The sequence below is a fragment of the Bacillus changyiensis genome (assembly GCF_027706145.1).
GTDB classification, from domain to species: domain Bacteria; phylum Bacillota; class Bacilli; order Bacillales; family Bacillaceae; genus Bacillus; species Bacillus changyiensis.
The window spans coordinates 57,672-115,181 of sequence record NZ_JAQFWW010000002.1; the positions used below are offsets into that span (position 1 = coordinate 57,672).

At 37.9% G+C, this 57,510-nt stretch carries 64 protein-coding genes (2 of these 64 running past the window's edge); 23 read left to right on the plus strand and 41 right to left on the minus strand.

Annotated features, from left to right (window positions below):
- Positions 1-154: the start of an AI-2E family transporter gene (locus tag PDT38_RS07530; RefSeq protein WP_270800259.1), read on the minus strand. Its footprint begins 998 nt before the window's first position; the window shows 154 of its 1,152 coding nt (coding positions 1-154); the start codon lies at positions 152-154; its stop codon lies beyond the left edge, outside the window.
- 129 nt (positions 155-283) lie between these two features.
- On the opposite strand from PDT38_RS07530, the gene PDT38_RS07535 reads away from it, so the two are divergent.
- Positions 284-1,270, plus strand: coding sequence for a Gfo/Idh/MocA family protein (locus PDT38_RS07535; RefSeq protein ID WP_270800260.1), 987 nt, complete (start codon positions 284-286; stop codon positions 1,268-1,270).
- A gap of 131 nt (positions 1,271-1,401) precedes the next feature.
- Here the strand turns inward: PDT38_RS07535 and tlpB are convergent, their stop codons facing one another.
- On the minus strand, positions 1,402-3,387 hold the full coding sequence (tlpB, locus tag PDT38_RS19570) for a methyl-accepting chemotaxis protein TlpB (RefSeq protein ID WP_270800262.1): 1,986 nt from the start codon (positions 3,385-3,387) through the stop codon (positions 1,402-1,404).
- A 156-nt stretch (positions 3,388-3,543) separates the two neighbouring features.
- On the opposite strand from tlpB, the gene PDT38_RS07545 reads away from it, so the two are divergent.
- A complete protein-coding gene (locus PDT38_RS07545) occupies positions 3,544-4,281 on the plus strand; it encodes a protein-glutamine gamma-glutamyltransferase (protein ID WP_270800263.1) in 738 nt (245 codons plus the stop codon).
- Here the strand turns inward: PDT38_RS07545 and PDT38_RS07550 are convergent.
- The 6 genes from PDT38_RS07550 to PDT38_RS07575 form a co-directional block, all read right to left on the minus strand.
- Positions 4,274-5,314, minus strand: a complete 1,041-nt coding sequence (locus PDT38_RS07550) for a nitronate monooxygenase (protein ID WP_270800264.1) — start codon at positions 5,312-5,314, stop codon at positions 4,274-4,276. The genes PDT38_RS07545 and PDT38_RS07550 overlap by 8 nt on opposite strands.
- A gap of 18 nt (positions 5,315-5,332) precedes the next feature.
- Positions 5,333-5,731, minus strand: a complete 399-nt coding sequence (locus tag PDT38_RS07555; protein ID WP_270800265.1) for a secondary thiamine-phosphate synthase enzyme YjbQ — start codon at positions 5,729-5,731, stop codon at positions 5,333-5,335.
- A 105-nt stretch (positions 5,732-5,836) separates the two neighbouring features.
- Entirely contained in the window at positions 5,837-6,622 is a 786-nt protein-coding gene (locus PDT38_RS07560) for a GH12 family glycosyl hydrolase domain-containing protein (RefSeq protein ID WP_270800266.1), read from the minus strand.
- Positions 6,623-6,877: 255 nt separating this feature from the next.
- Positions 6,878-8,161: a hemolysin family protein gene (locus PDT38_RS07565; protein ID WP_270800267.1), complete on the minus strand. Its 1,284-nt coding sequence runs from the start codon at positions 8,159-8,161 to the stop codon at positions 6,878-6,880.
- A gap of 48 nt (positions 8,162-8,209) precedes the next feature.
- Positions 8,210-8,884, minus strand: coding sequence for a zinc metallopeptidase (locus tag PDT38_RS07570; protein ID WP_270801676.1), 675 nt, complete (start codon positions 8,882-8,884; stop codon positions 8,210-8,212).
- A gap of 77 nt (positions 8,885-8,961) precedes the next feature.
- On the minus strand, positions 8,962-9,180 hold the full coding sequence (locus PDT38_RS07575) for a hypothetical protein (RefSeq protein WP_270800268.1): 219 nt from the start codon (positions 9,178-9,180) through the stop codon (positions 8,962-8,964).
- A 157-nt stretch (positions 9,181-9,337) separates the two neighbouring features.
- On the opposite strand from PDT38_RS07575, the gene PDT38_RS07580 reads away from it, so the two are divergent.
- A complete protein-coding gene (locus tag PDT38_RS07580; protein WP_270800269.1) occupies positions 9,338-9,592 on the plus strand; it encodes a protein mistic in 255 nt (84 codons plus the stop codon).
- Positions 9,589-10,572 (plus strand): potassium channel family protein, encoded by a 984-nt coding sequence (locus PDT38_RS07585; RefSeq protein ID WP_270800270.1) that lies wholly within the window; start codon positions 9,589-9,591, stop codon positions 10,570-10,572. The genes PDT38_RS07580 and PDT38_RS07585 overlap by 4 nt, the downstream gene beginning before the upstream one ends.
- Here the strand turns inward: PDT38_RS07585 and PDT38_RS07590 are convergent.
- From PDT38_RS07590 to PDT38_RS07605, 4 genes are all read right to left on the minus strand, one after another.
- On the minus strand, positions 10,564-10,965 hold the full coding sequence (locus PDT38_RS07590; protein WP_270800271.1) for a YugN-like family protein: 402 nt from the start codon (positions 10,963-10,965) through the stop codon (positions 10,564-10,566). The genes PDT38_RS07585 and PDT38_RS07590 overlap by 9 nt on opposite strands.
- A gap of 21 nt (positions 10,966-10,986) precedes the next feature.
- Positions 10,987-11,562 (minus strand): DUF421 domain-containing protein, encoded by a 576-nt coding sequence (locus PDT38_RS07595; RefSeq protein WP_270800272.1) that lies wholly within the window; start codon positions 11,560-11,562, stop codon positions 10,987-10,989.
- A gap of 277 nt (positions 11,563-11,839) precedes the next feature.
- On the minus strand, positions 11,840-13,192 hold the full coding sequence (locus tag PDT38_RS07600; protein ID WP_270800273.1) for a glucose-6-phosphate isomerase: 1,353 nt from the start codon (positions 13,190-13,192) through the stop codon (positions 11,840-11,842).
- Positions 13,193-13,413: 221 nt separating this feature from the next.
- Positions 13,414-14,577 (minus strand): iron-containing alcohol dehydrogenase, encoded by a 1,164-nt coding sequence (locus PDT38_RS07605; protein WP_270800274.1) that lies wholly within the window; start codon positions 14,575-14,577, stop codon positions 13,414-13,416.
- Between the two features lie 140 nt (positions 14,578-14,717).
- Between PDT38_RS07605 and PDT38_RS07610 the strand changes: the two genes are divergently transcribed.
- Positions 14,718-14,954 carry a DUF378 domain-containing protein gene (locus PDT38_RS07610; protein WP_172297454.1) on the plus strand — a complete coding sequence of 79 codons (237 nt, stop codon included), beginning with the start codon at positions 14,718-14,720 and terminating at the stop codon, positions 14,952-14,954.
- 42 nt (positions 14,955-14,996) lie between these two features.
- On the opposite strand, the gene yugI is transcribed toward PDT38_RS07610, so the two are convergent.
- The 3 genes from yugI to PDT38_RS07625 form a co-directional block, all read right to left on the minus strand.
- Entirely contained in the window at positions 14,997-15,383 is a 387-nt protein-coding gene (gene yugI, locus PDT38_RS07615) for a S1 domain-containing post-transcriptional regulator GSP13 (protein ID WP_270800276.1), read from the minus strand.
- Positions 15,384-15,581: 198 nt separating this feature from the next.
- Entirely contained in the window at positions 15,582-16,742 is a 1,161-nt protein-coding gene (locus tag PDT38_RS07620; RefSeq protein WP_270800278.1) for an aminotransferase, read from the minus strand.
- On the minus strand, positions 16,743-17,243 hold the full coding sequence (locus PDT38_RS07625; protein ID WP_172297460.1) for an Lrp/AsnC family transcriptional regulator: 501 nt from the start codon (positions 17,241-17,243) through the stop codon (positions 16,743-16,745). It lies immediately after the preceding gene.
- Between the two features lie 161 nt (positions 17,244-17,404).
- Between PDT38_RS07625 and PDT38_RS07630 the strand changes: the two genes are divergently transcribed.
- Positions 17,405-18,223, plus strand: a complete 819-nt coding sequence (locus PDT38_RS07630) for an alpha/beta fold hydrolase (protein ID WP_270800280.1) — start codon at positions 17,405-17,407, stop codon at positions 18,221-18,223.
- Positions 18,224-18,255: 32 nt separating this feature from the next.
- Here the strand turns inward: PDT38_RS07630 and PDT38_RS07635 are convergent, their stop codons facing one another.
- The gene (locus tag PDT38_RS07635) at positions 18,256-18,492 is read right to left on the minus strand and encodes a DUF1871 family protein (protein ID WP_270800281.1); all 237 of its coding nucleotides are present in this window, start codon (positions 18,490-18,492) and stop codon (positions 18,256-18,258) included.
- A 133-nt stretch (positions 18,493-18,625) separates the two neighbouring features.
- Here PDT38_RS07635 and PDT38_RS07640 point away from each other — a divergent pair, with 133 nt between their 5' ends.
- Positions 18,626-19,789 (plus strand): MalY/PatB family protein, encoded by a 1,164-nt coding sequence (locus PDT38_RS07640; RefSeq protein ID WP_270800284.1) that lies wholly within the window; start codon positions 18,626-18,628, stop codon positions 19,787-19,789.
- 11 nt (positions 19,790-19,800) lie between these two features.
- On the opposite strand, the gene PDT38_RS07645 is transcribed toward PDT38_RS07640, so the two are convergent.
- Positions 19,801-19,989, minus strand: a complete 189-nt coding sequence (locus tag PDT38_RS07645) for a hypothetical protein (RefSeq protein WP_270800286.1) — start codon at positions 19,987-19,989, stop codon at positions 19,801-19,803.
- A gap of 83 nt (positions 19,990-20,072) precedes the next feature.
- Positions 20,073-20,690, minus strand: coding sequence for a 3'-5' exonuclease KapD (gene kapD, locus PDT38_RS07650; protein WP_270800289.1), 618 nt, complete (start codon positions 20,688-20,690; stop codon positions 20,073-20,075).
- A gap of 167 nt (positions 20,691-20,857) precedes the next feature.
- Here kapD and PDT38_RS07655 point away from each other — a divergent pair, with 167 nt between their 5' ends.
- The 3 genes from PDT38_RS07655 to PDT38_RS07665 all read left to right on the plus strand — a co-directional run bounded on the left by PDT38_RS07655 (position 20,858) and on the right by PDT38_RS07665 (position 24,451).
- Positions 20,858-22,084: an MFS transporter gene (locus PDT38_RS07655; protein WP_270800290.1), complete on the plus strand. Its 1,227-nt coding sequence runs from the start codon at positions 20,858-20,860 to the stop codon at positions 22,082-22,084.
- 80 nt (positions 22,085-22,164) lie between these two features.
- A complete protein-coding gene (locus tag PDT38_RS07660; RefSeq protein WP_270800291.1) occupies positions 22,165-24,042 on the plus strand; it encodes a transglycosylase domain-containing protein in 1,878 nt (625 codons plus the stop codon).
- A 25-nt stretch (positions 24,043-24,067) separates the two neighbouring features.
- Positions 24,068-24,451, plus strand: coding sequence for a thiol-disulfide oxidoreductase DCC family protein (locus PDT38_RS07665; protein ID WP_394356257.1), 384 nt, complete (start codon positions 24,068-24,070; stop codon positions 24,449-24,451).
- Between the two features lie 109 nt (positions 24,452-24,560).
- Here PDT38_RS07665 and PDT38_RS07670 read toward each other — a convergent pair whose 3' ends face one another.
- Positions 24,561-25,118 carry a DUF5366 family protein gene (locus PDT38_RS07670; protein WP_270800292.1) on the minus strand — a complete coding sequence of 186 codons (558 nt, stop codon included), beginning with the start codon at positions 25,116-25,118 and terminating at the stop codon, positions 24,561-24,563.
- A gap of 285 nt (positions 25,119-25,403) precedes the next feature.
- Here PDT38_RS07670 and pssA point away from each other — a divergent pair, with 285 nt between their 5' ends.
- The 3 genes from pssA to PDT38_RS07685 are packed head-to-tail and all read left to right on the plus strand — an operon-like array spanning position 25,404 to position 27,232.
- Positions 25,404-25,934, plus strand: coding sequence for a CDP-diacylglycerol--serine O-phosphatidyltransferase (pssA, locus tag PDT38_RS07675; protein WP_270800294.1), 531 nt, complete (start codon positions 25,404-25,406; stop codon positions 25,932-25,934).
- Between the two features lie 6 nt (positions 25,935-25,940).
- Positions 25,941-26,423 (plus strand): DedA family protein, encoded by a 483-nt coding sequence (locus PDT38_RS07680; RefSeq protein ID WP_270800296.1) that lies wholly within the window; start codon positions 25,941-25,943, stop codon positions 26,421-26,423.
- A 17-nt stretch (positions 26,424-26,440) separates the two neighbouring features.
- The gene (locus PDT38_RS07685) at positions 26,441-27,232 is read left to right on the plus strand and encodes a phosphatidylserine decarboxylase (RefSeq protein ID WP_270800298.1); all 792 of its coding nucleotides are present in this window, start codon (positions 26,441-26,443) and stop codon (positions 27,230-27,232) included.
- A gap of 45 nt (positions 27,233-27,277) precedes the next feature.
- Here the strand turns inward: PDT38_RS07685 and PDT38_RS07690 are convergent, their stop codons facing one another.
- Entirely contained in the window at positions 27,278-27,490 is a 213-nt protein-coding gene (locus PDT38_RS07690; protein WP_270800299.1) for a hypothetical protein, read from the minus strand.
- Between the two features lie 224 nt (positions 27,491-27,714).
- Between PDT38_RS07690 and PDT38_RS07695 the strand changes: the two genes are divergently transcribed.
- The 7 genes from PDT38_RS07695 to mnhG are packed head-to-tail and all read left to right on the plus strand — an operon-like array spanning position 27,715 to position 33,481.
- Positions 27,715-30,117 (plus strand): Na+/H+ antiporter subunit A, encoded by a 2,403-nt coding sequence (locus tag PDT38_RS07695; protein ID WP_270800300.1) that lies wholly within the window; start codon positions 27,715-27,717, stop codon positions 30,115-30,117.
- Positions 30,114-30,545, plus strand: coding sequence for a Na(+)/H(+) antiporter subunit B (locus PDT38_RS07700; RefSeq protein WP_270800302.1), 432 nt, complete (start codon positions 30,114-30,116; stop codon positions 30,543-30,545). The genes PDT38_RS07695 and PDT38_RS07700 overlap by 4 nt, the downstream gene beginning before the upstream one ends.
- Positions 30,545-30,886 carry a Na(+)/H(+) antiporter subunit C gene (locus tag PDT38_RS07705; RefSeq protein WP_270800303.1) on the plus strand — a complete coding sequence of 114 codons (342 nt, stop codon included), beginning with the start codon at positions 30,545-30,547 and terminating at the stop codon, positions 30,884-30,886. The genes PDT38_RS07700 and PDT38_RS07705 overlap by 1 nt, the downstream gene beginning before the upstream one ends.
- A complete protein-coding gene (locus PDT38_RS07710; RefSeq protein ID WP_270800304.1) occupies positions 30,879-32,357 on the plus strand; it encodes a Na+/H+ antiporter subunit D in 1,479 nt (492 codons plus the stop codon). Before PDT38_RS07705 ends, PDT38_RS07710 begins: the two co-directional genes overlap by 8 nt.
- Before the next feature lie 5 nt (positions 32,358-32,362).
- The gene (locus PDT38_RS07715) at positions 32,363-32,839 is read left to right on the plus strand and encodes a Na+/H+ antiporter subunit E (RefSeq protein ID WP_270800305.1); all 477 of its coding nucleotides are present in this window, start codon (positions 32,363-32,365) and stop codon (positions 32,837-32,839) included.
- Complete coding sequence (locus PDT38_RS07720) at positions 32,839-33,123, plus strand: Na(+)/H(+) antiporter subunit F1 (protein ID WP_270800306.1); 285 nt, start codon at positions 32,839-32,841, stop codon at positions 33,121-33,123. Before PDT38_RS07715 ends, PDT38_RS07720 begins: the two co-directional genes overlap by 1 nt.
- Positions 33,107-33,481, plus strand: coding sequence for a monovalent cation/H(+) antiporter subunit G (gene mnhG, locus PDT38_RS07725; RefSeq protein ID WP_270801679.1), 375 nt, complete (start codon positions 33,107-33,109; stop codon positions 33,479-33,481). The genes PDT38_RS07720 and mnhG overlap by 17 nt, the downstream gene beginning before the upstream one ends.
- 39 nt (positions 33,482-33,520) lie before the next feature.
- Here the strand turns inward: mnhG and PDT38_RS07730 are convergent, their stop codons facing one another.
- The 6 genes from PDT38_RS07730 to degQ all read right to left on the minus strand — a co-directional run bounded on the left by PDT38_RS07730 (position 33,521) and on the right by degQ (position 38,328).
- Positions 33,521-33,910, minus strand: a complete 390-nt coding sequence (locus PDT38_RS07730; RefSeq protein ID WP_270801680.1) for a hotdog fold thioesterase — start codon at positions 33,908-33,910, stop codon at positions 33,521-33,523.
- Between the two features lie 20 nt (positions 33,911-33,930).
- Positions 33,931-34,563 carry a response regulator transcription factor gene (locus tag PDT38_RS07735; RefSeq protein ID WP_270800307.1) on the minus strand — a complete coding sequence of 211 codons (633 nt, stop codon included), beginning with the start codon at positions 34,561-34,563 and terminating at the stop codon, positions 33,931-33,933.
- An 81-nt stretch (positions 34,564-34,644) separates the two neighbouring features.
- Positions 34,645-36,948, minus strand: coding sequence for a histidine kinase (locus tag PDT38_RS07740; RefSeq protein WP_270800308.1), 2,304 nt, complete (start codon positions 36,946-36,948; stop codon positions 34,645-34,647).
- Between the two features lie 8 nt (positions 36,949-36,956).
- Positions 36,957-37,130, minus strand: coding sequence for a competence pheromone ComX (comX, locus tag PDT38_RS07745; protein WP_270800309.1), 174 nt, complete (start codon positions 37,128-37,130; stop codon positions 36,957-36,959).
- A 1-nt stretch (position 37,131) separates the two neighbouring features.
- Positions 37,132-37,998 carry a polyprenyl synthetase family protein gene (locus PDT38_RS07750; RefSeq protein WP_270800310.1) on the minus strand — a complete coding sequence of 289 codons (867 nt, stop codon included), beginning with the start codon at positions 37,996-37,998 and terminating at the stop codon, positions 37,132-37,134.
- Between the two features lie 189 nt (positions 37,999-38,187).
- Positions 38,188-38,328 (minus strand): degradation enzyme regulation protein DegQ, encoded by a 141-nt coding sequence (gene degQ, locus PDT38_RS07755; RefSeq protein WP_270800311.1) that lies wholly within the window; start codon positions 38,326-38,328, stop codon positions 38,188-38,190.
- 278 nt (positions 38,329-38,606) lie between these two features.
- Here degQ and PDT38_RS07760 point away from each other — a divergent pair, with 278 nt between their 5' ends.
- Both PDT38_RS07760 and PDT38_RS07765 read left to right on the plus strand, forming a co-directional pair.
- Entirely contained in the window at positions 38,607-38,744 is a 138-nt protein-coding gene (locus PDT38_RS07760) for a hypothetical protein (protein WP_270800312.1), read from the plus strand.
- 15 nt (positions 38,745-38,759) lie between these two features.
- Positions 38,760-39,098, plus strand: a complete 339-nt coding sequence (locus PDT38_RS07765; protein WP_270800313.1) for a hypothetical protein — start codon at positions 38,760-38,762, stop codon at positions 39,096-39,098.
- A gap of 29 nt (positions 39,099-39,127) precedes the next feature.
- Here PDT38_RS07765 and PDT38_RS07770 read toward each other — a convergent pair whose 3' ends face one another.
- The 7 genes from PDT38_RS07770 to PDT38_RS07800 all read right to left on the minus strand — a co-directional run bounded on the left by PDT38_RS07770 (position 39,128) and on the right by PDT38_RS07800 (position 44,754).
- Positions 39,128-40,345, minus strand: coding sequence for an EAL and HDOD domain-containing protein (locus PDT38_RS07770; protein WP_270800315.1), 1,218 nt, complete (start codon positions 40,343-40,345; stop codon positions 39,128-39,130).
- A 98-nt stretch (positions 40,346-40,443) separates the two neighbouring features.
- Complete coding sequence (locus PDT38_RS07775) at positions 40,444-41,913, minus strand: nicotinate phosphoribosyltransferase (RefSeq protein WP_270800317.1); 1,470 nt, start codon at positions 41,911-41,913, stop codon at positions 40,444-40,446.
- Between the two features lie 17 nt (positions 41,914-41,930).
- Positions 41,931-42,482 carry a cysteine hydrolase family protein gene (locus tag PDT38_RS07780; protein WP_270800318.1) on the minus strand — a complete coding sequence of 184 codons (552 nt, stop codon included), beginning with the start codon at positions 42,480-42,482 and terminating at the stop codon, positions 41,931-41,933.
- Between the two features lie 85 nt (positions 42,483-42,567).
- On the minus strand, positions 42,568-42,972 hold the full coding sequence (locus PDT38_RS07785; RefSeq protein ID WP_270800319.1) for a YueI family protein: 405 nt from the start codon (positions 42,970-42,972) through the stop codon (positions 42,568-42,570).
- Positions 42,973-43,052: 80 nt separating this feature from the next.
- Positions 43,053-43,301: a YueH family protein gene (locus tag PDT38_RS07790; RefSeq protein ID WP_270800320.1), complete on the minus strand. Its 249-nt coding sequence runs from the start codon at positions 43,299-43,301 to the stop codon at positions 43,053-43,055.
- Between the two features lie 74 nt (positions 43,302-43,375).
- On the minus strand, positions 43,376-43,597 hold the full coding sequence (locus PDT38_RS07795) for a spore germination protein (RefSeq protein WP_270800321.1): 222 nt from the start codon (positions 43,595-43,597) through the stop codon (positions 43,376-43,378).
- A 56-nt stretch (positions 43,598-43,653) separates the two neighbouring features.
- Positions 43,654-44,754, minus strand: a complete 1,101-nt coding sequence (locus PDT38_RS07800; protein ID WP_270800322.1) for an AI-2E family transporter — start codon at positions 44,752-44,754, stop codon at positions 43,654-43,656.
- Between the two features lie 226 nt (positions 44,755-44,980).
- Between PDT38_RS07800 and PDT38_RS07805 the strand changes: the two genes are divergently transcribed.
- Positions 44,981-46,456 carry an esterase/lipase family protein gene (locus PDT38_RS07805; RefSeq protein ID WP_270800323.1) on the plus strand — a complete coding sequence of 492 codons (1,476 nt, stop codon included), beginning with the start codon at positions 44,981-44,983 and terminating at the stop codon, positions 46,454-46,456.
- Here PDT38_RS07805 and PDT38_RS07810 read toward each other — a convergent pair.
- The 8 genes from PDT38_RS07810 to PDT38_RS07845 all read right to left on the minus strand — a co-directional run.
- Positions 46,453-46,983 carry an HD domain-containing protein gene (locus tag PDT38_RS07810; RefSeq protein WP_270800324.1) on the minus strand — a complete coding sequence of 177 codons (531 nt, stop codon included), beginning with the start codon at positions 46,981-46,983 and terminating at the stop codon, positions 46,453-46,455. The genes PDT38_RS07805 and PDT38_RS07810 overlap by 4 nt on opposite strands.
- Positions 46,984-47,150: 167 nt before the next feature.
- Entirely contained in the window at positions 47,151-47,882 is a 732-nt protein-coding gene (locus PDT38_RS07815) for a (S)-benzoin forming benzil reductase (RefSeq protein WP_270800325.1), read from the minus strand.
- 15 nt (positions 47,883-47,897) lie between these two features.
- On the minus strand, positions 47,898-48,356 hold the full coding sequence (gene essA / locus PDT38_RS07820; protein ID WP_270800327.1) for a type VII secretion protein EssA: 459 nt from the start codon (positions 48,354-48,356) through the stop codon (positions 47,898-47,900).
- Positions 48,357-48,381: 25 nt separating this feature from the next.
- Positions 48,382-51,336 (minus strand): type VII secretion protein EsaA, encoded by a 2,955-nt coding sequence (gene esaA, locus PDT38_RS07825; RefSeq protein WP_270800328.1) that lies wholly within the window; start codon positions 51,334-51,336, stop codon positions 48,382-48,384.
- On the minus strand, positions 51,333-55,811 hold the full coding sequence (gene essC / locus PDT38_RS07830) for a type VII secretion protein EssC (RefSeq protein ID WP_270800330.1): 4,479 nt from the start codon (positions 55,809-55,811) through the stop codon (positions 51,333-51,335). The genes esaA and essC overlap by 4 nt, the downstream gene beginning before the upstream one ends.
- A gap of 35 nt (positions 55,812-55,846) precedes the next feature.
- Positions 55,847-57,172 carry a type VII secretion protein EssB gene (gene essB / locus PDT38_RS07835; RefSeq protein ID WP_270800332.1) on the minus strand — a complete coding sequence of 442 codons (1,326 nt, stop codon included), beginning with the start codon at positions 57,170-57,172 and terminating at the stop codon, positions 55,847-55,849.
- Between the two features lie 14 nt (positions 57,173-57,186).
- Positions 57,187-57,426, minus strand: a complete 240-nt coding sequence (locus PDT38_RS07840; protein ID WP_270801681.1) for an EsaB/YukD family protein — start codon at positions 57,424-57,426, stop codon at positions 57,187-57,189.
- 81 nt (positions 57,427-57,507) lie between these two features.
- On the minus strand, positions 57,508-57,510 hold the 3' end of the coding sequence (locus tag PDT38_RS07845; RefSeq protein WP_270800334.1) for a WXG100 family type VII secretion target. Its footprint extends 294 nt past the window's final position; 3 of the gene's 297 nt are visible here — the last part of the coding sequence; its start codon lies beyond the right edge, outside the window; its stop codon occupies positions 57,508-57,510.

The window sequence follows — 57,510 nt, forward strand, 5'->3', positions numbered from 1 at the left end:
CAATTAGAACAATAATAGGAGTAAAAATAAACGATGCTTGCATAAAAACTAAGATGTTAAGTCCAATAAGCAGCAAGATAAGCAAAAACAACACAAACTTATTGTCTAAAAAAAACTTTTTAAACCTCCCGCCCCACATATGTAAAGAGTTCATCGCGATCCTCCATAAGCTTTTTTATAAATTGTACACTATTCTTTGTGTGCTGAAAAATATTTCACTTTTTATCATATTTTGATTCGATATAATCGATATGAGAAAACAATAAAGAAAAGGACTGATAAGATGATAAGATTCGGCGTGATTGGAACCAATTGGATCACAGATCAATTTTTAGAAGCGGCAAATATGAACGAGGATTTTCAATTAACTGCTGTTTATTCAAGAACAAAAGAACGCGGACAAGCGTTTGCACAAAAATATCATGTGACATCTATTTTTACCAATCTGGAAGAAATGGCAAAAAGCTCTGTCATTGACGCTGTCTATATTGCAAGCCCTAACTCTTTCCACCAAGAGCATGCCATCATGATGATGGAAAACGGAAAACATGTGTTGTGTGAAAAACCACTGGCATCAAATGTGAAAGAAGTAAAACAGATGGTGAAAACGGCTCAACTTCACCAAGTGACACTGATGGAAGCAATGAAAACGACTTTTCTTCCAAACTTCAGAAATATACGAGATCATTTACCGAAGATCGGAAAGATCCGCAGGTTCACTGCTAGTTATTGTCAATATTCTTCCCGCTATGATGCCTATAAAAATGGAACTGTCTTAAATGCTTTTAATCCCGCTTTTTCAAATGGCTCTCTCATGGATATCGGTGTTTATTGCATTTATCCGGCGGTTGTCTTGTTCGGTAAACCGCTAGAAGTAAAAGGAAATGGTCTAATTCTTGATTCTGGTGCAGATGGAGCAGGGACGGTACTCTTACAATATCAAGATCTTGAAGCTGTCTTGATGCACTCAAAGATCTCAAATTCCTACATACCAGCTGAAATTCAAGGAGAAGACGGTTCTATTGTCATTGATAAAATCCATCGTCCTGAAAAGGTTGTCATTCATGGTCATGATGGAAGTGTTGAAGATATAGCAATTTCTGACGAAAAGCCAGCTATGTTTTATGAAATAACAGAATTTATCAACCTCATCAAACAGAACCGGATTGAATCTCAATTGAATACTTTTGAACATTCCCTAACAGTCTTAGGGATTATGGATGAAATGCGAAAACAAATCGGCCTTGTTTTTCCTGCCGATCTGAAATAATCCACTTTAAAGTGCGATTTTCCTGCTTTTTCATTTCATCCTCATCATATCCAACAAAGAAAGGGGCGTCCATTAGTCAAAAAATGACTGATTGGACACCCCTTTAAAAAATGGGTCAAACTGATAACCTGTTAGTCTATCTTAAATTTTTTCGTTAAATCTCGTAGTTCTTCTGCCATTTGTTCAAGTGTTGAAGCAGATGAACTGATTTCTTCCATTGAAGCCAGCTGTTCTTCTGCTGAAGCAGCAATGTCCTGGATGCTGGCAGAACTCTCTTTAGAGATGTCAGAGATCTCTTCGATCGCTCCTGATATTTCTTGAGAGCCGCCTGATAACTGTTCAACAGTGGCATTCATCGTCTGTAGTTTGCCAGCAATCTCATTCGTCATTTCATGAATGTGTTTAAAGCTTGCTTCGGTTTCTCCCGTGATCTTCAGCCCTGACTGGACCTCATGGTTAACTGATTGGAACATACTGAGAGAATGTTCAATTTCTTTGACAATATCTTGAATCAAGGTTTCGATTTCTTTAGCCGAATCTGCTGATTGTGCAGCTAGTTTCCGGACTTCTTCAGCGACAACTGAAAAACCTCTGCCAGATTCTCCAGCACGTGCTGCTTCGATCGCGGCATTTAATGCTAGCAAATTCGTTTGATCGGCGATTCCGTTAATGACGCGCAAAATGGCTGTAATATCTTTAGATTTACCTTCAAGCCCTTTTACAACACCTTCAGCTTGTTTCACTGACTGATCAATTGAATTCATCTGACCGACCGTTTTTTGGACAAGCTCTCCACCTGTTTCGGCAACTTTTGTTGATTGAACAGACGATTCTGTGATCAATTCTGAAACAGTGCTCATTTCCCGTAACATACCATTCATTTGACCGAGTTGCTGCGAACTTGTCTCAACTTTTTCGCCCTGGCTTTCAACACCATTTGAAAACTGTTCAATCGCTAATGTGATGTGTTCTGTGGCCTTACTTGTCTGATCAGCGCTTGCTGTCAATTCTTCAGAAGATGACGCCACATTTGCTACTGACTCCTGGATTGTACCGATCAATGTCCGAAGTGATTCAGCCATGTCGTTAAAGCTTGTAGCGAGCTGGCCAATTTCATCTTTAGAACGGACTTCGATTTTTTGGGTGAGATCACCATTACTGATTTGTTTTGCTGAAGTAACAAGCTGATTTAAAGGTTTGCTGATTCCTCGGATGATAAAGTAGATCAAAATACTACCCAGTAACATTGCTCCAATGAATACGTAGACGGCCATATGGAGAACTGGTTTGGCAGCATCGATCATTTCATCCGCAAACATAGTTCCAGCGATTTTCCAACCGGTTAATTTGTTTGTCGCAAACTCCATTTGCTTGTTCTTACCTTCGAAAACGTACTTAATCTCACCGTTTTGTTTGCTGTACATTTCATTGACAAATTCACCCTCTACATCAGCACCGCCTTTCATTGATTGATGAGCAATATATTTTTTACCAGCACTTGAAATAAAAGTGAATCCTTTTTCTCCAATTTTGACTTTATTTGATGCGTCAATCAGTTCTTTAATATTGACATCGAGTGCCACAACACCAGATCCATCTTGGTTTGCTTTGGCGATTGTGATCACCATAGAATCTGTTCCCTCAGACTCATAAGGTTCTGTCACAATGACTTGACCTTTTTTCGCAACGGCTTCTTTATACCAATCTCTTTTAACCGGATCATAATCATCAGGCATTTCTACATAAGGGTATTGGACAAATACGCTGTCTTTTGACCCAGAATAAATGGCTTCAACATCTTTATTTTGTTTTGCATATTGTTTAAACTTCTTGACCAAAGCATGCTGTGTCTTATCTTTAAAGTCTTTTTCTTTAATGCCTTCACTAAAATAACTTACTGTTTCCGATTTTTTTTCAATGCTTTGGTCGATCATTTCGTTCAATTGATTGACACTGTTTTTTGCGCTCCTCATAATTTCTTCTTCAAGCGATTGGCTCGCTGTATAATATGAGCTTAATGCAAGCACTAAAATAGGAACAATTAAAATAAGAAAAAATGATATTACTAATTTTTTCGAAATAGAGGAGCGTCTAAACCAAACTAACAATTTGTTCATTTTTATAACCTCTTTTCTCTTAGCCTCACTGCTAATATCGGAAACTTCATTTATTTCTAAACAAAAAAAAGGAAAAAAACATTTCCAATTCTTCTGCAAATTGTTGTTTTCCCCACCCAAGCTTTAGGCATACCTTAGCTAAAAAGGGGGATTGTTATGATTTCTATTTCCGAATATTGGCTTCGGCCTGAGGACACCGAGAAACTAAATATCAGTCAGACACAAAAAAACTTGGTCAAACTCATGCTTTCAATGCCTGCCAAATATGACTACAGCACGGTTTCTGAACTGTTATTTGAACTCAACTATCGGGAAAATACCGTCAAAGCAGCTAAAGAGCTACTTCATAGTAGAGCAAAGTTCGCCCCTTTTTCAAAAACATATGGGAATCAAGAATATTGGCGGGTATCTCCTGAGGGTGCGTTACAATTGAAGTACAGAGCTCCCGCTTCCAAAGCTATTCTCGATGTTTTTGGAAGCGGCCCTCTTTATGCATTTGAATGCGCAACAGCAATTGTCATCATCTTTTATAAAGCTTTGATTGAAACGATTGGAGAGCAACGATTCGACCAGCTCTACCAAACCATTATTTTATATGATTGGCATTATGAAAAGCTCCCAATCTATACGGAACGGGGAAATGATTTTTTACCTGGAGACTGTTTATATTTCAAAAATCCAGAATTTGATCCAGAAAAACCGCAATGGCGTGGGGAGAATGTCATTAATTTAGGTCACAATTTATACGCAGGACACGGCCTAGGTATCCTAAGCGCAGAAGAGATTATTGAAGATCTGAATAGATACAGAAAATCAAATGCCCAAGTGTCTGCCTACCTACTCTCACAAATCACTCGAATCGATTTTCCGACTTTATACGAATTTGTTAAATAACTGTTGCAGGGATCAATTGTTCAAACAGTTGTTTTACTGTTGTTTCACGGACCGTTGCTCTTACTCCTTGTCCACACCACAGAGACACGTTTTCTGGATTTTTTTCAAGCTGGGCCTTGTTTCTCATCAATTTTGTTAATGTGTTCTGATATGGATATGGCAATGTATCTTGTTCGTCTTTTTGCCTGTCTTTCATCCACTGGTTGACAATGCCTCTGGCTGGTTTTCCAGAAAACAGTTTTGTCAGCCTTGTATCCGTTTCAGTTGCTTCTAGCAGTTTTTGCTTGTATAGAGAAGATGCACCGCTTTCCTTACAAGTCAAAAAAGCCGTGCCTAATTGAACACCTTCTGCTCCAAGAGCAAAAGCTGCTTTTACACCTCTTTTGTCAAAAATCCCCCCGGCAGCAATAACAGGAATGGTTACATGATCGGTCACTTGCGGAATCAATGCCATTAACCCGACAGATCCCTCTCCCTTTGTCGGTAAAAAAGCACCCCGATGGCCGCCAGCTTCACTTCCTTGGACAACGATAAAATCCATTCCTCTTTCTTCTAATAGTATTGCTTCTTCAACCGACACTGCTGTGCCAATTAAACAGCAATTCCGTTCTTTCAGCTTCTTAACTGCATCAAGAGGAGGGAGACCAAAAGTAAACGAACAAACACTAAGATTGGTTGTGAGGATGAGATCGATTTTTTCATAAAAATCGGACCAATCCTCTTCTTCAGTCGACAAAGGTGCTAGCGGCTGTGAAAGTGGAAGTTTTTTTTGCCAAGCAGCAAGTTGTTCGTCACTGACGGTTTCTCGCTTTTCTGGAATAAACAGATTGACTTGGAATGGCGCTTCTGTCCGTTTTTTCGTCTCCTCAATCTGCTTTTTCAGTTCCTCAAGTGTTAAGTATCCTGAAGCAAGTCCGCCGAGACCACCCTGATTGGAAACAGCGGCAGCAAGCTGAGGTGTCGCCAATCCCCCTGCCATTGGCGCCTGTACGACAGGCTTTGATAGTGAGAGGCGTTCCATTAGCATGTTCATGCTCGATTTCTCCTTTCTTCAGGCGATGATTTTAAAGTAACAAGTCCGCTGTCTTGGACCATCGAATTCACAAAAATAAATCCCTTGCCAAGTTCCTAAGGTAAGTTTGCCATCTTCAATAATGATATGTTGTGACGCTCCAACTGTACTCGCTTTCAAATGGGCTGCTGTATTTCCTTCCAAATGGCGATCAAGTGAATGCTCCCATGGATACACTTCATCTAACCTTCTCAACATATCTTGTTTGACATCAGGATCAGCGTTTTCATTGATTGTGATCCCAGCCGTTGTATGTGGACAATAGATGATTACCACACCGTTTAGAACTTTTTTCCTGCTGATAAATTGTTGGACTTCATCTGTGATCTCCACCATTTCATCATGATGGTTCGTCTGAATATTTATTTTTTTCAACATGTACTCCTGCTCCTTTCTCCATTGCTTAATTCGTCAAAAAGCGGTGATTTCCTGTCTAACCGTTCAATTTAAAAACACCGCCCAAGGAGCGGTGTTCGAGCATATTTAACGGACTGTTACATCCCATTTTGATATATTGATTTGTCCGGTTCCACCGAAAATTTCAGTGCCAAATTCGACACTGCTTACATACTTCGTTTTATCGATCCAGTTCTTTGAATCAGCAAGATAATTTGTGAAGTTACGAAGGTCTAAGCTTGCCTTTTGAGTATTGGACGTTCTGACGAAAGAAAAAACATTCCAGCCTTTTCCGTTCCCTGCATCAACATAGCCTTTGTGGACATTCCAAGTGTGACCATTAATTGAGACTGTCTCGACATATGCACCTAATGGACCGGCATTTGTATTGTTAAGCCAAAGCATAATTTCATCTGTTGGTGTTGAATCCCAGCTCGCTTTATCTGTGTTATGAAGCCAAATGTCATATGCTGCATTGTACGTTCCATTCGCACTAATCGAATAACTTACATTTGTCTTGATCGCTTTACCATCTAATAAGCGGGTCGGGAAGCCACTTCCCTCTGTATAGCCTTCAGTCCAATGCCAGCCGCTCACAATCGACGGATAAGCCTTCACTGAACTTGTCTTGCTCGGCCAATTCCATACCCAGCCTAAATTAGAATTGCTGTTATGGTAGATGGTCTGCCATCCACCTCTAACTTGGTCCTTTCCCCACACATTGTTGAATATGTAATGTTTATTATTTTTAAAATACATTTTAGTTGACGGCGTTGATAAGGTTGCACCAAATGCAGCCAGAGGTCCCGCTAATAAAATAATGAATGCGAAGCCTAATAGTAGAAAAGATTTGCGAGTTGAATGTTTGTTCACGTTTTCGAACCTCCCGTTTAGATACAAAATATTATATAAGAGATTCTTACAAAGGTATATACATAAATCGTATTGAATACTGATGAATAAATATTCTTATTTATCAAAAATAACGAATGTCTATAGTACTAGGAAAAAGGGGCGTCCTGAAAGTAGTGGGCATTTATAAAAATCGGGGAATTTACTCACTTTCCGCGGACGATCCGCGAGCTGTTCCCGCAGTAGCCTGGCAATTCCCCTGATCAAAGATCACCCCTACGTTTTTTTAACTTCAACAAAACGAATATGATGATCTTCGGCATCAAGAATTTTAAATTCACATCCTTCTGTTTGAAAAACGTCACCTTTTTTCAGTTCCATCCTTTGTGTCAGTATCCACCCAGCAATGGTGTCAACCTCATCATTTTCGATTTCGATTTGGAGCAGGTCATTCACCTCATCAATTAAAGCTTTGCCATCAATTATATAATGGTTTTCGCCTTTTTTGATCATATGTGGCATTTCATCCTGATCAAATTCGTCCCTAATTTCTCCAACAATTTCTTCCAGAATGTCTTCTACTGTGACAAGACCAGCTGTTCCTCCATATTCATCAACTAGGATGGCCATATGGATACGCTCTTTTTGCATTCGAATCAACAGTTGCTGTATGGGAATGCTTTCAATCACTCTGATGACGGGTCTCATTAACTGACTTAAATCAGTCGACTGTTCAAGAAAGTATGCTCTAAACAGATCCTTGCTATTAATAATTCCAATAATATGATCTTTATCATCCTTGATAATCGGGTATCTCGTATATCGTTCATTCATAACGGTTTCGATTGCTTCTTTTATCGGTTGATCTGAAGAAATCGTTGCAATCTCTGTTCTCGGTACCATAATTTCCCGGGCAAGACGGTTGTCAAATTCAAATATTTTGTTTACATACTTGTACTCCGTCAGGTTAATTTCACCTTTTTTATAGCTTTCTGAAAGCATGATCCGCAGTTCTTCCTCACTAATCGCTACTTCATGTTCTTTGACTGAATGAAAACCAAACAGACGAGTTAATAGTCGAGCCGAGCCATTTAATAATTTAATGAATGGATACATTACTTTGTAAAAAATAATGAGCGGTTTGGCAACTCGTAAACTGACGGCTTCCGCTTTTTGAATCGCAATCGTTTTTGGCGCCAATTCACCGACAACAACATGAAGAAAAGTAATGATAACAAAAGCTGTCCCAATTGAAGCAATTCTCATCACTGATTCGGGGAGGCCAATGTATTCAAAAAAGGGGTGAATAATTTTCTCAAATGTTGACTCCCCAAGCCAACCGAGCCCCAAAGCAGTAATGGTAATGCCAAGTTGACAGGCTGATAAATATTCATCAAGATCGGTGATCACCCTTTTGGCTGCAACTGCCCGCACATCACCCGTTTCCACCAACTGATCAATCTTTGAACCACGAATTTTAACAATGGCAAACTCAGCAACAACAAAAAAAGCTGTAGCTGCAATTAAAAGCAGGACGAATATGACATTTAAGATATTCAAAAAAAACCCTTACCAAATATGGTAAGGGGCCACCTCCTCTACTAAAGGTTAATCATCACGACCGGACAAGAAAATAGCAACAAAACGGAGCAATTCAAACAATGAGACAAGAGCTGCGGCTACATATGTTAATGCTGCTGCATCAAGAACTTTCCTGACGCCTCTTTCTTCATTATTGCGAATCATCCCTTCTGAGAGAATGATTCTTTTTGCCCGGGAACTTGCGTTAAATTCGACAGGTAGTGTCACAAGCTGAAAAAATACAGCCGCCGAAAATAAAATAATGCCTAATCCGATCAGATTCAGGCTTCCTAACAGCAGGCCACCGAGAAATAAAAATGGGGCCACACCAGAAGAAAAATTGACGATCGGGAACATTTTATGCCTCAAAACAAGTGCGCCATATGACTCCTGATGTTGCAAGGCATGTCCCACTTCATGGGAAGCAACAGAAATTGAGGCAATGGATCGGCCGTAATATACAGGTTCAGATAAACGTACAACACGTGCTGTCGGGTCATAATGGTCTGTTAAGGTTCCTCTTACCGGTTCAACCGGCACATCGTAAAGGCCGTTTTGGTCTAGAATATGTCTAGCCACTTCAGCACCAGTTCTTTGACCTGAAGCCTCTACTTTTGAATATTTGTCAAAGTTGTTCTTTACTTTAAATTGTGCCCAAATCGATAAACCTAATGCAGCAAATGTCAATAGATAAAAAATCATACTCATGTCATCATCTTCCTTCTTAGGTTTCATAATCATATTTTATTTTGAAGAAACGCCTTTTGTACAGAAAAATGCTATCTTTTTTTAAGTGGATAACAAACCCCAATAAATAAAAACACCATTCCTAAAATCAGGACATAGAAAGGTGGTCTAGTCGTTAGCTCTTTGAAAAGTTCGATCCAAAAAACTTTTTCTGTTGGAATGACATTTAAATTAAACAAAAGTTGTGTAGACGCCCCTGCCATCAGTTGGCTACCAAGAAAAATGATAATGAGTCTTAATAAACAGGACATACACCTTCATCCCTCATCCATTTTATAAAAGTGTATGGATGAACATGAGCCAATATGCTTTTATTTATTTTCGGTTTTATTCAGAATGTTATCCACTGAAAAATTTTTACAAAAATGGGGTATACTAAATAAAAAAACGAATTCAGGTGGTGATACTGTGAAAGTAACAGATCAAGAAAAACAGCAATTAAGTATGGCCATTGACAAAATGAATGAGGGGCTTGATGCATTTATTCTACTTTATAATGAATCTGAAAAAGATGAACCTTTGATTGAATATGAAGATGAAACAGCCTCAATAATTAAACATGCGATTGAACAATATGGAAAAGACAGCATCAATCAAAAGTTAAATGCAATTGTCAAGGAAATTTTATCGTTTTCTCTTTTGAAAGATGGTGATCAATCATGAAATCAAACCGGGTTTTTATTTCATGGTTAAGATGGCCTATCTATTTCCGTATCGCCATTATCATTCTTTTGTTAATCTTCATTTTTGGTGAACTCATCACATTAATTGAGCCAGAGCAATTTACAAATATTTTTGAAGGGATTTGGTGGGCATTAATTACTGTTTCAACTGTTGGATATGGTGATTTTGTCCCCAACACTGCTCTCGGGAAAATGGTTGGAATGCTCCTTATTTTGTTAGGAGCTGCATTTGTCACAGCCTATTTTGCAACAATGGCAACAGCTGTGTTTAGTAAGCAGCAAAGCTATGCAGAAGGGAAAGTCAATTATAAAGGGAGCGGCCAAATGATCCTTGTCGGCTGGAATGAGAAAACAAATAAACTCATGCAGATTTTACAGTCTTCAAACTCAACTCAAACAATTGTTTTAATTGATGAAACTTTAAAAGAAGGGCCTCTTTTGGAAAACATCCACTTTATCCGCGGTCATCCAGCAGATGATCACACTTTAACTAAGGCGAATATAGAAGAGGCTGAAGCTGTGTTTATCACTGCTGATCAGAATAAAAATGAAACAGATGCTGATATGCAATCTATTTTAACGTTGCTCGCCATTAAAGGACTGAACCCTTCTGTCTATTGTATGGTGGAAATTTTAACAGAAAAACAAATAAAAAATGCTGAACGGGCCGGTGCCAATCAAATCATTAGTACAGCAGAACTTTTAAAAACCGCCATGTTCCAAAGTTTTCTTCTCAAAAACCAGCTCCCTGATTTTATCTGTCAGGAAGCAAGGGTTGACATGACTATTCAAACCATATCGGTCCCTCAGAAATTACAAGGAAAATCCTTCAAAGATGTCATTCGATATTTCATGGATGATAATATTATCATCATTGGCATTAAACAAAAAGAAGGGATGATCCTATCACCTTCTTTCTCATATATAATTCAGAAGTCCGATAAGTTATTATCACTTTAAGGCTTTTTCAAGTTCTTTAACACAAGAATGCCCAAGTTCGACGTACAGATTTGGAATAGCTGCATCTTTATCCTCTGGCTCAGCAAATTGGTCAAAAGCTGCTCGAATGTTCCCCTGAACGACGTGATCATCAAGTCCTTCTTGATAAACATGGCGAAGCAAAAATGGCTGTCCCAGCTTGACTATCGCATTATCCGAGTCAAGCTGCCCCTCTTCTACTGTAAAAGGTAAACGCAAATAAAGATATCCAGCTGCATCATCGATCTTATAATCAAAAAAACCGTGGTCATACTCCCATCCACCATTCAAATCATAGCCAAGTGGTTTTAATCTTTGTTCAAGATCATAGAAAGAGAATGAGTGGTTTTCCAGTCCAAAAGGAATTATTTTCATACAAAAGGCCCCTTCTTCATTTTATTTCAGTCGTTCATCAGGTTTTTTCACATGCCCTTTACTGATTTCTTGAAATAAATTGTTTTGTAATTTGTCTTGTGTTCCTAATTGCCCTTGCAAAAATTTTTTATATTCCCCAAGTGTAAAAGGCTTTGCATCATCTATTAATTCATAACCAATCTGACCATTTGATTCAAGAGTTGCATGTTTCACATCGGATATTTTTGATATACCTTGAGTTCTGAGTCTCATTTCTACTTCATCAACAGTTAGCCTATGTTTCTTTAAGTTTTGGACTTGCAATTCACCATTTTCAATTAATAAAATCGCCTTTCCTGAAATAAAGCTTTCAAAAGAATCGAATTTTAATTTTAAAAACTCGATGAACAGTAAGACAGTAATAAAAATGACCGCAGCGGTGATCGTTTTTAACACGCTCGTTTCAATGATAGGTTGAACGATGATTGTTCCGATGGAGATCATCACAACCGTTGTCGCTATTGTCATTTGCGAAATCGATTTTCTCCCTGATATTCTCAGCAAAATAATGGCTGTAAGAATTAATAGTAATGTTCTCAAGATAAACGTAAAATCCATTGTCCGCCACTCCACATCTTTTTATGTTTATTATGAATCAGAAGGAATGACGATATGTGTATGAAATGATTTTTAAGGATAGTGGGATGAATTACATAAGGATTTTCGGGGAATCGAACGAGGTTGACAAGGTTTTGAGATGAATTTGCATTTTGTTCGGTCGGGGTTTTTTGGATACTCTTAAAAATATATGGCTGACTGAACCAAAATGTGGTCAGCCAGCCATATGATTCAAACTTTAATGTTTCATAAACTTTGTTCAAAAACGCCTTAAACCTTACTCTCCCAAGCGTTTTTCAAGCTCTGCTTTTTTCTCTTCAAAGCCCGGTTTGCCGAGAAGGGCGAACATGTTGACTTTGTAAGCTTCAACACCTGGTTGGTCAAACGGGTTGACGCCAAGGAGGTAGCCGCTCATTGCACAAGCTTTTTCAAAGAAGTATGCAAGATAGCCAAATGTGTAAGCATTCATTTCTGGCACATTGACAATTAAGTTTGGTACATTTCCGTCTGTATGAGCAAGCATTGTACCTTGGAATGCTTTTTTATTGACGAAGTCGACCGTTTTGCCGGCTAAATAATTTAAGCCGTCAAGATCATTGTCCGCTTCTTCAATTTTTAATTCATGTCTTGGTTTTTCAACATTTAAGACGGTTTCAAACAAATCTCTTCTGCCTTCTTGTACATATTGTCCAAGAGAGTGAAGATCTGTTGAGAAATTGGCAGAAGACGGGTAAATCCCTTTTTCATCTTTTCCTTCGCTTTCACCAAACAGCTGTTTCCACCATTCTGCGAAATATTGAAGACCAGGCTCATAGTTAATTAGCATTTCAATTGTTTTACCTTTATTATAAAGAACATTTCGAACGACGGCATATTGGTATGCTGGGTTTTCTTCAAGCTCTGAAGTTGAGAAATCTTCGCAAGCATCTGCTGCGCCCTTCATCATTTCATCAATATTTGCTCCGCTAACTGCAATCGGAAGAAGTCCTACAGCTGTCAAAACAGAGAAGCGTCCACCGACATCGTCAGGGATGATGAATGATTCATAGCCTTCTTCAGTTGCAAGTGTTTTTAATGCACCGCGCGCCTTATCTGTTGTTGCATAGATACGTTGTTTCGCTTCCTCTTCCCCATACTTTTCTTCAAGTAGTTTGCGGAAAATCCGGAAAGCGATTGCAGGTTCAGTTGTTGTCCCTGATTTAGAAATGACGTTTATTGAAAAATCAACGTTTTCAAGAAGATCCATTACATCTCTCATGTAAGATGAGCTAATATTATTGCCGATAAAAATCACCTGTGGTGTTTTCCGTTTAGCTTTCGGCAAAATATTATAAAATGAATGGTTCAGCATTTCAATTGCTGCTCTTGCCCCTAAGTATGAACCACCGATTCCTACAACGAGTAGAACATCGGAATCATTTTGAATTTTTTCAGCAGATTTTTTAATTCGGTTAAACTCTTCCTTATCATAGTTTTTCGGAAGATCCACCCATCCTAAATAATCGCTTCCAGCACCCGTTTTTTCATGGATCGTGTGGTGAGTGACTTTGACAAAGTCACGTAAATATGTAAGTTCATGTTCTTTAAAGAAAGGCAATGCTCTTGAGTAGTCAAAACGGACATGCGTCATGTTAATAAACCTCCAGTATTTCTGTTTTCAGAATTTCTACTTAGCACTTGTTTATGTCGAATATAGGCGAAACCTTTTCCTTATTCACTTTATATGAACTAGATCACTAAATCAAGTGATCATCAACACGAGAGATGTTCACGCAAGGGAACGACCATGCAAAAAATCCAGTTTTATCAGGCAAGTTTTTGATTTTTGTCAAATTCATAACAAAACAATATTTACAATGAAGCCTTTAAAATCGATAGTACATCTGACTTATTTAATGTTTTAAAGCGGCCGAATTCACCGTTCGCCATTGCTTTGTCAGCTATGAGATCAAGTTTTTCATCGTTAATATTGTAATCACTTAGACGATTTGGTGCACCAAGACTGCTCCAAAATTCAGATAGTTTATCAATACCGGTTAACGCAATCTCCTCATCTGTTTTACCTGATTCATCAATATCAAAAACACGGACGGCAAACTGTTTAAAGCGAGCGACATTTTCAGATAAAGTATGCTTCATCCAATTTGGGAACAAAATAGCCAGCCCTCCAGCATGGGGAATATCATAAACCGCTGAGACAGCGTGCTCGATATTGTGGGTTGCCCAGTCGCCACGCGCTCCCATTGCAAGCATCCCATTTAGCGCAATTGTGCCTGTATAGAGAATTGTTTCCCGCAGTTGATAATTTTCAAGGTCATCAATGAGACTAGGGGCTGTTTCAATGACTGTTTTTAAAAGGGACTCACACATTCGATCTTGGTATGGTGTATTTTCTGTATGGTGAAAATATTGTTCAAAGACATGTGACATCATATCAACGATTCCATAAATCGTATGATCTTTTGGCACTGTGAACGTGTTTACTGGATCAAGAATGGAGAACTTCGGAAAAACATGTGGACTTCCCCAACCATATTTCTCATGGGTTTCCCAGTTTGTAATGACCGATCCCGAATTCATTTCTGATCCTGTTGCTGCTAAAGTCAAAACGGTTCCAAATGGGAGTGCCTCAGATGGAATATGTTTTTTTGTCACGATATCCCAAGCATCACCATCATATTTTGCACCTGCAGCAATTGCCTTTGTACAGTCAATGACACTTCCTCCCCCAACTGCCAGAAGAAAATCAATATCTTGTTCTTTGCAGATGGCTACACCTTTGTTGACAGTTGCAACACGAGGGTTTGGTTCAACACCTGACAGTTCATGAACTTTTACTTGCGCTTTTTGAAGAACAGACATCACTCGGTCATATAGACCATTTCGTTTAATACTGCCGCCTCCATAAACGAGTAAAATATTCCGGCCATATCCCGGCACTTCTTCTGACAGCTTTTCAACCTCATCACGACCAAAAATCAGTTTTGTTGGGTTCCAATATGCAAAATTATCCATGTGACCCGCCTCCTTTTTCCTTATTATACCTGACGGACCACACGGCATGTAAAGCAATCTGCATTGATCTCTACGTATAACCTTTCCAAATTGGTCACAATCTATAAATGTTGAAGTTATGAAAAAGGAGGAAATACATCATGAGTGCGATTCAACGTTTTGCACTGCTTTTAACCATCATTGGTGCCGTTAATTGGGGACTCATCGGTTTTTTTCAGTTTGATTTAGTGGCATCTATTTTCGGGGGCCCTAACACAGCTATGTCCCGCATCATTTATGGGCTTGTTGGAATAGCAGGTCTCATCAATCTTGGACTTTTGTTTAAACCAGCGGAAGAGACAGCTCGCAATGAAGAAAAACAACCACAAATGCGGTAAACTTCAAAAAAATAACTCCGGTATTTTCACCGGAGTTATTTTTTACTTTTTAATTAAATCTTTTCTGTTTGATTGTTCGATCCACTCTTCAAGTTTATCTTTTAAAGTATTGAACCCTTGAGGAGCTGCTTCTGCTTGAACAGGTTTTTGTTGTTTTTTAGGTTTGCTTTCTTTTCGTTCAGGAGCTGCCTGTGTAGCACGAATAGAAAGGCTAATCTTCCCTTTTTCCTCATCAACAGATAGAACTTTGACCTGCACTTCATCACCAATCGCCAAGTGCTCTTTAATATCTTTAACGAAACCATGCGTTACTTCAGAAATATGCACGAGTCCTTGTGTTTCTTCATCTAAAGCAACGAACGCTCCATACGCCTGTAGTCCGGTTACTTTTCCAGTGTAAACATTACCCACTTCAATTTTTGCTGACATACCTAACAACTCCCTAAATCTTATGAATTTATTCACCTTTTTACGCAATAAAAAATTATATCACATAAAACTTTATTAATCAAAAAAAATTCAATTTGATGTTTTAACTTCAAGTTTAAAGGGAATACTAGAAACAATAAAGGCTTTCTAGTATTCCCCCCTTTATGGATGCGAACTTGTATAAAGTTCGCTTTTTTTTTATGAACTTTCGATAAAGCGTTTCATTTTAACTAGCGCTTCTTGAAGCTGCTCAATGGATGATGCATAAGAACATCTAATATAACCTTCACCACTTGGGCCAAATACACTGCCGGGAACAACGGCAATTTTTTCATTTAACAGAAGCGATTCTGCAAACGCTTCAGAGCTCATTCCTGTTTTTTTAATGGATGGGAATGCGTAAAAAGCGCCTCCTGGGCGGTGACAATCTAGCCCCATATCATTTAATGCATCAATAAAAAGATTTCGTCTGCGTCGATAGCTTTTTTTCATTTTGTCTACATCGTCCAAACCGTTTTTGAGAGCCTCTTCTGCGCCAAATTGAGCCATGCTTGGCGCACACATCATGGAATATTGGTGAATTTTCAACATCGGGTCTCTTAAAAAAGTCGGAGCAGCGACATAGCCAAGACGCCAACCTGTCATTGCAAATCCCTTTGAAAAGCCAGAAATCAAAATTGTCCGCTGTTTCATTCCGTTGATACTCGCAAAGCTTGCATATGGTTCGTCATATGTAAGCTCAGCATAGATCTCATCCGCTATGACAAGTAAATCGTGCTGTTCAGCAAAAGCTGCGATCTCTTCAAGCTCTGTTTTCGAATAAACAGAGCCTGTAGGATTTGATGGTGTTGATAAAAGGATCGCTTTTGTCCGTTTTGTTAAAGCTTGCTCAAAATCTTTTGGGCTTGCTTTAAATCCGTGTTCAGCATTTGTATGAATGTGAACAGGCTTACCTCCAGCCAATGCAACAAGCGCTTCATAAGCGACAAAACAAGGCTCTGGGATGAGGACTTCTTCTCCCGGATTAAGAATAGCTCTGACTGCGATATCAAGGGCCTGGCTCGCCCCTACTGTTACAATCAATTCTTCATCAGGAGAATAGTCAAGGTGAAAGCGTTTTTTTAAATAATGGCTTATTTCCTTTCTTAAAGAAAGCAGCCCAGCATTTGCGGTATACGATGTATAGCCTTGTTCAAGCGAAAGAATACTCGCTTCTCTGACATTCCATGCCGTCACAAAATCAGGCTCCCCAACACCTAGGGAAATGACGCCTTCCATTGTTGACGCGAGATCAAAAAACTTGCGAATGCCCGATGGTTTGATTTGTTGTGCTGCTTTAGAAACATACGCTGAATTCATTTACGGAGACACCACGATTCTTTTGTCATCATCACCAGATTCAAAAACTTTACCATCATGCTTGTATTTTTTTAAGATAAAGTGAGTGGTTGTTGACATAACAGATTCAAGCGTCGACAGCTTCTCAGATACAAAATGAGAAATATCTGACATTGTTCTGCCACGGATCACAACAGATAAGTCATAAACGCCTGACATGAGGTAAACAGATTCAACCTCCTGAAACCTGTAAATGCGCTCAGCCACTTCATCAAAACCGACTCCACGCTTTGGCGTCACTTTGACATCAATCATTGCAGTAACACCTTCATGACCATCTACTTTATGCCAATCAATCATCGTTGAATAATCAATAATGACCTTTTCTTTTTCAAGTTTTTCGATCATCATTTTTGTTTCTTCCAAGGAAAGATCAGCCATTTTCGCGATCGTTTCTACTTTAAGGCGGCTGTTTTCTTCTAAAATTTCCAATATTTCCGTTTCTTTTGCTGTTAATTTCATCTATTTATCACACCTTCACTTGTTCAAGGAATCTTCTGAATATTATAGCATGTTTTCCAACGAATCACAGCGTTTTAAAATTTTTTTCGGACATGATAATAATATTGGCGAACTGTCTTGACCACATACATGAAAGAAAACCATTCGGAGTGATGTTAAATATGTCAACAAAACCGTTTATAAAATCGATTCAAGGGGTTGAAATATATTATGAGTATTACAAAAATCCTGACAAAACAACGCTAATTTTGATACACGGATTTCTTTCCTCTTCATTTTGTTATCGAAAGATCATCCCTCTTTTAAAGGATGAATTTAACTTAGTCGCTATTGACCTTCCACCGTTTGGTCAATCAGAAAAATCACGAACGTTTGTCTATAGTTATCGGAACATGGCTAAGGTCATTATCAAGTTAGCGGAACTATTGAACATTCAAGAGGCCATTTTAGTTGGTCATTCGATGGGCGGACAAATATCGCTTTATGCTGTTAAAGAAAAGCCTGAATTATTTAAGAAAGTCGTTTTGCTATGCAGTTCTGCGTACTTAAAAAAATCGCCACCTTCGCTTATTTTCGGGAGCCATATCCCTTACTTTTATTTATACATTAAACGCTGGCTCGCAAAACAAGGCGTCCTAGAAAATTTACGTAATGTTGTTTATAACGCCTCTTTGATTGATCAAGAAATGATTAACGGTTATTCAAAACCGTTTCTTGATGATCGGATTTTCAAGGCTCTCACACGGCTAATCCGCCATCGAGAAGGCGATTTATCTTCTGATGTCTTAAAAGAAATAGAAGTTCCATCCTTATTGATCTGGGGAGAAGAAGACCGAATTGTTCCCTTGCAAATCGGGGAAAGACTTCATCACGATTTGCCAAATTCTACATTTTATGTCTTAAAACAAACTGGACATCTTGTCCCTGAAGAAAATCCTGATTTTATTTCTGACAAAATTGCAAATTTCAGTTTGATGTGAAAAACCGCCGAATATGAAACGGCGGTTTTTCTTCAACAGGAACTTGCATTTTTGATGATTAAAAGCTGTTCTGCCAAGTGGATACACTCTCTTAATGCTAAAGATTGGTCAAATGATAAATCAAAAATGGTCTGAATCGTTTGTCCAAGTTGCTTAGCATTGTCTTCTGTATATACAAACTGAACAATTTCCGCTGCTTCTGTCTCATAACCATCAGGCCCAATTTCAAAAGGGTCCCATTTTTTTATCAACTGGATCATTTCTTCCATATGAATCACCACTTCGTCTGTTTTTTCAAAAAAAATTGTACCAAAAAGAATTCCACAATTGTATCATAAATCCATTGCAATCTAATGGAATCACCGTTAATGTAAACAATAGATCAAGACATGAGGTGATATCATGGATTTTAATACAACACATAAGAGACTTGGTACTCAATCTGTAAAGTGGGATTTGACGAATGAATTATTCGGTGTAAAAGATGCGCTACCAATGTGGGTAGCAGATATGGATTTTCGTGCGCCTCAAGAAGTGATTGACGCTCTTTTCGAACGCTTGGAACACGGTGTTTTTGGTTATACTTCAACAAGTATGAAAACAAAAGAAGCTGTTGTCAAATGGCTTAGTAAGCGCCATGGTTGGGAGATCGAACCATCATTTATTACATTTAGCCCCGGTGTTGTGACAGCTCTGGCAATTGCCGTTCAAGCATTTACCGAACCAGGGGATCAAGTGATCGTCCAACCGCCTGTTTATCCTCCATTTTTTGAGATGGTTAAAAAGAACGGACGATCTTTGTTACATAACCCATTAATTGAAACTGGCGGTCACTATGAAATGGATTTTGCTGATCTTGAGAAAAAATTTAAGGATCATGATGTCAAGCTTTTCATTCTTTGCAACCCTCATAATCCGTCTGGACGGTCTTGGACAAAAGAGGAACTATTAAAACTTGGTGAACTCTGCCTTCACCATCAGGTAACTGTTATTTCTGATGAAATTCACTCTGATCTTATGTTAGACGGGTTAAAACATACACCGTTCGCTTCTCTATCTCAGGAATTAAGTGAACTGTCAATCACATGTATTGCTCCAAGCAAAACGTTTAATTTGGCAGGTTTGCAAGCTTCAGCAATCATTATTCCCGATCATGCAAAAAGATCGACCTTTACAAAAGTGCTTGAGCGCCTTGGCCTTACATCTTTAAACACGTTCGCAGTCACGGCCATTGAAGCCGCCTATACTAAGGGAGAATCATGGTTAGACCAGTTAATTCCTTATATTGAAAACAATATGAATGAAGTCCGCCGCTTTTTAGAAAGCGAACTGCCTGAAATAAAAATTTTCAAGCCTGATGCTTCTTATTTGTTGTGGCTTGACTGTCGAGCATTCGGTCTATCAGATCAGGAGATGAAGCGCAAGCTGCTTCATCAAGGGAAACTCATCCTTGAACCCGGACCGAAATACGGTCCTGGAGGGGAAGGATTTGTTAGAATGAATGTCGCCTGTCCTTTGTCTGTCGTAAAAGATGGTCTGAACCGATTAAAAATGGCCCTTTCATAAACACATTTCTGTTAGCTATCTTTCTGATTTTCGTTTACTTTTTGTATGAGTTTTTCGGCTTCTTCTGCTTCTTTTCTAGAACGTTTTACAATCAGCCGGAATACCATAAACGCAGCGATAAAGAAAATAACGAGTGTAATAAAAGAAGGTATGTACTCCCTTTTATCTTCAGGAAAATATAACATAAACTGAACCAACATGATTCTTCCTCCCTGAAATAGATTAATATTATCATATCAAATGAAGAGCAAATAACCCAATCAACAATTGCTGATTGGGTTATTTATGTGGCTTGGGGAAATACTTTAGAAAGGTCGATCCGCTCGCCGATTGTTGTTGGTTTAGGTTTTCCTAAATATTGTTTATCACGTTCAACCAGTTGAAATAATTTATATGTTGTCATCGCATCATCAAGTGCTTTATGTTGTTTACCCATGCCGGAATCACCATATTCTTCAGCTGCTTTCCACAAATTCGTTAATGTTTTATCGCCAAAGAAATTTTTATATTCCATTGACAAATCCCTCATTTCTCCTTTAAATGGAAAGGATATATGGTTAAATATGCAGTTTTGTTTTAAAATTTTCATGTCCGTATTGCCCCAAGTTATAATGACGCTATCTTGTTTGGAATCAAGCGCCTTTAGTTTTTCTATTAAAGTAGCAAATGTGATTCCTTGATCAACCTGTTTCTGTGTAATATTTAAAAATGTTTTACAGCGTCTCGTTAATTTAGGGAATTTTTTCGGTTTTACATAGCTCGAAAATGTCTCAATCACCTGATGATTAGCCGCTTTAACAACCCCTGCTTCAATGATTTCCGGAAAAAAATTTTGCGGACGATATTTTCCTTCAGGCATCGTAAATTCAAAATCAATCACTAGTATAGTGCTTGACTTCACTTTTTTCTCACCTGCCTTTCTTTCATCATTGTCTATTTCATTTTCCCTTTATTATATCATTATATTTCTCTACCTTAATTTTATTTTCTAAAAATAGTGAATATTTCATCAATCACCTACTATTTTTTGAATCTATCGTATTTGTTTTATAATGAAACAGAATGTAAATGTTTAAGAAGGTGATTCACATCTCTGTTTATAAGAAAAACCTATTGATCATGTGGTTTGCAAATTTTTTGGTTTCCGCCAGTGCTACCATGGTTTTGCCGTTTCTTTCGTTGTATATTAATACTTTTGGCCATCATTCGAACGGTTTTACGGAGAAATGGAGCGGCTATGTTTTTGGGATTACATTTTTGATGGCTTTTTTAGTCTCCCCTTTTTGGGGAAGATTTGGTGATCAATACGGGTATAAGAAAATACTGCTGATTACAGGGTCCGGAATTGGAACGTGTATTCTCCTCATGTCCGTTGTTTCTTCTGTATATGAACTGTTTTTTCTGAGAATGGTAATGGGTCTTGTTACCGGCTTTATTCCAACATCGCTGGCCATGATTTCAGCCCAGACACCTAAAAAACTAGCTGGGAAAGTGCTCGGCACTCTCCAAACAGGAACAGTCTCAGGAGGTTTATTCGGTCCATTGTTTGGCGGGTTACTTGCTGATCATGTCGGCTTTACCTATACCTTTTTTATTACAGCATTCATGATTTACGGGTCTGTTTTTCTTGTGTTTCTCGGAGTTCATGAACGACCATTGAAATCGAAGCGAACCCAGTCTGTTACTTATTCAAGAAAACAAGTATTACAAGCGATTTTTAACAGAAAATCGTTGCTCACAATGATGATCTTAACCGCAGTCATTCAAATTGGTAATTTTAGCATTCAGCCTTTACTCGCCTTGTATGTTGCTGAATTGCATGGCACTCAACATCTTGCTTTCTTTTCGGGATTAGCTTTTTCAGCAACCGGTCTTGGCAGCCTTCTTTCTGCGAGAAAGTGGGGACATTGGGGTGACAGGTTTGGTCATGGGAAAATTTTGATTATTCTTTCGCTTTTAGCAACCGTTTTTTTTATTCCACAAGGTTTGGCATCATCATATCAGATTCTCATCATTTTTCGCTTTTTATTTGGTATCGCTCTCGGTGGAATGATCCCCTGTATAACAGCTTCCATTCGAATTCAGGCCCCCGTGGCCATTCAAGGAGAAGTGCTCGGCTATAATGTCAGTTTCAGATTTTTTGGCAATGTCATCGGTCCGGTGCTTGGTGGGGTACTTTCTAGTCATTTTGGTATTTCCACTACCTTTTATACGACAGCTTTTCTATTTTTCATCGGAGCCTGCCTGTTGTTTATTCAAAGATTTCAGGAAAAAAAAGCGAAATTTGAAAACTAAAAACTTCAAAATCTTATATTTTAGTCTTCTCGACATCTAAAAATAATGATACGATATGGCTAGAATTTACTGAAAAGAGAGTGACAAATTTGCGTGCTATTATCGGTTGGATTTTAATTATTATATTAATTCCTATATGTGCTTTAACTGTTATGTCTTCACAACAAGAAGTAACGAAATTAAAACCTTTGGACCAAGTATTAGATGAGAAGATAGATATAAAGGATATCGGCCTTGTACAAAATAGTTACATGTATGATGCTGACGGTGCTCTCATTTCTGAAATCGTCTCAGACCATCAAAACCGGGTGTTTGTTTCTTATAAGAATGTTCCTGAACATGTTAAACAACTGTTTCTAACATCAGAAGACCGCCACTTTTTTCAGCATAAAGGTTTTGACTTTATCGGGATTGCCCGTGCTGCCGTTTCCAATGCCAAAAATGGTGGTATTAATCAAGGAGCCAGTACGATTACACAGCAGCTTGCGCGCAACTTGTATTTAAGCCATGAACGCACTCTGAATCGCAAGCTAGCAGAGCTCCTCTACTCTTATCAGCTAGAAAAAAAGCTGACAAAAGAAGAGATTTTCGAGAAATATTTAAATACGATTTACTTTAATAACGGGGTATATGGTATTGGTTCAGCTGCTTTGTTTTATTATAGTAAACCACTGAAGTCTCTTACCCTAGCGGAAATGGCTTTTATTTGTGCGATTCCTAATAACCCTACATTATATGATCCTTTAAAACATTTTGACTCCACAAAAACCCGTCAGGAGCGGCTTCTGAAAGGGCTAAAAGATGCGAAGGTAATATCTGAGAAAGAATATAAAAAAGCGATCAAAGAAAAGATTAAGCTGCACGTTCAAGAAAAGAAGGATTCATATCCCGATTACACAACTTATGTGAATGATGAGTTTACTGAATTGGTTTCGGCTTCAGAAGGCTTTGACAAACGCTTAAAAGAAGCAAAATCAAAGGAAGAAAAGAAGAAAATTGAAAAAGAGTTGTCTAACCGAATAAGCGCTCTTCTAACGAAAGGAATCAAAATTCATACAGCACTTGATACGACAATGCAAAACAGACTTGGCCAACAAGTCGCAGGCCAACTACCATATCAAGGAGTAGAGGGTGGAGCAGTCGTGATTAACCATCAGACACATCAAATTGTTGCGATGTCAGGTGGGAAACATTATAAAAAATATGATTTTAATTTAGCATACCAAGGTTATAGGCAGCCTGGCTCATCCATTAAACCGCTGCTTGATTACGGACCTTACCTTGAAGAAACAGGGGCAACTTCTAGTAGTATGATTGATGCAAGCAAATTTTGCAGCAAAAATTACTGCCCGAACAACTACAATGAAAAAACGTACGGAACTGTTTCAATTAAGACAGCCTTCAAGCATTCTTATAACACACCTGCTGTCAGGATGTTGAACCAGATCGGAGTTGAAAAAGGATTCGGATATTTAGAACCATTCGGATTCAAAAAAATTGTTCCGGAAGACCATCGGCTCCCTGCCGCTCTCGGCGGATTTACTGACGGTTTTTCACCACTTGAGATGGCAGATGCCTATACGACTTTTGCCAATGATGGAAGTTATATTTCCAATCATGCCATTACAAAAGTCACAGATCTTAAAGGCAAGACTCTATTTAAATGGGAAAACAAACCAAAACAAGTTTATAGTCTGCGAACGAACAATGAGTTGCGTAAACTTTTAAAGGCAGTCGTTAAAGAAGGAACTGGACGAAAAGCAAATTTCAAGAGTACCTATATTGGAGGCAAAACAGGTACGTCAAACGGGTTTAGGGACCTGTGGTTTGTCGGGTTAACTGAAAACTATACGATGAGTGTCTGGGTTGGAAAAAAATCAAGTGGAAATGTCGAATTTCTTCATGATGTTGGACCACAACTTTTAATTTGGAAAGGAACGATGCAAAACGGATACTAAGCATGACAAAGAACCTGAACGTATCATCCTTTTTGATGGTGTCTGCAATTTTTGTGATAGGTCTGTCCAATTTGTTATTAAACATGATCCGGAAGCTTTGTTTTCATTCGCTTCCTTACAATCTGATATCGGACAAAAACTTCTAAAGAAATATCAGTTACCAGTGGAACACTTTGATAGTTTAATTCTGATTAAAGCTGGTCAAACTTACAGGAAGTCAACTGCAGTTTTGCATATTGTCAAGAGCCTCCCAGGACTTTGGCGTTACCTAGGTATATTCCTTGTGATTCCAAAGCCGCTCAGAGATGGTGTATATAGCCTGATAGCAAAATACCGTCACAAATGGTTTGGCAAAAAAGAAAAATGCCTGATTCCAGATCATGATATAAAAAAAAGGTTCTTATCATAAAAATACCTTCAGGTGTTTTGTACGTGAAAAAAAGCGTTTCTGCTACTCAAATCCGTCCACTGGACTAATAAGGCTACCATATCCATTAGGTATGGTAGCCTGAACTTTTTTACACATTTATATTTGTTTGAACACTGTTATAAAGCTTCATAGCCAAATATATAGTTCCAATAATAAGGAGGAACCAAAATAGCAGTTCAAACAAAATGAAGCCGATTAATGAAGGGAATGACATTGTACTCTGTATAACGTAAACAACAAAAATAAAGTAAGCAAGTGTTGACAAAATGAATAGACCAGCAATTCCCACAGGAAATTGAACAAATATAAATGATAAAAGGCCTGCTCCCAAATAAATGCTTGAGCAGATCCTGATTTTTTTTAGATTCACACCCTCAGGATCTTTCGTAAAAAATAACAAACAAAGTTCTGTTATGGTATTAGCAATTAATTTCAGCGCTGACAACACGATAAAGAAAACAATCGCAAAGGCAGCAAACAAAGCCAATCTAATACCGTTTGTTGAGAAATGATCAAGCATTCCTTCATAAATGCCAAAAGATGATAGCAGCTTTATCGCATAGGGAATAGCAGACATCGCTAGTGATGAACTAAAAAGTAAAATTGCAATAAACGGAAAATAACCTGTTACATAAGTATTTTTCATAATAAGATCCTTTCTGATATGTTCCATTATTTATTATGTACGACTTTGGTACCTGTTGACAAGAATATTTTCCATTTGAAATCATGATTTTAAAATTTTTCAACATACACTCTCTCACATTGGCTTATTTTCTTTAAAACTAGTAATTAGACTCGTTTCTTATGGTATGATGGATGAATCAGGAATTGTATAGGGATATTCTTGCAGATGCGAATAAAATCGTATAGAATTTTATTGCTTAAATTCTTTTCCATTATGGGTTTAATTTAAAGGATGCGAAATCAATTGAAAAAAACAATACCGTCTTTAATTACAATTGGAAATTTAACTTCTGGCTTAGCCTCTATCCTTTTGGCATGTAAAGGATTACTATCACTGGCCATCATCTTTGTACTGGTTGGTGCGATTTTCGACAGTCTTGATGGCATGTTTGCACGCAAGTTAAACGTTGTAAGCGTGTTCGGAAAAGAACTAGATTCATTGGCTGATATTGTCACTTTCGGGGTTGCACCAACTCTTATTACATATTCAACAATTTTTCAGGAAACACCGCTATTAGGTATTCCTTCCACTATGTTGTTTCCGATTTGCGGCGCTCTACGGCTTGCCCGTTTTAACATTCAATCGGAACAGGAATATTTTACGGGACTTCCGATTACTGCTGCAGGCGTCATTTTAGTCATCTTGAATTTTTTAAGTGACGTGATCAGCAAAAAGATGTTCATTTTTATTACCTTATTCCTATCCTATCTCATGATCAGTAAACTGAAAGTGATCAGTCTAAAAGGCAAAAAAATATTGAAGAAAGTGAGCTAGGTATTAATGGATCTTGCAAAAGAATTAATTTCTCTATATGGGTACTTCGCGATATTCGGACTTCTTGTACTCGGCATTATAGGCCTTCCCATCCCCGATGAAGTCATGATGACATTTGTCGGGTATATGTCCTCTATTCATATTCTAAACTACCAGTTATCAATACTGATCAGTTTTCTAGGTGCCTTTTTTGGAATGCTAGTTAGCTATTTTCTTGGAAATAAGATTGGCAAACCACTCTTAGATAAATACGGGAAATGGATTGGACTGACAGCAAAAAGACTTGAAACCGTTCATCACTGGTTTAACAAATACGGTCCATGGACCATTGTTTTTGGTTATTTTATTCCCGGTGTTCGCCATGTGACATGCTATCTTTCTGGAATGAACGAAATGAAAATGAAAAAGTTTCTAATATTTGCTGGTGCGGGTGCATTCATTTGGTGTCTCGTTTTTATCACGATTGGCTATACAATCGGTGTCATCTAACAGAAGGAGTGAACAGCTTGAAAAAGCAACTTTATCGATTTTTAATCGAACTCACAAATAGAAGAATCATTTCTCTAGCGTTAAAAAAGTTTGCTCAATCAAAGTTAAGCAAACCCCTTATCCGCTCCTATATTAAAACCTTTCATCTCAATACAGAAGAAATGCTTGAGGACGTTCATTCGTTTAATAGTTTACACGAGCTGTTCATCAGAAAATTAAAGAATGAAGCACGCCCATTATCTTCTGGTTTTGACAACTTGATAAGCCCTGTTGACGGAATGATTGAGGAAATTGGGAAAATCTCTGCTGAAAAACAGTTTATCGTTAAAAACAAACCGTACTCTTTAGAAGAAATGATTGGTCATTCCGAACTAGTGAACCGTTATTTTGATGGAACATATATTATTATTTATTTAAGCCCTAAAGACTATCATAGAATTCATAGCCCAGCCAATGGCAAGCTTGAAAAACAATACATACTTGGAAGCACTTCATATCCGGTGAATAAAATGGGGTTAACCTATGGAAAATCACCACTGACAAAAAACTACCGGATGATTTCTGAATTCAAGCATCAATATGGTTCGGCACTGTTGGTTAAAGTCGGAGCCATGTACATTAATTCAATCGTTACTTTAACGGATCAGAACGAATGGCGGCAGGGTGAGGAAATTGCTTATTTTTCATTTGGTTCAACTGTTATTTTGCTGTTTGAAAAAGATACGTTTGTTCTAAATGAGCGTATCTATCCTTCATTGAAAGTCAAAATGGGAGAAGTTTTAGGCTGTTTAATCAAAAGAAAATCATAATCAGAAAAAGGAATCTGCTTCTTTAGACGGATTCCTTTTTGATTTTTAGCGTCTCTCAACTTTAATATATTCTCTTGGTTTAAAGGATTCACGTTTGTTTCTGCGGTTTTTTAGCTGAACGTAACCCGCTGGGTATTGACGCACTTCACTTTTTCCGGTCTGAGGTATGTTTTCGCGATTCATTTCCTTGTTCATCATGAATGCACCAGTAAAAAGTGAACAAAATAAACTTAGGCTGACAAAAGCTTTTTTTCTCATCTTTTATCACCTCAAGCTTAGCTTGCTCTAAAAAACTTTCCATTATACAAATGCTTTATTTTTTGTTAAAATTATTTTCAAGTTCAAACGACCACATAAACACAGTTTTATGCTAGAACATGCAGCTGATTAAAATTTGAGTTATAATTTGTCTAGGTCGCCAGTTCTAAAAAAAGTACATAAACGTTTTTCATTTGATACAAGATACTTAAAGGAGGTTTATAATGACGGCTCTACATATTGCTATTTTATCGCCGCTTGCGTTTGCCTTTTTCATACCGCTACTGGCGAAATATGTCCGAAGGATCCATACTGGATGGTTCGTCCTGATTCTCCCTGCTTTATTATTTATTTATTTTTTGCGTATGATCGGGATGAGTGCAAACGGTGAAACATTAAAAGCCGAACTGGCTTGGATTCCGTCCTTTGGTATTAATTTTACAGCCTATATTGATGGATTAGGATTACTTTTTGCCCTACTGATTACCGGAATAGGGTCTTTAGTCGTTCTCTACAGCATTTATTATCTGTCCAAAGAAAGAGAACAGCTCGGATCGTTTTATGTTTATTTACTGATGTTTATGGGAGCAATGCTTGGTGTTGTTCTCGTTGATAACGTTATTGTACTTTATGTGTTTTGGGAATTGACCAGTATCTCTTCTTTTCTATTGATCGGCTATTGGTATAAGCGGGAAAAATCACGTTATGGTGCGACTAAATCTATGCTGATCACAATTTTCGGTGGCCTTGCATTACTTGGGGGATTCATTCTTCTTTATATCATGACAGGATCGTTCAGCATTAGGTCCATGGTTAGTCAGACTGACATCATTTTATCGCATGACTTATTCATTCCGGCTCTTGTGCTCATTTTAATTGGAGCGTTTACAAAATCGGCACAATTCCCATTCTATATTTGGCTGCCAGATGCAATGGAGGCGCCAACACCAGTCAGTGCTTATTTGCATTCAGCCACAATGGTTAAAGCTGGAATATATCTAGTTGCAAGATTTACGCCTATCTTTGCTTTTTCTGAAGTATGGTTTTGGGTCGTTTCGATTACAGGGCTTATCACCCTTTTTTGGGGATCATTCAATGCTGTCAAACAAACCGATTTGAAATCGATTCTAGCGTTTTCTACAGTTAGTCAGCTTGGCATGATCATGTCAATGCTTGGCATTGGTTCGGCAGCTTTACATTACAATCATTTTGAATATTATCTGGTTTCAATTATTGCTGCTATTTTTCACTTAATTAACCATGCGACATTTAAAGGTAGTCTGTTTATGGCAGTCGGAATTATCGATCATGAAACTGGAACAAGAGATATTCGTAAGCTTGGCGGTCTGATGACGATCATGCCGATTACCTTTACGATTACACTTATCGGTGCTTTTTCAATGGCCGGCTTGCCGCCATTTAATGGCTTTCTGAGTAAGGAGATGTTTTTTACAAGCGTACTCAGAATTTCAGAATTCAATTTGTTTCATGTGAGCACATGGGGGCCTCTATTCCCTATATTGGGTTGGACGGGAAGTGTATTTACGTTTATTTATAGTATGGTGTTATTATTTAAAACATTTGGAGGAAAATATCAGCCGGAAAAACTGGAAAAACCAGCACATGAAGCACCACTTGGCATGCTGATTTCACCGGTTATCCTCGGCTCGCTCGTCGTGATTTTTTTCTTTTTCCCGAATATTTTGTCATATCGGATTATTGAGCCTGCGGCCGAATCGATTATGCCTCATTTGTTAGCGGGAAATGAAAAATTCAAAGTCAAACTTGAAGGGTGGCACGGACCTTCGCCAGAGTTATATATGACAATCGGTGTTGTTGTACTCGGAATCCTTGCCTACCTAACACTAACCAAATGGAAAAAAATCTATCGTCTATTCCCTGAAAAACTGACACTCAATACATTATATGACCGCACTTTGTATGGTATTGAAAAAACTTCCAATAAAGTGACAAGAACATATATGACTGGTTTTCTTCGTGATTATTTAGTCTATGTTTTTCTGTTTTTTATTATGATGATTGGTGGTTCACTCGTGTTAACGGGCGGTTTTTCATTTGATACGAAAGGGAATGCAGAAATCGGTGCTTATGAACTCGTCCTATCTGCAGTGATCATTGCTGCTACTCTGACAACGATTGTGGCAAAATCAAGGTTGACAGCAATTATTGGACTAGGTGTGATCGGCTATACGATTGCATTATTTTTCGTCATTTTCAGAGCACCTGATCTGGCACTGACTCAGCTCATTATCGAAACAATTTCTGTGTCACTATTTTTACTATGCTTTTATCATTTACCAAAACTTTCATTTAAACCAAGAACGGTCAAGTTCAGAGTCACTAATGTGGTCGTTTCCATTGGGGTTGGAGCAGTTGTGACACTAGTGGCATTAGCTGCAAACAGCCAACATACTTTAAATAGTATTTCAACTTATTTCATTGAAAACAGCTATAAACTTGGCGGTGGTCATAATATCGTCAATGTCATCTTGGTTGATTTCAGAGGATTTGATACATTATTTGAAATTACTGTGCTTGTTATTGCCGCGCTTGGAATATACGGAATGATCAGACTGAGATTGGAGAAGAGGGGAGAAGAGCAATGAAAAAACAACAGACAAACGACGTGATCTTGCAAACCGTTACAAAGATCGCTTGCTTTATTATTTTGCTCTTTTCTTTCCATATCTTTTTGGCAGGTCATAATAATCCTGGCGGTGGTTTTATCGGAGGATTGATGACCGCATCATCATTCGTTCTCTTACTGCTTGCCTATGATTTGAAAACAGTTCAGAATATTCTGCCGGTCAATTTCATTTATGTGGCAGGAACAGGACTTCTTATTTCGATTTGTACGTCAGCCGGCTCATTTTTGTTCGGAGCTCAGTTTCTCACCCATTCATTTGGTTATTTTGATCTTCCTTTGCTTGGGAAAACAGAGCTTGCCACAGCCGTATTATTTGATATTGGTGTTTATCTAGTAGTGGTCGGTGTGACCATGACCATTATTCAAACGATTGGAGAGAGAGAATAATGGAAATTTTAATGGCTTTCATTGTTGGTTTTTTATTCATGGCAGCCACTTACTTAATGCTGTCAAAAAGTCTTTTGCGCGTGATAATCGGAACGGCCGTTCTCAGTCATGGTGTCCACCTTCTGTTATTAACAATGGGCGGCTTAAAAAAAGGAGCCCCTCCCATTTTAAATGAGGAAGCGACATCTTATGTTGATCCACTACCACAGGCTCTGATTTTAACAGCGATCGTCATTGCCTTTGGTGTCACCTCTTTTTTACTGGTCATGGCTTTCCGTGCCTATCAAGAGCTGAAAGTGGATGATATGGATCAAATGAGGGGAAATGATCAACATGAATAACTTAATAATCTTACCAATATTGATTCCTTTATTAGCAGCAGTTTTGCTTATATTTATGAATAAATCAATCAAGCTTATGCGTGTGTTCAGTGCCATATCTTCCTTTACAGCTGTAGTTGTGGCTGCCGTACTCGTTCAAACTGTGTTTACAGACGGTATCCAAACCTTGTATCTTGGCGGCTGGAAACCACCGTTTGGCATTGTTTTAGTTGCTGATCAATTTGCAAGTCTTCTCGCTTTAACGACGGCAATCATTGGATTTTTAACTGTGCTATATTCATTTCGTTCAATCGGAGAACAACGGGAACGCTTCTTCTATTATTCTGCAATCCAGTTTCTTTTAGCAGGTGTAAGCGGGGCGTTTTTAACTGGAGATTTGTTCAACTTGTTTGTGTTTTTCGAAGTTCTCTTAATGGCTTCATATGTATTGATCGTAATCGGCGGTACAAAGATTCAACTTCGGGAATCTTTGAAATATATTGTTTTTAATATTATTTCTTCCGCTTTATTTGTGATCGGTGTAGCTTATTTATATGCTGTAACGGGCACATTAAATATGGCTGATTTGAGTGTTCGCATTAGTGAGTCCGGACAGACTGGATTGATCACCGTTATCGCCGTATTATTTTTAATCGTCTTCGGGCTAAAAGGTGGTATCTTCCCACTCTATTTTTGGATGCCGGGTTCATATTATGCACCGCCTGCACCAATTGCAACATTGTTTGGTGCTCTCTTAACAAAGGTCGGAATGTATGCAATCGCTCGTGTCTTTACATTAATTTTTACGCAAGATGCTGCCTTTACCCATCAATTAATGATCTGGCTGGCGGCGCTTACCATCATATTTGGTGTTATCGGTTCTATCGCCTACTGTGATGTTCAGAAAATCATCATCTATAACATCGTAACTGCAGTCGGGGTTATTCTATTCGGGATTGCTGCAAACACACCTGCTTCTATTGAAGGGTCTATCTATTATTTGATTCATGATATGATTATAAAAGGTGTTTTGTTTATGTTAGGCGGAGCGCTGTTTGCACTGACCGGAACAAACAACTTAAAGAAAATGGGTGGTCTCATTAAAAGCCATCCCGTGCTTGGCTGGATGTTTTTACTATCTGCAATATCTTTAGCTGGAGTTCCTCCATTCAGTGGGTTTATTGGTAAGCTAAAAATCGCTGAAGGTGGTTTTAGAAGTGGAGAATTCGTGATTACCATGCTCATGCTGTTATCAAGTCTGCTCGTATTATATTCCGTTGCGAAAATTTTTATTTACGGTTTTTGGGGAGATGAACAAAAAGATACTCAGATAAAAGGATCAATAAAAAGTTACATCTTTCCTGCTGCAATATTGCTCGCTCTGTCACTTGCTATCGGAATTGTTACAGAGCTTGCCGCTCCATACTTTCATCAAGCAGCTGACACATTGGTCAACCCGAAAACATATATTGAAGCCGTTTTGAAGGAGTAGATCGCATGGCATTACAAATATTATTCAATTTTATTCTCGCACTATGTTGGATGTTTCTCATTAATGATTACAGTGCTGTCAGCTTTTTGTCAGGTTACGCGATCGGATTGTTCTCACTATTTTTATTAAGACGTTTCTTTCAACGGCGCTTTTATCTCATTAATATTTGGGCGATTATCGTCCTGCTGTTTATTTTTATTAAAGAGCTGTTGTTAGCAAACCTTGCTGTATTGAAGACGATCTTGTCTCCAACATTGAACAATAAGCCAGGAATTTTCGCTTTTAAAACGGAGCTTACAGCTGACTGGGAAATTACGACTTTGGCGAACTTGATTACTTTAACACCAGGTACATTGGTTGTCGATATTTCAGATGACCGTTCCACTCTTTATATTCATGCAGTCGATATCGATGACGCCGAACAATCGATCAACGATATTCGCCATTCATTTGAAAAAGCAATTAAGGAGGTAAGCCGCTAATGTTTGAAATTATACTTCACCTATCACTTGGTATTTTAGCGGTCTCCACTTTTCTTTACGTCATTCGGGTCATTAAAGGTCCAAGTATTCCTGACAGAGTGGTGGCGCTTGATGCGATAGGTATCAATCTTATTGGAATTACGGCGCTCGTCTCTATTTTGTTAAATACCTCCGCTTTTTTAGAGGTCATTTTACTGATCGGGATTCTAGCATTTATCGGGACTGTTGCATTTTCAAAATTCCTTGAGAAAGGAGAGATTATTGAAAATGATCGCAGCCGCTAAATTGCTCATCGCCTTTTTTATTCTTTTGGGGGCGCTCATTTCGTTAGCCGCTTCATTTGGTACATTGCGACTCCCAGATGTCTATTCAAGAATTCATGCCGCTTCAAAAGGAGCGACCTTAGGAATTATTAGCGTTTTACTTGGTGTTTTCTTTTACTTCTGGTTCCTTCATGGAATCATTACAGCCAAGGTGCTACTCGGTATCGTCTTTGTGTTTCTAACCTCTCCTGTCGGTGCTCATTTAATCGCTCGGGCTGCCTACAATACAGGGGTCAAAATGGAAGAGAGAAGTGTTCAAGATGATTATGAAGGCTATAAAAAGTTTATGATTAAAAAAAGAAAAAACACTTCTTTATAAAGAAAGCTCGCCGATTTCGGCGAGTTTTTTGATGAAACCTTAAGATAACGAACGATTGACAATCGCCATTGTGCATCGTGAAATACAAATGAGACGGTCTTGTTGATCGCGAATTTCAATCTGGAAAACCATCGTTGTCTGCCCGATGTGAAGCGGAGTTGCAACCGCTTGAACTGTTCCTTCTTTCACAGACTTGATATGATTGGCATTAATTTCAAGGCCGAAACAAGCCTGCCTTTTTTGGTCAATGTGTTGGTATGCAGCAAGGCTTGCTACCGTTTCCGCTAATGCTACAGATGCACCGCCATGAAGATAACCAAAAGGCTGGCGTGTCCTTTCATCAACAGGCATAACAGCAACACAACGCTGCTTGCTACATTCTGTTATTTCTATTCCCAATGCTTCAAGAAGCGTCTGATTGGCCTCTATCACCTGGCACACCTCCTTCATCACATTGCATTTTCAGATTTCGCAATTAAAACGGCTTCTGTTCTTGATCCCACATTTAACTTGTTGAACACTGAAGTCAAACTATATTCTATTGAACGCTTGCTTAAGTGCAATGTGTCAGCAATCTCCTGATTCGTATAGCCTTTCTCAACTTCCTGAAGGATCAGGCGTTCTCTTTGAGTTAAGATATCCTTCTTGCTCTTCTTACCGTCAGCATCTTGCTTCGTTATGAGATCTTTTAAGTAATCATAGTCAACAACGATTTTACCACCCAATATTTGATAAATATACTCAATAATCGTTTCTTTTGACTCTGTTTTGCTGATTGCTCCATGCATTCCCAAACGAATCGCTTCCTCAAAATAATCTTCGACCTCATATCCTGTATAGACGATCATTTTGCATGTTGAGCATTTTTTAAGAATTTTTTCGGCTAGATCCATCCCATTAATTTCACCTAGATTCAAGTCCATTAAGATCAGGTCATACGTAGAAAAATCGTACTTCATCAGAAACTGTTCACTGGCTTCTGGACTGAGGCAATCAACGAGAAAATCTTGATTTGTTTCAAGAATTGCCTTTGTTCCCTCCATGACAGCCGGATGATCATCGATCACAAGTAATCTCCTCATATTTTCCTCCCTTGTATGTTTACCTAAGACCATTTTATAGAAAAAACTTGCACTATGCCAAACAAAATCCTTTTATCCACATTACAATTCCATTTCAATATCAGCTTTGAAACCTCTTCCGGTTGCTGTTTTAATATCAAGACGACCATCCAAAGCACGGACACGCTCACGAATCCCTGACAATCCCATATTTGTGTTATTGTGATAAAGCTTGTCCTGATCAAAACCAATGCCATCATCCTCATAATGAAGGATCACTTTTTCTTTGATACAAACAAGCATAATTAATACTTCGCTTGCCTTCGCATGTTTGACAGTGTTGCTCAAAAGCTCTTGTACAATCCTATACAAATTCAACTGTGTATCAAGATCAAGCACTTTGGAAAATCTTTCTGCATTTAAACGAATCCGCAAAGATGTAGACTCTCGATGCTGTACTGCAAGTTTGGAAAGCGCTTTAACAAGCCCAAGATCATACAGGACTTGTGGCCTAAGCTCCTGACACGTTTCCCTCGTTGTCTGAATGACATTTGACATTTGATTATTAAAACTCGTCAGTTTTTGCTGAATTTGATTGATACAAACTTGGTCTTTTTGAAGTTCAGCAAGAAATATTTCACTTTTGTGTTTTAATGAAATCATATCCTGAAGCACAGAATCATGTAAATCCCGTGCCAAGTCAGATCTCTGTTTCTCTTCAATTCCAAACATCAATTTATTCAGCCATGCTGGATTTGTCCCCTCTTCTTTCACATTTTCAAGATGTTCCAGCAACTCACCGATTTTCAAAACGTTTTCTAAAGAGACACTCGTATAAAACGCCAGCGTCTCAAGCCAAGAAATTTCATCACGAGTCAGCTTAGGCGTATTTAAAGCCGACAGACAAAGCATCACATACGATGTCCCACCCCGTTCACCAATTTTAATCAAAAACCCGCGATCGACTTCGATGATTTTGCCGATAGAGGAAGTAACTTTTGTAACTTCTTTTTGATACGGGGTCCAATGGTCTTCTTGGGTGTCGCCCTCTAATAATACAATGTTTCCGTCTATATCTACTTCTAAAACGTATGCTTGGCTGACCTTTAATACATCCAAAATCGTTTGCTTAAGTTCCATTAATACTTGATTTAAAGATGTACATGCGCGGATCATTTGCGTAAATTTAAAAATACTGTCTTGATAATTAAACCTTTCAGAAAAACGTTTTAACCGAAAGCGAAAATCAAGAATTTCTTTAAAGTAGAAAACTCCAAGCATAATTAAATAAATACAAATTACAATCCTGATTGTGCTATATCTGTCAACTCTAAACCGAGAGAAAGTAGATATGTAGGCCAATATAATAGTGGGAACAATTCCAAGTAAACTATAGTACTTCAATCTACCCAAAAGAAATTCTATATTATAAATCTTATTTGCCATAAATTGATAAACCAAAGACAAAGGAATTAAGATAAGAAAAGGTGCAACAAAAACCGCAGGATATATATAATCACCTAAAATCAAATATGGAAGTATATATAATACGGTAAATGGTATGATTGCTACTAAATTTATCAACATCATGATTTTTAGAAAGTAAGCTTGCTCGGAAAAACGATGTTTAATTAAACCAAAAATAATAACAATAATAACGGAAATAAGGCTAACAAAAAAAGAAAATAAATTAACACTGGCTACTTCGTCAATATCTAGCTTCTGGCGTGCAATATACTCTAAAGCCATATTTAATAATGGTAAAAGATAAAGTATAAATATCTTTTTGCTAAAAAATTCTTTCCCAGTTTCTTTGAAATATTGGTACACAAAGTGTAGGTAGCTCATTGGAACAGATAGAAAAGTAAGTAAGTTTAAATATCTACTAAATATGTCTCCTCTAGAAACACCAGCAGCACTTAAATAAGCTATTGAAATAACTAGCAAAAAGGTAATTAGCAGAGATGATGAATAGCGTTTTCTTGATTTACTTGATTTTAAAATTAAGAAAACACAAAATAAGCAAAGCAAATAAAATGTGATTGGAATGAAAAAAACAAAAAGAATATCGTATCCAATAAATGTTTCTTTAGTATTAATACTTACTATTTGACCATTTCTCTTCACAGTCAATGAATATGCCCATGAAAGAGTATTATCAACAGATAAATGCTCTTTTGATATCTTTTTGCCGTTAACTTCGAGAATTATATCTCCTTTTTTCACATCAGCAAATCCTGCCGATGAATCTTGTTCCACATCAATAACTTCAATTTGATGATCAGAGTTATATTTTAGTCTTGCACCTTCGAAACGATCATGAAAACATAAAAAGGTAACATAAAGACAATAAATAAAGCTTAAAACTATGACTATTAACAAAACTTTATATAATAAGTGTTTCATTTAATACCCTACCATCTATAAGGTCTCCATAAATAGACTTTAGAATTCAATTCGTAATCATTAAAAGCTTTAATTAAAGATAACAACTGATCTTCATTGACTCCCAAAAGACTGGCTTTTCCTGCAATAACCTGCTCCAAAACTTCTGGATGTTGAACCAAAAAACTCACAATCTCCTGCATTTTATTCTCCCTCGAGTCTTCCTAAGATAAAGTCAGCCAATTCCTTCCGTTCCCCCAACTTCGCCATTTCCTTTTTAAATTTTTGGATGGCTAGTTGGTGCATGACATGCATATATTGGGTAACGCCGGCTGCTTGAAGTTCTGCTTTGTAACATTGTATTTCCTGATTTGATATTTTATCCGCTGTTTCGAATTTTTTTAACAAATTGATTGACGCTTGATTAAACTGCCGTGCTAAGTATAAGTATGCAAGGGTGCGTTTCTTTTTGCTAATATCACTATTTGAATCCGAAAAAAGTGCTTTATAATCATTTTCGATTTGTGATGCAATTCCTAGCTGGAACGCATAGATTTCGACCGTTGGATTGAACTCACCAGTCGCCAGCATCGTTCCCAGAACACAAGGCAGTGCTGTTAATGAACCTGATTTGCGTTTGATCATGTCAAGGCACTCGTCTTCTGTTGACGGCTGGTTCGTAAGATCATCATGCTGTCCTTGCATCGATTGTAATGTATACTCCATTAGCTTTTGGAAGAACAAGGGCTCATTTGAGATAGAGCTGATGATTTTGATGCTGAGCGTATAAAGGGCAGTCGCAGCGTTGAGAGCAACTGAATGATTGGTTTTCATCCAAGGTGCTTCAAGGCTGTCTTCATCCTCTAAGTCATCAAATATATCAAAAGAAAGAATCAGCAGTTCGATTCCGACAGCAAGCGTTTCAATAGCCCGAATATCTGTTCCCCCAAAACTTTTGTAATGATAAAAAGCAAGTTCACCAAAATAAAAATGACTCTTTGCCTCAACAAAACAATGTAATACTTGGTTTAAATCATGATTAGCAATATGAATGTTTAAGAGATCATGCATGTTCTGTTTTACTTGATCCCGATCTGGGCAAATGAAATTAGAAATGTTTTCTCCCCCCCTCTCTTCATATTTTACTAAATCAAATTCCCAATTAATAGAGCATTTTTTTAATTTAACAGTTATATAATAATCTATCCTTTATTTGGTTTGAAAACACACAAAAAAAAAGACTTGTCTCAAACAAGTCTTTTAAGATGTCTTTAAAATTGTGTATTTGTTGTATTGATCAATGCTTTTGTTAATCTTTCGCAAGGAGTCCTTTGTTTCTCTGATTTCATTTTCAAGGCGCCAGAGTAATTCTTTTAGCTCTTCGATTTGTTCCTTTTCCATCGATATTCACACTCCTTTTGTAAGACCAATTAATTTGTGTATGGTGAACTTGTCGTAGGTATTTGATCTGTTAATACAAGTTTACTGGGAATTGATCTCTTTTTCACCGAAAACTTCCCAGCTCATTTATGCGCGAAACCGCAATTTAACAATAGGCCAAATAACTCATTTTATATAATAACAAATTAAGTTCTAAATACCTAGTAACATTTCAAACTTTATACTTTTATATAGGTAAAACCCTTTCATCACAACAATTTAAAGAGGAAATTAGTTTATTGTATGTTAATGAGTCTAAAGTATTGTTTGTGATCGCCAAAAATGTCTATGACCTTCTTAAAATATCAGCACCGCAAAAACCGCAAATCGCATTGCGTAGTTTTCCTGAGACAAATTTGCAAATGAAATATATGTGAAATGAGGTGTATAAGGTGTTTTATCATCCATATTACATGACATGTCCATATCAGCGTTTTCCTTATCGGCCTGACTATCCCGCAGTTGATCCGAAAATATTTCTCGATTCTGCAAAAGAAGCGAACGGTCTTTTATCTGACGGTCAACTCATCCTAAATAAACTTTTAGCTACCCCTGAAATTGCAAGAAAAATCATGGCGGCTGCACAGAATGCTCAAAAAGAAACAGTCATTTCATTGTTAAGACAAACCGGTGTTCACAATCATCTTGATACTTCCTTTAATCCTGACGGCATTCGCATCATTCTCAGCAATTCACAATGCAAGCTTTTTCTCGTTTTACGCTGGACTTAAACAAAAAAATCCGGCCTCAGCCGGATTTTTTATAAAAGAATTTGACACCAATTAATGGCTTCAAGGTAGCATTGATATGCTTCCTCTTTTGTTATACCTTCTGTCTGGACATTGTCTTCCCATTCATTTCGTTCAATCAGTTTTGCAAGTTTTAAGATTTTCCGATAATCGTTTTCTTCGCCAAGCAATGCTAGGCCTACTTCGTCTGATAACGGCAGTTCACTGATCACTTCTTTTAATTCTTTGTGCAAAAGTGTATCAATAAATGAAAACATTCCTGTCAACATATAGGAAGAAGGCTCACTCCGATTGGTCTTTTTGGCCAGTAATTCGCAGAGTTTCGCACGGATTAGTGAAATTTTCACCAATTCATTTTTACTTGAATCTTGTTTTCTTGTTAAATCTTTAAAAGAAAGAATGAAGATCCATCTTTTAATCTCTTTAAATCCCAGTAATACGATCGCTTGGCGAATACTCTTGATTTTTTGTATCGGTCGATTGACAGGAGAATTTATCAGTTTTAACAACTGATAAGAAAGTGACAGATCCCGCTCAATGATATTTGTAATACTTGCGATATCAGGCTGTTCTTCACCCAGTTCGTGAAGCAAGTCATAATAAGCATGAAAATGATATGTAATTTCATGCCCAGCAATGACAACTGGTTCACTGAAGAAATAACCTTGGAATAAATGAAACCCATCCGCAACAGCCTGCTCATATTCTTGCCGTGTCTCCACCTTTTCAGCAAGAAATTTCAGACGGTAAGCCTTGCAGGACTGGATAATGCTCTGTCTTTCTTGAGGTGATGTTTTAAAGAAATCGACCTTCAAAACATCAATTGACTCCAATAGCTGATAAAACAATTCTTGATTTCCGCGATGGTTGAGACAGAAATCATCCAGTGCTATCGTATAGCCTAGGCTTTTTAATTGTTTACACTGTTCGATTAATTCTGGTGTGATTGGAACATCTTCAAGAATTTCTACAACGAGACGCTCTGGATCAAAATATGTCGGTAATCCCGCTTTTAAGAGACCTTCTGTAAAATTAACATAATACTTTTTACCTTCGGTTAATCGATCAATTCCTATATTAAAAAAGCTGTTAAACATGACTTCTGTTGTAGCTTTATCACCGTCTATTCCGGAAAAGAAGTTTTTTTCACTTCCCCTGTACAACAGCTCATATGCAATAACTTGTTCTTTTTGATTAAATATTGGCTGTCTGGCAACAAAAACCCTCATTCTTCTTCCTCCTGAGGTTCATTTGCTCTTAAGTATATCAAAATAAATGAGCGAATCTTGCCGATTATTTAAAAATTTATTTAAATTTTTAAATACAGCTACACTTGATCAATGCCATTTTTTGCTTTACTTTTCACTTCATGAATCTTCTGCATTTTATTATTCCAACAAGCTTCACTTAAATCGACTGGATATTCTTCCGGTTTGCTGATTCGTTTATATTCTTCCCAGAGCAAACTAAGGTTTTCTTGAACATATTGCTTAATTTCTTTGATAGATGGATGATCATAAACAAGTTTACCATTTTCAAAGATCAGTTGATGAAGATCTTTGGCATCAAAATTTGTTACGAACTTGCTAATAAAAGTATGAACAGGATGGAACATTTTAAGTCGCTCCTGATCATTCACATTTTCATGTGCTAAAGCGATATAATCACCTTCTGAATGATGATTCAGCTGATTGATAATTCGATAAACCTTTTTTTGACCAGGAGTTGTTACTTTTTCCGGATTAGAAGAAATTTTGATCGTATCTGTCATTTGACCGTTTTCTTCAATCGAGACAAGCTTATAAACAGCTCCCAGTGCCGGCTGATCATAAGCCGTTATCAGTTTTGTTCCAATACCCCAAACATCGATCTTCGCTCCTTGGGCTTTCAAGTTCATGATCGTATACTCATCAAGATCACTTGAAGCAACTACTTTTGTATCTGTAAAGCCTGCTTCATCAAGCATCTCTCTGGCTTTCTTTGATAGGTATGCAAGATCACCACTGTCCAGGCGCACTCCTGCGAAATCAATGCGATCACCAAACTCTTTGGCTACTTTTATCGCATTCGGAATACCAGAACGTACTGTATCATATGTATCGACCAAAAACACACAATTTTTATGGGTTTCAGCATATTTTTTAAATGCTGTGTATTCATCACGGTATGCTTGGACTAATGCATGGGCATGAGTACCTGATACAGGGATGTCAAACAGCTTTCCGGCACGAACATTACTTGTCGCATCAAAACCCCCGATAATCGCGGCTCTTGCCCCCCACATCGCAGCATCCATTTCATGTGCACGTCTTGTCCCAAATTCAAGTGCTGTTTCATTTCCAATCACACTTTTCATTCTGGCGGCTTTTGTTGCAATTAACGTTTGGTAATTCACAATGTTGAGTAAAGCCGTTTCAATCAACTGCGCTTCAGCCAACGGTGCTTCGATCCGCATCAGCGGTTCGTTACCAAACACAATTTCACCCTCTCGCATCGAATACAGTGAGCCAGTGAACTTCATATCTTTTAAGAAAGCAAGAAAATCATCTTGGTAACCAACTTCTTCTTTTAAATATGCTAAATCACTGTCAGTAAATCGGAAATGACGTAAAAATTCAACCGCTTTTTCCAGTCCCGCAAAAACGGCAAAACCGCTGTCAAAAGGAAGTTTTCTAAAAAACAATTCAAAGACGGCTTTTCTTTGATGAATACCATCTCGCCAATAGGTTTCTGCCATATTGATTTGATAAAGATCTGTGTGTAGTGATAAACTGTCATCTGTAAACCGGTATTCCAACCTTCATTTCTCCTTCCTCAATCTGACACTAAGGCCCCCAAGGTGTTTGTAAAATGGGAAAGAGCCCAGCTGTGTCCATCCGGGTTAAAACTAGCCACTGCATTTTTGTGAATGACAAGATCAAACCCTTTATTATATGCATCCACTGCTGTATGAAGCACGCAAATATCTGTGCAAACTCCTATGAGATGCAATTCTTTAATATTACGTTCACGAAGCTTTAATTCAAGATTTGTCCCTGCAAAAGCAGAATATCTCGTTTTTTCCATGTAATATATATGGCTGTCATTTTGGTGTTTTCTAAAAAGCTTTTCAAGTTTTCCATATAAAGCTTTTCCTGAACTACCTTTCAGATTATGTGGCGGAAACAAACGCGTTTCTGGATGATAAGAATCATTCATCTCGTGTGAATCGACTGCAAAAACAACATAATCACGATTCGCAATAAACTGTTCTGTCAGCTGAATCACCGCATCTTCAATGATTTGACCTGGCTCTCCACACGTTAGTTTGCCATCTGAAGCAACAAAATCATTTGTATAATCTATGCAAATTAGAGCTTTTTCCATTGCCGCCCCCTACCTTTTGTATGATAGATCATATTATAACTTATCTTAGCAAACAAGTGAATGGTAGGAGCCACAGCTGTGGCCTTTACTTAGATTTTTTCAAGATTGATTGTTCAAATATGTCATCTTGAATATATATCGATTCTTTTTCAATCGCCTCGTTAGCTACTAGGACTAACCCTAGCGGTGAGTCAGACTGCTGATCTGCTACCATCGAAAACGGAATTCCATGTTTGTTCGCAGCTTTGATATAAGGTGAAAATCGCGAATATTCGATTTCACCATTTAATAACAATGTCACATTTTTCTGTGAGTCAATTGCTGTCATGACTTCTTGGTAACTTTTAGGACGAAGAACTTGTCCTTTTGTTAGAGCAATCACTACTCTTTCTCTCAGAGAGCCTAAAAATAACCGGCGCTCATCAGGTTTTGTTTCGCGTGCACCATACATTCCCTGTTGTAAATATTGATCTATTGATTGATCGCTCAAATTAAGACCCTCCTATTTTTTTAGTCTTCTTTTATACAGTATGGCTTTCAATACTCAAGGCTAAACTTGTGTGACATCCGTCACATTTCAGTTACCCATTGAATGATCTTTTTGGTTAGTGCTTCTGCGGCCTGTTTTTGCATCGTATTTGCTAATGAATCATTTACCCTTTTATAAAGCAATGACTTTTCTTCTTCATAAGAAATCAATGTGCTCCATTCTAGTTCAGGCACCGCCACAAGTGTATGGAATTGCTTTCTATTTTCATGTAAATAAACATCTGTGATCAGCTTGTCTTCATTTGCTATATTCGCTTTTCTAATTTTCAATTCGAACACCTGCTTTCTTATGTTTTAGCCTCATTATACTATAAAAAACAAACAGCCTCTTGTTATAGAGGCTATCAAAGATTGAATGTTTTCATTTGATCAATAACACCAGTATCCATTAAAGTTGTTCTGTTTTTCCCGTTTTGAATGATACCAAAGTCACCTACATTAAAGGCGCCTGATCCTCGTGAAGAACTGTCAACTGACTTTGGGGAGATTGCAAATACGTCTCCAAAGGATGTAGCAGTATCATCAACAACTGCTCGAATCAAAACTGGACCTACGATAGCAGGCATCTTCACACCTCCGCTCATGATTTGTTTTATGATACGTAATAGCGAAGAAAATGTTCTTATTGTTTTGTCAGTTCTTTTTTGGATCTTTGTCTTAGCCGAACAAGCTGGACAATATTCAGTGTGAAAGCCTTTAAAACAGCATAGACTGGAACGGCGAGAATCATCCCGAGAATTCCGCCAAAACTGCCGGCACCGATCAATAAAAGAATGATTGTCAAAGGGTGTGTATTAAGACGTTTACCAATAATGAGCGGTGATAATACATTTCCATCTATCTGCTGAACAACTACGACAATGATCAGAGCGATAATAGCTTTAGTCGGTGAATCGAGAAAAGCAATCACAATAGCTGGAGATGCGCCGAGAAACGGGCCGACATATGGAATAATATTCGTTACCGCAATGATTAAGCCGAGAATTAAGGCATACTTCACACCAACAATCCAAAAACCGATAAAACACGATGTCCCGACAAACAAGCAAATAATGAGCTGTCCTTGGATATAGGCCGCAAGTGTTTCGTATAAATCTTTAAAAACTTTCAATCCTTCTTTTTTGTATTGATCAGGAAGAATTTTCACAGCCAAATCTGGAAAACGCTGACCATCTTTTAACATATAAAACAGGATAAATGGAACAGTGACCACAGTCAGTGCAATATTGGTAACAAAACCAAATACAGATGAGAGGCTTGCCGTAATATTTTCAGGCAAAGCTGTTAAGAAGTCACCGATTGAACTTTCAATCCGAGAAACTGAAACAAATTCTTGATGCATCATCCAAGTGAACCATTGAGAGTTTGATAAATGTTTAATAAAAATCTGAATTTGCTCAACATAATCTGGAATATTGTTAAATAAATCGCTGACCTGCTTCATAAAAATGGGTCCGATTGCAGATAAGACAAGCCCAATCAACCCGAGAAATGCCAAATAAATGAACAAAATTGATAATGTTCTTGGCCATTTTTTCTCAAGAAACTGGACGATTGGGTTAAAGATAAAGTACAGAACTCCAGCAATCAATATTGGTAAAAATAGTGTTGATACAAACACGATTATCGGCTCAAAAAGAAAGGAAACTTTTGTTAAAACATAAACAATCAAAAGCACTAATAAAATTTGTATCGTCCAAAAATGGTTTTTTGATTTAAACAAGCTTTTTTTCCTCCATGTTCATTCATTACTCTAAAAATTACTATTCACCCCTTAGGATGTCAACTGTTTTCATTAAGATGTAAAACAACATTTCAAAAATAAATTATGTAAAATATTCCTTTCAATTATGTAAATTTTCTAAAAACTTATTGCATTTTGATGTAGGTTTCATTTATAGTAACTTATGTAAGCGCTTGCATAAATTTTTAAAAGAGGTGAAAAGTGGATGAAAAAATGGACACTATTGATTGTGGCTCTGTTGTTTTTGTTTCCGCAGGTATCAAATGCAGGAGGTTTTATAGACGATAGTGGAAAACCCGGCTATTGGTTTACAGGCAAAGCTGTTGAACAAGTCGACCCTAGAAAACCGCCAATTGTCTTTGTTCATGGTCTATACAACTCAAATAAAGTATGGTTTAAAAAGAATGATATGTCAAAGCAAGCATGGGAAAGCGGCTATGAAACGGCTTATATTGATCTTCATCATGACAAAGATATGTACACTAATGGGGCACTATTGGCAGAAAAATTGCGGGAGATGTATGAACATTTCGGTCGGAAAATGATTATCGTCTCCTACAGCAAGGGCGGAATTGACACCCAGGCAGCCCTTACCTATCATGATGCACATCAATATGTCGAGCATGTGATTACACTTGGAACCCCTCATCACGGTTCACAGCTGGCTGATCTTGCGTACAGCAATTGGGCCGGTTGGCTTGCAGGGATTTTAGGTCATAAAAATGATGGTGTCTATTCATTGCAAACCGGTTATATGGCTTCATTCCGCAATAAGACAGATGCTCACCCCGATCTGAAAAAAACCCATTATTTCACCTTAGCTGGACATAGAATCGGTCATTTTGGAAGCGTTTTATTTTTTGGTGGTGTTTATTTAAAACTGTTCGGAAACAATGATGGAGCTGTCACGGAAACAAATGCGATGCTTCCTTATGCCGACCATTTGATCACAGGAAACTGGAACCACTTTGGAATTCCAATTGGAAACAAGACTTTCCCAACTTTTCAAGCTCTGTTAACAAAAGACCCAAAAAACATTCAAGTCAACACATATAAAAAATCATATATGAAAGAAAAGCGTTCCTATCCTTTTGTTAGGGGTGGAGAAAATACAGGTCATAAAACAGAAGAATTTGCTGTAGAAAAAGGGGTGAAAGAGCTGACGGTTCATTGGCTCAGCGATCATCCCGAACGGCACATCAAATTGACAGATCCCGCTGGCCATGTGACGAAAGATTTTGCTTTGACAGAGACAGTTGATGTTTTTGCTGGTGGTTATGTTCATTCTGCAAAAATAAAAAATCCACTTCCAGGAAAATGGAAAATGTCTTCTGTGGTTAAACAAAAAGAAGCCTATTTGTTCGTTACAACATTTGACTCTCCGTTTGATCTGCAAATTGACAAGATTATGAAAACACAAACTTCTAGTTTGACAAATGTAAAAGCGACTATCCGTACAATCCGTTATCAAAACGGAAAACAAATCGAGAAAAAAGAGCTGAAATCCGCTTCAGTGAAAGCTTTACAACATAAACTTTCATTCAAGAAACCCGGTATGTACTCAGTAACGATTGATCTCTCTGGAAAAACAGCTGACCAAACACCATTTAATCGAACAATTATTCGCTCCATATATGTAGATGACAAAGGGCAAACGTTTGAAAACCCTTTGCACAATTAAACTGTTTTTGTCATGGGTAAACGGACATCATCAACCATTTGATCAAGTTGCTTGATTTTTTGGATGGCAAGTCTATCATCGATTTTGCGATAGTGATGGTTGCCACCGGGTTCTTCATCAAGCTCATCCGCCTTTTTAACAATCCGCTGTAGTTTATTTTTCTCTAGATCGCCTTCTGGTAAATAGGAATCGGTGTGTAGCAATATCGCCAAAGCAATTTCTTTTGCGGCTTTCGGTTCTTCACCGAGACGGATCAACAATTTGTGGGCACGTTCCGCCCCTTTAATGGCGTGGATGTCATATTGTTTATACTTGTCATAATCCCACTCTCCGTCCGTATACCATTCATAATGGCCAATATCGTGCAATAATGCAGCTTTTGTGGCCATATCAGTGTCAATTCCCGCTTTTATTGCTAAGCGGTATGCATGATAAGCACAGGCTACGGCATGGGCAACACCTGAACGTGTTAAATATTTTTGAGCGATTGGATGGGTGAATACATCCATTAATGTAACTTTTCTCATGTAAACCCCTCCTAGAGATATTTTTAAGATCCTAACACATTTTGCTGTAAATCTCAATTATTCTGACACATTTTAAAAATAGTAAGATTTTCTAGTATATGATGTCCCATCTCTTTTTGTTTGGATTCAAAAAGGCACAAAGATTTGCCTTTGTGCCTGCCTATTTTTCATAAAAACTCTTTAATATCGTATACTTTACCATTTTCTATATCAGTCTCTAGAAGATTAAGTAATATACCGGCAACAAAACAAGGATTTCTCAACTTTCCTTCTGCATGATCATGTCTAAATCGCTCAACCTGAGAGAAGTCGTTTTTAGATGACATACGGATCTGCTTCTGCATATGAGTATCCATAATACCTGGTGAAAACGACATCATCTTCACTGGAAAATGTTCGTCTTCCTGTTCATATCCAAACGTTCTCGTAAACATATCAAGCCCAGCTTTTGAACTGCAGTAGGCACTCCAGCCTTTATAAGGTGTTTTGGCCGCACCTGATGAAATGTTGACAACCGTCTTTTGACCTTGGTAAAATTTTAGCCATTTCGTAAACAGTTGACTGAGTAAAATGGGTGCCACTAAATTCAAGCTATAGTGCTGCAGTAGTTCATTCTGTGTAGCTTCACCTGCACGTTTGATCGGTGTAACCATTCCAGCATTGTTGATCAGCGTAATCGATCGAAAATCATCCTGTTTGATAGAATCCGTAAATGACATAAACCACTTTTCTGTAACATCTGGTTGCGTTAAATCGAGCTGATGCTGAATGAGCTTGTCATCATGGATGTTAGATTGGCCTCGTGCTAAAGCATGGACGATATGCCCTTTTTCTAAAAGACCTTTAATAATCGCCACACCAAGGCCCCTTGAAGCCCCTGTAACAATCGATAGATGCATTTTAAAGTCCCCCATTCATGACTTGCTTCTGGCTTTTTGTTGACCAGTAACTCTCGGAATTAAAAAGATGAGAATTGTAATGCCGAGAAGAATCAGTACGCCATAAAGGATTGGCAGAAAAATCGTTTGCTGCCCTTTCGTTGGGGTATCTTTTTCTTCCTTCGATGATGCCTTTTCTATTCCTGCAAAACTAAGATTTTTTAACTTTTCAACAGCTGAATTGCTTCCATTTGTGGACAAGGATATTTCTTTTAGCTTTTCTTTTGAATCGTCTGTTTGTTTAATATCGAATGAAAGATCTTTCAATTCGTCTGGTGCGGAAACATTTTTCTCATCCTCAGGATCTTCTTGAAAGTAGTTCGTGTTGACTTCAACATCCTGTTTTTGATATTCGTTTGGCTTTACATTGACATCATCTGTTTTCTCCGCCTTTGCGGGTGTAGTGATAAGAAAGAAGGAGAGCATGATAACCATGATCCCCTTCTTTCCCCATTTCGCATTATGCCTCATGGTCACTCTCACTTTCTTCAGTTCTTGATTTTGCAAAACTTACAACAAAAGGAACAGCCATAACGACAATTGTGATTAATACTAATGCTCCAGTTCCAAGTGCAAACAAACCTCCTGTACCATACTGAATGGACATATAAACAGTTGATACTGGATTTTCAAAACTGAAATTAGGCATTGCTAAATCGAGCAGTGGTGCAACATAGAATAATATCATTACAGCTGTTGTAATACCTCCGGCAATTGATCCTAGCATAAATGTCGAACGAATAACAGCCGAACTTGCGACAAGTAGCATAATCGTAAAGATTGACCACATGATGGCCTGATCATCTGCAAGCGAATAAATATTCAAGCCGAACAAACTAATCATTAATCCAACAATGATATTCAGGATTCCAAACAGTGCACCTCTGACTAGTAATGGCGCTTTTTGATAATAGTGACTGAAATAGCCGATTAACAAGCTTGATATCAGAATAATGACTAGAATGACAACAGGTGGTACGTTTTGTGCTTTAGATTCTGGTACATCTCCGCTGATTTTCAGAGGATTTGCCAAATAATCATGTACATAATTGTCATTTCCATTAAATCCATTTTTGAGAATACCATACACATCTTTACGAACAAGTTTTGTCGTATTGACGTTTTTACCCCAATTTGAATTCAATGTATCTGCCTTATTCTGAACATCGTTGACACTATCATGGATATTGTTTGTATACTTGATCACCCCGGATTGATCATCTGATAATGAATCAAGCATTTCTGATAATTGCAACACTCCCTTACCAACATTGTCCTGTAAACTAAGAACCATTTTACCATCTGTTGAATCTCCCGACTCAATAATGGTTCCATCTTTGGCTGGCTTATTCAACAGGTCAGAAACACTTTTTGCTTTTTCTGACACTTTTTTAACCTCATCCTTGACAGCGTTATGTTTTTCTTCAACTTTTCCACTGTACGTTTGAACGAATGTCTCCATTCCTTTTTTATATTTATCAACATCTTGTTTGGAAGTTAACATATTGTTGTTAAGTTCTGTCCAATTGCCACTTTCTTCTTCACTGACTTCAAGAACTTTTTTAACTTCACTTTGATGATTAGAAATAAGACTTTTCGAAGGATCCGGGTTTAAAGAATCGAAAACTGTTGCTTCAAAAAGCGAAAGAAAGTAGTAGTATGAAAGCAAATTGTCAGCATTATTTACTTTAATATCAAATTCAAAAACTTTCTTTAATTCTTCTTTTCTTTCTTCAGTGATATCGCTCTTTAATAAGTTCTGTTCTTTCTTTTGGATATAATCTTTCATTTGACTTTTAAATTCTTGTGATTCTCGTGATCCTTTTTCCAGTTCTTCAATCTGACTGTTTAAATCATCAATTTTTTCACTCAGTTTATCCAGACGAACTTTAACCTTTTCATTGTGTTCATCCTGTTTCGTGCCAAGTGTTTCTTCCACTTTTTCAAGTCTAGCTGACGCATCTTTCAGTTGTTCTTTTAAATCAACAACCCCGTCAGCTTGCTTTTGATCAGAACTAGACTCTTGACTTTCAGCCGGTTCGGAAGATTGGTTGCTCTCTTGCTGATCGCTTTGTTGAGAAGGTGACTGACTTTGATCTTTGTGATCGTTTTGACCAGTGTTTTCTGGAAGTCCATCTGACAGTGCTTTCAGTTCATTGGAAATCTGTGTTAATTCATCTTGTTGTTCTTTTAGATCAATTTTTGGCTGGTCTTCATCATCGTCTTCTTCATGTTTTTGCTCATCTTCATGTTTTTGATCTTCTTTATTCTCACTGTTCTCTTTATCATCCTGCTCAGGATCTGAGTCATCTGCAGGTTTTTCGGCTATTTTTTCACGCTCATCAATCAATAAAGACTGAATGGTATTTAAGTTTTGTGTTCTAGCATCAGTTTGATAATCCTTAAGCAGACTGCTTTGCAAACCATTAATTGACTCAAGTTGCTGGCCTGGAAGGGTTGTACGAGCATTCATCAATTTTTCAAAAGCAGTAGATGAATTACTAACTCCTTGTTGCAGCTGATTGAGGGAACTCGTCAATCCTTCTGTTCCATTATTAAATAGTTTAACACCGGTCTCCTGATTTTGATTAATCGATTCTAGACCTGTAGTCAGTTGTTTTTCGTTTTGTGTCTGGGCTTCTTTAAGCAATTGGGTCTGCTTCTGTTGGTATGTTTTAAACTGATCGACGTTTTTAACAAACTCGCCCAGCTCTTCTTTTGAACTTTTAACACTTGAATTTCGATCTTTTGATGTCTCTTTTGTTTGATTGATTGACTCTTTCAGGTTGTTAATCATGTCTTTTTGTGATTTAACTTCACCTGCTAAATCGTTCGAGCTTGGTTTATAAAAATTGTACATGGCATTTTGGAATTCTGACTCTTTATTCACAATGCCGTTAAATTTTTTTCTAATTCCTTTAATTTCATCTTGAACAACATTCCAATACATGGAAGACATTTTCTTACTCATCGTTTTTTGTGCATCTTGCAGTTCACGTTGAACTTTTTCTTTGTTGACAGCATCAAGCCGATCTTGAACCCTATACTTCAACTCTGCTTTCTGCGGCCGATCATGATCATAGCTTAAAATATTACTGGAAAAATCCGAAGGAATATAGATGATAGCATCATATTTTCTGTCGGCAAGTCCATTCTCGGCAACGCTTCGATCGACGACAGTCCATTCATAATCAGGTCGTTCAGCCAAGATTGCTGACACATCCCGACCTAAAAAGTATTCTTTATCGCTTTTTTTATTCCCTGTATCTTCATTTACAATGGCGATTTGTCCGGTAGCGTTCGAAACTTTTTTTGTCGGATTTTCGCCGATAAAATGAAAAAATAAGACGGGCAGCAATATAATAATGACCATCGCGCTGAGCAATTTCAGCGCGCTTTTTTGTTGTTCCGTCATTTCACTTTCTTCCTTTCTACAGAACATAAAGGAATTTGAATCTTCCTTTCTTTTCCGTTTTCAACGATATAGCCAAATCCAGGTAAGATATCTGGCTCGTTCCGTTCATATGAAAGTTGGATTAAGTTTTGATCCGACTTTTTCATTAACAGGATGGCATGTCTCACTAGCTTAAGTTCACTCGTTAATGAATCATAGCCTTTTGTAAACTCGTTGTGGTTTCCGGCAGGGATAAAACAGAAACCGAGATGTGCGTATGATTTCATAAACATAGCCATTTGATCTTGAATATTTGTGTCAATAGTTTGTTGGAAGCGAGAAATCCCATCAACAACAATGACCAGCGGTGTGAAATGAAGTTCTTCCAGTTCGCCTTGTTTTACGGCCTGTAGATACATGGCTTCCCTTGTCCGGAAAGTTTCTTCAGCCTCAGACAGCCACTGCAAAATATCGTCTTTTGTTTCAAGATAGTCGATCAGCTCTTCTGTCGCATACTGAGACAAGCCACGGTCAATCGAATCAAAGACAGCAATATCGATTTCGTGATCAAGCAGATGATTAATCATGATTTTGACAATATTTGTTTTTCCGCGTTGTGTCTGGCCCATAACGAGACAGTGTTTCATTTTCTCAAGGTTAAAGTAAACAGGTTCGACAGACTCTTCATCAAGTCCGAGTGGAATTAGACCTCTCTCAGACTGAAGCGGATAATCTCTCATAAACTGTGTCACTGAAAGCTCTAGCGGTAGCATTGGTACCGGAGCTGGTTTTCTCATACCTTGATAGCGATCGGCAATGGCCTGAATTTCCGCTTTAATCTTTTCAAATAGTTCAATATCATTTTCTGCCTCTACAGGCATAAACATTTGCGCAAAATATTGTTCCTCTTTATTAATAATGACTCGTCCAGGAATCGGTTCAAGACTGAACTTCGGCCTTCCCATGATGGAATAGGCTTCTGATTGATCCAGCAAATAATGTACGACTCTTGTTTTCAAGTTATTTAACAGCGACTGTCTGAGTGCATTCACCCTTGTCGCCGATAGAATCAAGTAAATACCCAATGATTGCCCATCGCGAGAAAGCTGAATGAATTCTGTTTCAAGTTCATACATTTCATCTTTAATAATGTCAAAGTTATCCACTGTTATGAAAATAAACGGCAGTTTGTCTTCATTAAGCGCATTGTACATTTTAATATGACTAATCTCTTTGGCACGAAATAGATTTTTCCGATGTTCGATTTCTTCTTTTATTCGAATCATAAATTTCTCAATCTTCCTCGTCTGATCCATGAGGAAGTAATCTGCCGTATGCGGAAGCCTTGCCAGTGGCAGCAGTGTTCCATTTCCAAAATCAAAGATATAGTTATGAAGTTCTTCTGGTGTGTATTCAGCCGCAAAGCTAAGGAGGAATGTCGCGATTGTGATCGATTTTCCATAGCCGCTAGAACCAACAATACAGATGTTTCCGTCATCCATCATGTGATAGCTGATCGGCTCCTGATTTTGTTTTTCAGGTTCATCAATAAAGGCGAAGTTAAAGGTATCTACTTCATTTGCTGGATAAAGCGATTTAGGTATTTTTTCTTCAAGCGGTGGCAACCATGGGCTTGGTAGTTTATCAATTCCCATTTCCGCTTGAATTTGCTCAATTCGCTCTACAACTGCTGCAATTTCAGGTTCAGCCTCTTTTTTGACCGCATGATCAGTGTCAACTTCTGATAAAGGAACAAGTCCTGTATCTGTGACGATCGCGACTTCATCCTCTGTTCCGTACGCATCTTCCATATAAGGTGCTCCGCTCCATGCAGATTGGAATAGCTCATATACTTCATTATTACCGACCTGCAAATAGCCACGGCCAGTTACCGTAATTGTTGCTGCATCACCGTTTTTAAGAACTTCTTTACTGTCACTTGCGTCCTGTACCTTTAAGGCAACTTTAAATCTGGAGTTACTCCAAATTTGATCATCGATAATACCGCCTGGTTTTTGGGTGGCTAAAATTAAGTGAACCCCTAGGCTTCGACCGATCCTCGCCGCACTGACAAGCTCACGGATAAATTCTGGTTCTTCACTTTTCAATTCGGCAAATTCATCCGATATTAAAAAGAGGTGTGGCATTGCAATTTGTGTTTTGTTCTGTTTATACAGCTTTGTATAATCATTAATGTGATTAACACTGTACTGGTCAAACAGGCGCTGCCGTTTTTTCAGTTCACTTTTGATAGATGCTAGTGCACGTGCACTGAAGTTTTTACTACCTTCAATATTCGTTATCGTCCCGAGAAGATGCGGAATGTTTCTGAATGGCTGTGCCATTCCGCCCCCCTTATAGTCGATTAATAGGAAAGCGACTTCATGAGGATGGAAGTGCACAGCTAAAGACAAAATAAACGTCTGTAAAAATTCACTTTTCCCAGATCCTGTTGTACCTGCCAACAATCCATGGGGGCCGTGTGCTTTTTCATGAAGGTTTAAATAAACAAGATCGTCTTTGCCTTTGTAACCGATCGGAACGGCCAAAGATTTTGCAGATTCACTTGTCAACCATTTTTGTGCGATTCCAATGTCATCGACTTCTTTTGCATTGAACAGTTCAAGAAATGACACTGTTTCAGGAATCGAATTGGTCATCCCCATTTGGTGGTCAAGCGTCCGTAATGTGCGAGAGAATACTTCATTATCTTCTCTTTTGTGATCATCCAATTGAAAAGGGATCTGGACGGCTTTCTTCCGTTGGATGAGAATGTCGCCTTCCTGTTCAGTAATATAACGAACAAGCGTATGGATGTTTTCTGACAAGCTTTCTTTCGTTTCTGCGGCAACAATTGTTGATACACCAAGATGTTTTTGCTTGCCTTCCAAATACTCTAAAATGACGTGTTCTGCAATCAACTGCTGATTTGTGATAATAAACACAAAGTGCGGTTTGAATAGCATTTTCTCTTTGTTTTCATCTAGATCACGTTCTCTTAAAATCTCATATATGCTTGAGAGAAGCTGGTCTCTCGTCTGTTCGTTGTATATAAAGCCTTTTGCATATGTATGAGGCAGTTGAAAGTGCGGCAGCCACTTCATCCATTCCCAGTCCTTATATTCCGCTTCATCAAAAATAAACACAAAGCGCAAATCGTGATAACTGTGGAAAAAAGCAAGCTGACCGACAAGTTGATGAATTTCGTTTTTGACAACGACCTCTTTTCCGACAACCCCCATCGGACCATCGGCAAGGTTGACAGTGATTGGTGCATTCTTCAGTTCTCTGTAGACTTCCTCCATTTTCTGCGTCTGTTCCAGCAAATGGTCTGTATCGCGGTTTGCTAGATCTCCACCACTCATATTAATATCGTAGGAGGAATGAACCGTACCTGTTCCAAGGCGAATTTTTAAAAAGTCTTCACTTTCAATTGATCGTTCCCAAATACGACCACTAATTTCTTTCGTTAAATATTTCATCCTTTCAAAAGGTGGGAAGTGAAAGGTTAGCACAAATTTTTGTTTTTCTGCTAATTCATGCAGTTCTTTCTTTTTATTTTCCAAGTAAAGGGTATAGACTCGCTCTCTTTTTTCTTCACGTTGTTTACGTTGTTTTTTGTCTCGGAAATACTGAACGGTTGATGTGATCATTGTCATCATAAACATAGCCAGTGAGATAATGATAAAGATTCCCCGCGGTTGAATCAGTGAGACAATTCCCATCACAATCAGCATCACTAGGGGAGGGAGAATCATCAGCCACAACCCTCTGTTATCTTGATCATTTTCTTGTGACGGAAAGGTGAATGAAATTTTCTCATCAGGTAGATCGTAGATCATCCGCGGTGGTCTCCGATATTGTGGATATTTGTTTTTCGTCTCAGAACTCGGTCTGGTTGTTTTCACCAAAGATGTCTCAAAATCACTCTTTCCGCTAATTTCCAAAAGATCATTTTCAATGATATGGAAAGTATAAAGCCCGAACAATATTTCATCTCCAATTTGCAATACTGATGGAGCTGAGACTTTTTCCCCATTGAGATAGATATCGGCATCATTTGGTATGATGTTCCACTGGTTTTCAAGCCGAATGATTGAACATGTGCCTTCACCAAAGAATGAATCGATCTTCGTTAAATAGATATCTGCTTTTTGGTCAAAGGTAGAAATGCTGATTTCTTTTCTTTCCCCAAGATAATAGATTGGAGCTTTCTCAAGTTCTTCAGTTAAAAAGAGAGTGAGTTGTTCCATTTGGTTCTGAACAATAACTTTTTCATCTGTTGTTAAAAGAGAGGCCTGTTCCTCTCCTTGAACAACATTGTAAGCATCAGTATCCTTTTGTTTTTCCAAAATCACAGACCCTTTTTCAAACGGAAAATGGCGGATCGTGACCGAATCTTTCAAATGAGGACCGATTGTCAGTTTACGGCTTGTGCGGTGACTCAGATTTATTTTTTGATAGTTTTCACGATAAAAAATCCATAACAGACTCATCTTTCCACCTCCTGTTATCAACAGGTTTTTTCACTTTATTTTTCATCTTTTTTCTTTTTGTCTTCCTTCGCTTTTTTCTCTTTCTTTTCTTCCTTTTGTTTTTTCTCTTGATCTAGCTTTACCTGTTCGTCCTGTTTTCTCGCCTCTAATTGCTGCTTCGCTTTCTCTGCCGCCTCTTCTTTAGATCTTTGCTTCTTTAGTTCGTCTTCCATTTGTTCCTTTTCTTTTAGCAGCGGTTCAACCTGTTTTTTTCTTTCATCACTTGACAGACTTTCATCAGCTTTTATTTCTTCGGAATATTTATAGTCGGCAAATGCAATATAACCAGGGTTCTCTAACAAGTGTGCTGTATCAAGAGCTTCTTTGTTTTCACCCCGACCGATTTGAATCCAATAAGCAAAATACTTTGGATCTGATTGAAGGGTCAGCGTATTTAATACTTGCTTCTGCCCCTCTCCGTAATCCGTTATTTTGACTGAGTTATCAACAATGACAAATGAATAGGCAAGTTGATATTGAACAGATTCCGGCATCTCGTCGATATCATATTTTTCAAGTGTGTCGATTACTTTGCTGTATTGTTTATTTAAAAAGTAACGGTTACTTTCGACAAATGCTGTTTGTTTAGGCTGGATGAAGAATAATGAATAAAAGGAAAATAAAATGGCTGGTATTAAACATATAATAAGGGCTAATCCTATGTATCTTTGAAGCTTCCATTTTTTCTTTGGAAGATGGATAAGCGTTTTTTCTTCTGCATCGAGTTCATCCAGTGTTTGTTGAATCACATCTATTATATCTTCATATGTCTTACTCGAGATGATCGATTTTGCTTTGTCTGAAAGCTTTGTTGTTTCATTGTATTTTAAATAGTCTTCAAACGAAAATTCCCAATCAACAGCAAGCGCAGCTGTCGCTTTTACTTCTGCAAAAAGTCTTTCTTCATCATGTTCGTATGGCGGAATACTTTCTTTAACTCCATAATGTAAAAATGCAGGCGTTAAGCCCTTATCAAAGACAATGTTTTCTGGTGCTATCATTAAATGCAGTCTTTTAACTGAATGCTCCTTAACTGCTTTAACAAGCTGATAAGCAAAGAGCCATTTACTTTTTTTATCTTTAAATTTCAACTGACGAAATGGTTTGAATTCGGAAGGAGGCTGAATTGAAATTCGAACTTCATCATCGGTCATGACGGTTTCTTTTTTAAAGGAAGGATTGACTTCTTTAATGGCATTAGCTTCTAAGCCATTGACAAGATGAATCTTTTCTCTTTGAAAACAAAATGTATAAGTGCCTTCTTCTTTTGTCATGACAGCTTCTAATTGGTTTTCTAGGTACGTTTTCTTTGTATCTGCCATTCATCCAGATCCTTTCATAGTATTTCTAGGCGATCTCCTGTTGTAATACCGCATTCCACCAAACTGTATTCGCCGGAAAAAACGGAATTTTTATTGATCACCCTTACCCAATAACCTTCACGCGGAGGATAAGAGATGTTTTGGGCCTGCCATGCGATACCAATTACTTTTTTAACGGAATGATAGTCTGACAGTCTTAAATCAAACACGCCGCCATCATAGTTTTTTAAATCGATGGTAATGTCAACATACATCAATTCATCACCTCTCAATAGAAAAAGCGCCATCATCCTCTTTTGAATCAGGCGCTTCTCTTTTTCTAGCTAGTCTGTCTATTA

Bases quoted from the DNA above. Each gene is read 5' to 3' on its own strand.
- esaA (WP_270800328.1), bottom strand. From the start codon at position 51,336: ATGACGGAACAACAAAAAAGCGCGCTGAAATTGCTCAGCGCGATGGTC.
- PDT38_RS07570 (WP_270801676.1), bottom strand. From the start codon at position 8,884: ATGATTTTTTATCTATTGACATTTGCTGCATTAGGTTTATCGATTTGG.
- PDT38_RS07595 (WP_270800272.1), bottom strand. From the start codon at position 11,562: ATGGATTTTACGTTTATCTTGAGAACATTACTATTAATTCTTACAGCC.
- PDT38_RS07720 (WP_270800306.1), top strand. From the start codon at position 32,839: ATGTTTGAAATTATACTTCACCTATCACTTGGTATTTTAGCGGTCTCC.
- PDT38_RS07600 (WP_270800273.1), bottom strand. From the start codon at position 13,192: ATGACGCATGTCCGTTTTGACTACTCAAGAGCATTGCCTTTCTTTAAA.
- mnhG (WP_270801679.1), top strand. From the start codon at position 33,107: ATGATCGCAGCCGCTAAATTGCTCATCGCCTTTTTTATTCTTTTGGGG.
- PDT38_RS07635 (WP_270800281.1), bottom strand. From the start codon at position 18,492: ATGGAAGAAATGATCCAGTTGATAAAAAAATGGGACCCTTTTGAAATT.
- PDT38_RS07810 (WP_270800324.1), bottom strand. From the start codon at position 46,983: ATGAGAAAAGTTACATTAATGGATGTATTCACCCATCCAATCGCTCAA.
- PDT38_RS07590 (WP_270800271.1), bottom strand. From the start codon at position 10,965: ATGAAAATAATTCCTTTTGGACTGGAAAACCACTCATTCTCTTTCTAT.
- yugI (WP_270800276.1), bottom strand. From the start codon at position 15,383: ATGTCAGCAAAAATTGAAGTGGGTAATGTTTACACTGGAAAAGTAACC.
- PDT38_RS07715 (WP_270800305.1), top strand. From the start codon at position 32,363: ATGGCATTACAAATATTATTCAATTTTATTCTCGCACTATGTTGGATG.
- PDT38_RS07700 (WP_270800302.1), top strand. From the start codon at position 30,114: ATGAAAAAACAACAGACAAACGACGTGATCTTGCAAACCGTTACAAAG.
- PDT38_RS07795 (WP_270800321.1), bottom strand. From the start codon at position 43,597: ATGCCTGCTATCGTAGGTCCAGTTTTGATTCGAGCAGTTGTTGATGAT.
- PDT38_RS07710 (WP_270800304.1), top strand. From the start codon at position 30,879: ATGAATAACTTAATAATCTTACCAATATTGATTCCTTTATTAGCAGCA.
- PDT38_RS07690 (WP_270800299.1), bottom strand. From the start codon at position 27,490: ATGAGAAAAAAAGCTTTTGTCAGCCTAAGTTTATTTTGTTCACTTTTT.
- PDT38_RS07610 (WP_172297454.1), top strand. From the start codon at position 14,718: ATGAGTGCGATTCAACGTTTTGCACTGCTTTTAACCATCATTGGTGCC.
- PDT38_RS07735 (WP_270800307.1), bottom strand. From the start codon at position 34,563: ATGAGGAGATTACTTGTGATCGATGATCATCCGGCTGTCATGGAGGGA.
- PDT38_RS07655 (WP_270800290.1), top strand. From the start codon at position 20,858: ATGTTTAAGAAGGTGATTCACATCTCTGTTTATAAGAAAAACCTATTG.
- PDT38_RS07605 (WP_270800274.1), bottom strand. From the start codon at position 14,577: ATGGATAATTTTGCATATTGGAACCCAACAAAACTGATTTTTGGTCGT.
- degQ (WP_270800311.1), bottom strand. From the start codon at position 38,328: ATGGAAAAGGAACAAATCGAAGAGCTAAAAGAATTACTCTGGCGCCTT.
- PDT38_RS07535 (WP_270800260.1), top strand. From the start codon at position 284: ATGATAAGATTCGGCGTGATTGGAACCAATTGGATCACAGATCAATTT.
- PDT38_RS07575 (WP_270800268.1), bottom strand. From the start codon at position 9,180: ATGTCCTGTTTATTAAGACTCATTATCATTTTTCTTGGTAGCCAACTG.
- PDT38_RS07620 (WP_270800278.1), bottom strand. From the start codon at position 16,742: ATGAATTCAGCGTATGTTTCTAAAGCAGCACAACAAATCAAACCATCG.
- essB (WP_270800332.1), bottom strand. From the start codon at position 57,172: ATGGCAGATACAAAGAAAACGTACCTAGAAAACCAATTAGAAGCTGTC.
- PDT38_RS07740 (WP_270800308.1), bottom strand. From the start codon at position 36,948: ATGAAACACTTATTATATAAAGTTTTGTTAATAGTCATAGTTTTAAGC.
- PDT38_RS07750 (WP_270800310.1), bottom strand. From the start codon at position 37,998: ATGCATGATCTCTTAAACATTCATATTGCTAATCATGATTTAAACCAA.
- PDT38_RS07545 (WP_270800263.1), top strand. From the start codon at position 3,544: ATGATTTCTATTTCCGAATATTGGCTTCGGCCTGAGGACACCGAGAAA.
- PDT38_RS07625 (WP_172297460.1), bottom strand. From the start codon at position 17,243: ATGAAATTAACAGCAAAAGAAACGGAAATATTGGAAATTTTAGAAGAA.
- PDT38_RS07550 (WP_270800264.1), bottom strand. From the start codon at position 5,314: ATGAACATGCTAATGGAACGCCTCTCACTATCAAAGCCTGTCGTACAG.
- PDT38_RS07645 (WP_270800286.1), bottom strand. From the start codon at position 19,989: ATGTTGGTTCAGTTTATGTTATATTTTCCTGAAGATAAAAGGGAGTAC.
- PDT38_RS07680 (WP_270800296.1), top strand. From the start codon at position 25,941: ATGGATCTTGCAAAAGAATTAATTTCTCTATATGGGTACTTCGCGATA.
- comX (WP_270800309.1), bottom strand. From the start codon at position 37,130: ATGCAGGAGATTGTGAGTTTTTTGGTTCAACATCCAGAAGTTTTGGAG.
- PDT38_RS07670 (WP_270800292.1), bottom strand. From the start codon at position 25,118: ATGAAAAATACTTATGTAACAGGTTATTTTCCGTTTATTGCAATTTTA.
- PDT38_RS07640 (WP_270800284.1), top strand. From the start codon at position 18,626: ATGGATTTTAATACAACACATAAGAGACTTGGTACTCAATCTGTAAAG.
- PDT38_RS07555 (WP_270800265.1), bottom strand. From the start codon at position 5,731: ATGTTGAAAAAAATAAATATTCAGACGAACCATCATGATGAAATGGTG.
- PDT38_RS07630 (WP_270800280.1), top strand. From the start codon at position 17,405: ATGTCAACAAAACCGTTTATAAAATCGATTCAAGGGGTTGAAATATAT.
- PDT38_RS07705 (WP_270800303.1), top strand. From the start codon at position 30,545: ATGGAAATTTTAATGGCTTTCATTGTTGGTTTTTTATTCATGGCAGCC.
- PDT38_RS07815 (WP_270800325.1), bottom strand. From the start codon at position 47,882: ATGCATCTATCGATTGTTACAGGGGCTTCAAGGGGCCTTGGTGTGGCG.
- PDT38_RS07585 (WP_270800270.1), top strand. From the start codon at position 9,589: ATGAAATCAAACCGGGTTTTTATTTCATGGTTAAGATGGCCTATCTAT.
- essC (WP_270800330.1), bottom strand. From the start codon at position 55,811: ATGAGTCTGTTATGGATTTTTTATCGTGAAAACTATCAAAAAATAAAT.
- PDT38_RS07770 (WP_270800315.1), bottom strand. From the start codon at position 40,345: ATGAGGGTTTTTGTTGCCAGACAGCCAATATTTAATCAAAAAGAACAA.
- PDT38_RS07805 (WP_270800323.1), top strand. From the start codon at position 44,981: ATGAAAAAATGGACACTATTGATTGTGGCTCTGTTGTTTTTGTTTCCG.
- tlpB (WP_270800262.1), bottom strand. From the start codon at position 3,387: ATGAACAAATTGTTAGTTTGGTTTAGACGCTCCTCTATTTCGAAAAAA.
- PDT38_RS07695 (WP_270800300.1), top strand. From the start codon at position 27,715: ATGACGGCTCTACATATTGCTATTTTATCGCCGCTTGCGTTTGCCTTT.
- PDT38_RS07780 (WP_270800318.1), bottom strand. From the start codon at position 42,482: ATGGAAAAAGCTCTAATTTGCATAGATTATACAAATGATTTTGTTGCT.
- essA (WP_270800327.1), bottom strand. From the start codon at position 48,356: ATGGTTATCATGCTCTCCTTCTTTCTTATCACTACACCCGCAAAGGCG.
- PDT38_RS07840 (WP_270801681.1), bottom strand. From the start codon at position 57,426: ATGTATGTTGACATTACCATCGATTTAAAAAACTATGATGGCGGCGTG.